Origin of the sequence: Litoreibacter meonggei (genome assembly GCF_003663885.1) — a bacterium.
Lineage (GTDB): Bacteria > Pseudomonadota > Alphaproteobacteria > Rhodobacterales > Rhodobacteraceae > Litoreibacter > Litoreibacter meonggei.
In genome coordinates, this window is sequence record NZ_RCCE01000004.1 from 282,842 (window position 1) to 339,882 (window position 57,041).

The following is a 57,041-nucleotide window of genomic DNA, read 5'->3' on the forward strand; positions in this document are numbered from 1 at the left end:
CTGCGAAAGAGGCGGCGCTGGACGCATTTATCGACGGAAAGATCGGTTTTCTCGATATGGCGCGCCTTGTTGACGAAGTGTTGAACCGTTTGCAGCAGCGCAATGGTCTTAGTTGCGACATACTCACCCTTGATAAGGTGCTCGCCACTGACCATTTGGCACGCATGACGACTCGGGAACTAATGCGGGATACACTGGTGCGCTAGACGCCAGAACAAGAGACGCGAAAGGGCGGTTTATGGATATTTTGGGGATGCTTCCCTCGTTTGGTGGCTTTGTCGGAGCAGTAGTTGCATTTGTTGTGGCGCTGAGCGTGATCGTGGCCATCCACGAATATGGGCACTACATTGTAGGCCGCTGGTGTGGCATCCACGCTGAAGTATTTTCCCTCGGGTTCGGACCTGTTCTCTATTCACGAGTCGACAAGCGCGGAACCCGTTGGCAGGTAGCGGCGCTCCCGTTTGGCGGATACGTAAAATTCTTGGGCGATTCCGATGCTGCATCTGGCAAGGACGGTGAGGCGATCTCGACACTGACCGCGACCGAACGCAAACGCACTATGCATGGCGCAGATCTGTGGCGCCGTGCGGCGACCGTGGCGGCGGGACCTGTGTTCAATTTTATCTTGTCGATCTTGGTATTTACCGGCGTTTTCCTGTTTTCTGGCACCACGACTGACGAGGCCGTCATTGGCAAACTCAAGCCGCTGCCGGGGCCGGTAGATATGTTTCAAGAGGGCGATACCATCCTACGGGTGGGGGACGCTGAGATTACAAATCTGGAAGACTTTTACGTTGCGGCCCGCGACGCCGAAGCCGCGCAAACCACATCCTATGAGGTTGGGCGTGACGGGCGAACCGTAAGCTTTGACAGCGTGTTTCCATTCCCTCCGGTGATCGACCAGTTGCAGCCGAAATCGGCGGCGATGGATGGTGGTTTGCAAGTGGGCGACGTGATCCAGTCGGTGAACGGCACGCCAGTCTTCGCGCTCAGCGAAGTGCAAGATGCGGCCCAAATCAACCAAGACAAGCCGTTGGAGCTGCTGGTGTGGCGCAATGGCGAGGTGTTGGAGAAAACGCTGACACCACGTCAACGCGATCTACCCACCGAGGATGGTTTTGAGTCGCGCTGGCTGATCGGGTTCTCTGGCGGGGCGTTCTTCGAGCCGACTCGCGAGACGCTCGGCGCAGGTGACGCGCTGTGGGGCGGCGTGCGCCAGACCTGGTTCATTGCCCAATCCAGCCTTTCAGGCATGTGGCATATGGTGACGGGCGCAATCAGCTCTTGCAATATTCAAGGCCCGATTGGCATTGCCCAAACCTCCGGCGACATGGCCTCTCAGGGTGCCGTGAGCTTCATTTGGTTCATTGCGGTGTTGTCCACAGCAGTGGGTCTGCTGAACCTGTTCCCGATCCCTGTGTTGGATGGCGGTCATCTGGTATTCCACGCCTACGAGGCTGTTGTCGGGCGACCGCCGAGTGACAAGGCACTGAACGCCATGATGATGGGCGGCCTGATGTTGTTGCTATCTTTGATGGTCTTTGCGTTAACAAATGACTTCTTTTGTGCCTGAATCTTGCCCTATTTGCGCCACATTTGAAGAGGAAAAAGGGTCCGTCTTCTGTGAGGGAATGGACATATGCAAACTTTTCAAAGCAGCTACAAAGGCCTGAGCCTTTTGCTTAGTCTCAACTGGGACCGTCTGCTATGGCCTGTGGCCATCGTCGCGGCATTGGCAACTGCGGGTTTACTCGCCGGTCTTTGATCCGCTGAAATATCTGTAACACAACGAGACGAAAGGCGCCTGTTTTCAGAGCGCCTTTTTTGGTCTTCGTTTTGACAAGCGTTCAGACTCGGGCTAGACCGAACACACAACATAGAGTGTCAGAGCGGGACCCAAACACATGAAGATCGCAAAAGCGACGCAGAACGCACGTCAATTCATTAAAATTCAGTGCGTTAGGGCAGCCCTGTCCGGACTAGCAATTGCCGCGGTCGGAAGCGCCGTGCCGCTTACACCGGCATTTGCACAAAGTTTTCCGATTTCGTCGGTCCAGATTGACGGCAATCAGCGCATCGAAGATGCGACCATTCTAAGCTATTTGCGGCTTGAGCGCGGACAAAGCGCGACGGCAGGCCAACTCAATGATGCGGTGCAACGCTTGCAGCGCTCTGGTCTGTTTGAAACCGTAGATGTGGTTCCTGTCGGCAATCGCCTTGTTGTGACCGTTAAAGAGTACCCGACGATCAACCGTGTGAACATTGAGGGCAACAAGCGCCTCAAAGACGCAGACCTTATTCCACTTCTGAAATCGCAGTCGCGTCGGGTCTACAGCCCGGCTACCGCAGAAGCTGATGCCGCATTGCTGGCAGAGGGATACAATCAGGCCGGCCGCATCGCCGCGACTGTGACACCTCGCATCATTCCGCGCTCGAACAACCGCGTTGATCTGGTGTTTGAAGTTTCCGAAGGGGATGTGGTCGAGGTGGAGCGTATCAGCTTCATCGGCAACCGCGCGTATTCCGATCGCAGATTGCGTCGTGTCATCGATTCCAAACAGGCCGGTTTGCTGCGGTCCATCATTCAGTCGGATACGTTTGTCAGCGACCGCATTGCATTTGACCGACAGCTACTGCGCGACTTCTACCTTTCGCGCGGGTATGTCGACTTCCAAGTCCTGTCCTCCACGCCACAACTGACCCGTGAGCGTGATGGCTATTTTGTCAGCTTCAAAGTTCGCGAAGGTCAACAATTCAAAGTCGGGCAGGTAAGTACTTATTCCGATCTGCCCGAAATTGACGCCGACGAGTACCAGAAGGTTGCACGACTGAAGCCGGGGCAGGTCTATTCTCCTGCCAAGATCGAAAACACCATCACCCGTATGGAGCGGCTGGCGCTGCAAAAAGGGCTGAACTTCATTCGTGTGGAGCCGCGCATCACCCGCAACGATGCGGATATCACACTGGATGTGGAGTTCGCGATCATTCGTGGCCCACGCGTCTTTGTGGAGCGCATCGACATCGAGGGCAACGCGACGACACTTGACCGAGTAGTGCGTCGCCAGTTCAAAACCGTGGAAGGTGACCCATTCAATCCACGTGAAATTCGCGACGCCGCAGAGCGTATCCGTGCTTTGGGCTATTTTTCCACGGCAGATGTGAACACCCGTCAGGGCAGCGGCCCGGAACAAGTTGTGGTTGACGTTGATGTCGAAGAAACAACGACCGGCTCGCTGGGGTTCGGGGTGAGCTACGGCGCGGATGCCGGTGCGTCGTTCAGCGTGAACTTCTCGGAGCGGAACTTTCTTGGTCGCGGCCAGACGTTGTCGTTCTCGTTCGATACGGGATCCGACAATAAGAATACGTCCGTCAACTTCATTGAGCCCGCTTTCTTGGGTCGTGATCTGTCGCTGGGTCTCAACGTCTATTACCGCACAACGGACAGTCAGTACGCCAACTATGACACCCAGAATGTCGGCTTCGAACCTAGCATCGAGTTTCCGGTTTCCGAGAATGGCCGCTTGCGTCTGAACTACCGGATATCCAAAGACGCGATCAAGAATGTTGATCCAACTACGTCTACGATAATTCAACGCGATGAGAGTTCAGCCTACACATCTGCGGTTGGATATCTCTATTCCTACGATACGCGCCGCACAGGTCTGAACCCAACTGGTGGTGTTCTCTTGCGCTTCGGTCAACAAATCGCCGGTGTCGGCGGTGGATTGCGCTACGTGCAGACCACGGGTCTCATCGCAGCCGAAACAAAGGTAGCACGCGAAGAAATCACATTGCGCGCTCAACTCGAATTCGGCGCTAATACGCGCCTGACTGGGAACAGCCGTATTACCGAGCGGTTCTTCCTTGGCTCAAGCAAGCTGCGTGGCTTTGACGGCGCGGGTATGGGGCCTCGTGACTTGGCGAGCGCCAATCGCGATGCACTTGGCGGTAACTACTTCGCCGTGGCCCGTGTTGAAGCTGACTTCCCACTGGGACTGCCAGAGGAATACGGCATCCGTGGTGGGGTCTTCTTCGACGTCGGGTCCCTATGGGGTTTGGATGACACCAACAACGGCACCGCGGCCGGGGTAGATGATAGCTTCAAGCTGCGTTCGGTTATCGGGGTTTCTGTGCTTTGGGATACGCAGATCGGACCGCTTCGGTTCAACTTCTCCAAAGCGTTGGTCAAAGAAGACTATGACCAGGAGCGCTCCTTCGATTTGACCGTTTCGACAAAGTTCTGAGTATGGCTTTGCGACGTGCACTAAGCGCGTTGGTGCTGGCTTTGGCCTTCGCCAACCCCGTTTTTGCACAGGGTCTGCAACCCAGTCCGGTCCTTACATTGGATCAAGACCGCATGTACGCGGCATCTGCATTCGGCAAACGCGTGCAGGAAGACTTGCAAAAACAATCTAACGATCTGTCGCAAGAAAACCGGAAGATCGAGGCCGCTCTGGAGGCGGAGGAGCGCCGCCTGACGGAAGAACGAGCGGGCATGGCTCCGGAGAATTTTCAGAAACTTGCCGCTGATTTCGACGAGCGCGTGACCGGCATTCGGCGTGCGCAGGCCTCCAAGACTGACAACATCAGACGGCAAGCCGAGGCAGAACGCGCAAGGTTTTTCGAGGCGGCGTTCCCGATTTTGTTGGAACTGGTAGAAGAATCCGGCGCGGTTGCCATTCTCAACAATACGGCTGTGATTTTCTCGGTTCGTCAAATCGACATAACCGATGCGGCCATCGCACGTATTGATTCCGTCATCGGGGACTCGCCGCGACCGGTTGAGCCGGGACCATCGCAAATGCCACGTCCTGATTCTGAACCAGAGCAGGCACCCGAGGACAGTTCCACCGATAACTGATGCACCAAACTTGTGCCGCGAGTGGGTGGGTGCTACCCAAAAAGAGCTAAACGCCAAAGGATATTCTCATGACGCCAACCACTGCCGACATTGACCTGATCCAGCGGATCATCCCGCACCGCTATCCGTTCCTATTGGTCGACAAGGTGGTGGACATCAAAGCTGGTGAAAGTGCGCGTGGGATCAAGAACGTCACTTTCAACGAACCGCATTTCCAAGGCCATTTCCCTGGCGCACCTATCATGCCGGGTGTCACTATCATTGAAGCCATGGCGCAGACTGCTGCCGTTATGGTGGGCGTTACGATGGACATGGCTGATAAAGACCTGCTGGTGTATTTCATGGCCATCGATGGATGCAAATTCCGCCGTAAGGTTGTGCCCGGCGATGTATTGCACCTTGATGTCCAAGTGACGCGGGGCAAAGCGGGCGCAAAGGTCTGGAAATTCAAGGGCGTCGCAACCGTTGAGGGCGAGATGGCCGCTGAGGCCGAATTCACCGCAATGATGGACCTGCCGAAGTGAGTGCGACTATCCATCCCTCTGCCTACGTTGAAGACGGGGCGCAAATCGCCGACGGCGTGACAATCGGGCCGTTTTGCACCGTAGGGGCAAACGTCAAGCTTGCCGCAGGGGTTGAGCTGAAGAGCCATGTTGTCGTCACCGGAAAAACCTCCATTGGGGAAGATACGATTGTTTTCCCGTTCGCGGTTATTGGCGAAATTCCACAGGACCTGAAGTTCGACGGCGAAGAAACCCGCCTAGAGGTTGGCGCGCGAAATCGCATTCGCGAAGGCGTGACGATGAACACCGGCACCTCCGGTGGTGGTGGGTTGACCAAGGTCGGTGACGATTGCTTGTTCATGACTGGTTCCCATGTCGGGCACGATGCCATCGTCGGCAATGGTGTGATCATGGCCAATCAAGCCGCACTGGCAGGGCATTGCATTATCGAAGATAAGGTTATCATTGGCGGTCTTGCGGGTATCCATCAATTTGTGCGCATCGGCCGAGGCGCCATCATTGGCGCTGTGACCATGGTAACGAATGACGTCATCCCCTACGGCTTGGTGCAAGCCCCACGCGGCGAGTTGGACGGGCTAAACTATGTCGGAATGAAGCGCGCTGGCGTAGCGCGGGCAGACATCACTGCGATGCGGGCTGCCTATCAGATGCTGCGTCAGGGAGATGGTGCATTTCAGGATCGCGCCCGCCGCTTGGCCGATGAAACTGATAGCGAATATGTACGCGAAGTTGTCGACTTCATCTTGGGCGACAGCGATCGGTCGTACCTGACCCCACGCTGATGCTGGCGCTGGTTGTAGGAGAGGGCGCGCTGCCAGAGCTTCTGATGGAGCACCTGTCCGCGACGAACACTCCGTATCACTTATGTCAGATGGAATGGCAGGGCACTGACGCACGGGATGATCAGCCCGTGCGCAAGTTTCGTATCGAGACCCTGGGTAGCTTTATTGAGTGGCTGAAACAGCAGGGTGTCGACCGGATTTGCTTTGCCGGACGCGTGGATCGCCCACCGCTAGACCCTGCATTGATTGACCCACAAACTATGCCGCTCGTTCCAAGGATGATGCAGGCCTTACAGGTGGGTGACGACGCCGCCTTGCGGCTTGTGTTGGGTTTTTTCGAGGAAGCGGGCATTCGTCCCGTTGGCGCACATGAGGTGCAGCCCGATATTTTGCCACCAGCCGGCTTTATAGGCAGCGCACGCCCCACCGAGGCACATGAGCGCGATGCGGACCGCGGCATCGAGGTGATCGCCGCCATGGCTGCGGCCGATGTCGGGCAGGCTTGTATCGTTTACAACCGCCAACCGCTGGTGATCGAGGCACAACCCGGCACGGATTTCATGATGCAAAGCCTGCTGCAAGAACGGGTGGCTTTGCCATGGGGACGTAACCTTCTGGGAATAAGCAAAAGCGCACGCGCAAAAGGGCTGCCATCTAAAGGCGGAGTGCTGGTCAAGGCAGCTAAGCCGGGGCAGGAACTGCGCATCGACATGCCTGCTATCGGCCCTGATACGATCCTGCGCGCGGTGCAGGTGGGGCTCGACGGGATTGTTGTGGAGGCGGGTCGTGTGATCCTATTGCAGCCTTCGATTTGTGCAAAGCTGGTTGAAAAGCACGGTCTATTCCTTTGGGCGCGCGAATGAAGGTCTATGTCATCGCGGGAGAACCGTCAGGTGACAAGCTTGGCGGGGCCTTGATGGACGGCCTGAAGCAACTGAACCCGAATGTGACGTTCCAAGGGGTCGGTGGCCCTTTGATGGAAGCGCAGGGGATGACGTCCTTATTCCCCATGGACGAATTGTCGGTGATGGGATTGGCGGAGGTGCTGCCCAAACTACGTGGGTTATTCCGGCGTCGTGATCAAACGGTCGAGGACATTATCGGCTCTGGCGCGGATGTGGTGGTTACTATCGACAGCCCTGATTTCTGTCTACGGGTGTTGCGCAAGCTGCGCGGCTTGTCAGCGGTGCCGACCGTTCACTATGTGGCACCCTCGGTTTGGGCATGGCGCACGAAACGCACCGAGCGGATGAAAGGGATCGTTGATCACGTGATGGCGCTGCTTCCGTTCGAGCCACCTTATATGGAACGCGCAGGGCTCGCGTGTGACTTCGTGGGCCATCCCGTTGTCGCGGAACCGCTGGCCGATGTATCAGACGCGTCCAGGCTCCGAAACACTTATGGTTTGGGCGAGGCTCCCGTTGTCCTTGCCTTGCCCGGCTCGCGTCGGGGCGAGGTCACGCGATTGGCCGACATCTTCGGCGAAAGCTTGCACAAGCTGGCCGCCAAGCGGCCCGACATTCGTGTGGTCATACCCGCAGCAGCGCCCGTTGCGGGATTGGTGTATCAGCTTACAAAAGGTTGGCCGGGTGAGCCCGTTATACTGGATCCGCGTGGGATAGATCCCGATCTAGCACTTGCAGAAAAACGCGCCGCTTTTGCAGCGGCGGATGTGGCCTTGGCGGCGTCTGGCACGGTCTCATTGGAACTTGCCGCAAACACCGTTCCGATGGTGATTGCTTACGATATGAATTGGCTGTCACGGAAACTGATCCGTGCGATGCTTCAGATTGATACGGTCACACTGGTAAACTTGGTGTCCGAGACCCGTACAGTGCCGGAATTTTTGGGCGAGGCCTGCAAACCTGTCGATATCGCGCGGGCATTGGATCAGGCGCTCACTCCCGGACCTGACCGTGCAGCACAAGCTGCCGCCGCCGAGATCACAATGGAGCGGTTAGGGCGCGGGGATGAACCACCGGGCTTACGTGCGGCCAAGGTTGTAATGCGCGTGGCGGGGTTTGCTGATACACCTCAGGTTTGAGCAAATTCAGATCGTGAAGTCCGCCATTTCACAACCGGTGAGTGCCACGAGATCTGATGGAGCGAGCGAAAAAATGTGCCTCGGTGTGCCTGCTGCTGCCCAAATGACGTCGAACTCCATCAGGCGCGGATCGATAAAGGCGCGAATGGGGTTCAGATGCCCCACGGGCGACACGCCGCCGATAGCGAAGCCGGTTTGGCTGCGGATCAGATCGGCATCCGCCTTTCCCAAAGGCTCATCTGCAATTACGCTGGCCTTCGCCGCGTCGACCTGATTGCCGCCAGCGGTTAGGAACAGCATTGCAGTTCCGCTTACTTCACCTCTGAAAATAATGGATTTCGCAATCTGATCGACGCTGCAATTGGCCTGCTCGGCGGCCTGTGCTGCGGTGCGTGTCTGATCATCGGTTTCGATTATTTCCACGTCGATCCCCGCATCGGCGAGGGCCTTGGTGACGCGTTTCAGGCTTTTGCTCATAGATGCGACATTAAGGGATGACCACGCAGCTGCAAGCGCAGGTTGACGTTGCCTGCTGCGAGTTTCATCGTGACGTCATGGCTTTTTCAGATCACATCACCCGACATCCGTTGCCCCACAACATTGAGCGTTGCGCCGAGGCGCGCGGCGCATTTCTTGATCTGCCCGAACCACTTGCGACCCTGTTGGAAAACACTGCCGGATGCAGCCCCTATCTGGCGGGCTTGATGATGCGGGAGCGCGATTGGATATCAGCTCTGGCGTCGAGCACAGCTGAAGAGCTACGCGATGGCGTCTGGCGCGACATCACACAGACCGAGGGCGATCTCAAAGTAACATTCAGACAGGCCAAACGGCGCATAGCGCTGCTTGCGGCGGTCGCGGATATCGGTGGCGTTTGGCCGTTGGAAACTGTCACTCATGCCCTGACAGAGCTTGCCGACCGGTGTCTGCAACGTGGATTGACAGAATTGACGGCGGCACAAATCGCACGGGGAAAATTGCCGGGTCAAACTGAGGCGGATGCAGAGTCCGGTGCGGGCATGTGTGTGTTGGCGATGGGCAAAATGGGCGCATATGAGCTCAACTATTCGTCGGACATCGACATGATCTGTTTGTTCGACGAGAGCCGCTTTGAACCTGACGACTACCTGGTGGCCCGCACGGCTTTCGTAAAAATTACACGCGCGCTGATGGGGCTTATGTCCGACGTTACCGCCGACGGATACGTGTTCCGTTCTGATTTGAGGCTGCGCCCCGATGCGTCGGTCACGCCGGTCTGCATCGCCATGGAAACAGCGGAACGGTACTACGAGAGTGTTGGCCGCACATGGGAACGGGCGGCGTTCATCAAGGCGCGACCGTGTGCAGGTGATTTAGCGGCGGGCGATCGGTTTCTAGACCGGCTTAGTCCGTTCATCTGGCGGAAGCATCTCGACTTCGCGGCGATCGAGGACGCCCATGACATGCGATTGAAAATCCGCAGCCACAAAGGGCTCGGCGGTGCGATGCGGATTGACGGCCATAACATGAAGCTTGGGGCTGGCGGTATTCGCGAAATCGAGTTTTTCACCCAAACCCGACAGCTTATCGCGGGCGGACGTGATCCTGATCTTCGGGTGCGCGGCACACGCGAAGGGTTGGACCGGCTGGTCGAGGCGGGCTGGGTGCCGAAAGAGGCATCAGACAAATTGCAAGCGGCCTATGTTGCCCATCGCGAGGTCGAGCATCGCCTGCAAATGATCAATGATGCGCAAACCCATGAGTTGCCGAAAAACGAAGAAGGGTTCCAACGTCTGTCACGCTTCATGGGGGAGGAGGACACCACCATATTTAGGGCAGGGTTACTGGCCCGCCTGGAGGAGGTGGCAGATGTGACCGATAGCTTCTTTGCCCCCGATGAGGCGGAGGAGGTCCCCGAGACGGAAGGATTGCTGTCGCCTACGAAATATCTGGAGCAGTGGCGCAGCCTGGCCGCACTGCGGTCCGAGCGTTCGGTGAAACTGTTCAAACGTGTTTTCCCAACAATTCTTAAGCAAATGGGGCAGGCCACACGACCAGCGGAAGCCATGGCGGAGTTTGAGCGGTTCCTGTCCGGTCTGCCTGCGGGCGTTCAGGTTTTCTCGCTTTTTGATGCAAACCCGCAATTGACCAAACTGATCGTGGATATTTGCGCCACGTCGCCTGCACTGGCCACGTATCTTTCGCGCAACTCGGCAGTACTGGACGCTGTGATCGGTGGGGATTTCTTTTCGCCGTGGCCGGAAGTGGAAACACTGACAGAGCTTCTCGCCACACAAATGTATGAGATATCAGACTATGAGGGGCGGCTTGACGCGGCACGTCGCTGGCAGAAGGAATGGCATTTCCGTGTGGGCGTCCATCACCTGCAAGGCCTACTGAGCCCAGACGATGCCAGCGCCCAATATGCCGACTTGGCGCAGGCCACCTTGGCGGCACTTCTGCCAGTTGTAGAAACAGAGTTTGCCCGCAAGCATGGGGCGGCCCCCGGTCGTGGTGCTGTGGTTTTGGGAATGGGATCATTGGGTGCAGCAGCGCTTACAGCCCAATCCGACCTTGATCTGATTATGATTTATGATCCCGGTGGGGTCGAGGAAAGCGACGGGCGGCGCCCGCTTGAGACGCGGACCTACTTTGCGCGCCTTACACAAGCCTTTGTTACCGCGCTGACCGCCCCCATGGCCGAGGGGCGCTTGTATGAGGTTGATTTACGGCTCAGGCCGTCTGGGCAATCGGGGCCAGTGGCGACCTCTCTGGGGGCGTTCACGAGCTACCAGACCAATGACGCCTGGGTCTGGGAGCATCTGGCGTTGACCCGCGCAAGGGCCATCGCGGGGAACGCATCACTGCAAGCGGATGTTGAGGCGGTCCGGTGTCAGGTGTTGTCAGGCAGCTATGACGCGGAACGCATCAAACGTGAAACTCAGGAGATGCGGAAACGTTTGGCTGATGCGTCGGGCGCGCCTACACTATGGGACGTTAAATCCGGCGCGGGCGGCCGACAGGATATCGAACTGTTCAGCCAAGCATTGAGCCTAATCGGCAAAGGCACCGAGCGCCAGATTTCAGCGCAACTAAATGACGCGAAACGAGCGGGGTTGTTGACCGACGCGCAGTTTGATCAGTTGTTGGATGCGCACACGCTCTTCTCTCATATCCAGATGGCGGCGCGGCTGATGTCAAACAAGGCGATCGCGCCAGACGAAATGGGTGCGGGCGGGGTAGCGATGCTATTGCGCGATTGCGATTGCGAGACTGTTGAGAAACTTGCGTCCCGGGTTATTGAATGTCGCAAAACGGCTGCGGACGTCGTGGAACAGGTGCTGGGATAACACCGTTTTCGTATTAACTGTGGATCAATCAATCCTGCGAGGAAGCAACAGATGGATATGAACAGCATCGACCGCAAAGGCCTGATCCGTGAGGCCTACAGGATCGACGGGATCACCTATGGCGAATGCCGCTCGATTTTTCTGGATTGGGCGTTGAACCTGCCTGACGGTCAGGACAGCAATACTGCAATCACGCATTTGCTGGACGCCTATGGGACCGCACCTGAAAGCCATCCAATGACAGCCGTTCTACGAGAAGGACTCGCCGACAAGCCTGATGCAAAGCGGCGCGGCGGTCGTAAGGCGAGGCTTGAAGCGAAACCAAGCAAGCCCTAGGGAAAAAAAACGCCGCCAATCCCAATCCGGAATGGCGGCGAAAAAGCAAACTTTGCTTAAATTACTCGGCGGAAACCGCGGCTGTTACAGCGTCGAACCCGGCTGTGAAGCCTTTCAGGGACATCGACAGCTCGACCTTCTGGTCAGGTGCCTGTGCTGGCACGACAACGATTTTGGCAAGATTGCCGCCTTTGAATGCAGCAACATCACCCGCGGTGAAACCGACGCGTGAGAAGCAGCCAATTGCCGTACAGAAGGTGAACGGGTAGACCTTCGGTTTGCCACCATCAACGGAGAGCTGAACGTTTTGCGTGAGCAACGTCTCGAGTGGCGTTACGATGGTCGCGCCAGCGGCAAGCTTATCGTCTTGTGGAAGGCTGAACAGATTGATCTCGGCGACAGAGTTGCCCTGTTGATCTTCCAGCAGTTGGTACAGCTGGCAGGGATCTTTTGTGCCCTCGGGGGCTTTGATGCAACGAAGCTCCCAGTCGCCATGCTCGGAAACCTTATAGGTCGAGCCGACTTCGATCACTTCAGCGCCAGTGCTTAGGCCGTCATCGCGTGGCGCTTCGCCTTCAGCAGCCGGGGCTTCTTCTGCCGCTTCGGTCGTGGCCTCGGTTGTCGTGTCGGTCGTGGTCTGTGCGATTGCACCGCCCACTACAAATGCGCCCATTGCGGCGCCGATCATAAGTGATTTCAAATACTCAGACATGTGATCCTGCTACTCAATTTTGATATTGGCAGGGGTTTAGCATGGGCGAAGATGGGTGTCAGGTCGGAAAACGCATATTGGCATCTGGGCAGGGCAATTTCCGCCTACACAGCGCTTCAATGAAAAAAGGGTCTGCGAACAGACCCTTTCCCCGAATTTTTTCTCCCCGTCGGACTAGGCCGACTTATGAGGCGGACATTAGGCATCGTTGCTACTTCGGTCAACAGCTAACCTGCGACAATCTGTTCACATTTGATCTGACAAAAAAAGACCGTGTCGCAAGACACGGCCCAGTCGACAGGGAGGAAGTCATGCGAGAGGCCATCGAGACAGCCACGTCAGCATGACGATCACACTGGCACATAGTCGTTAACAAGCTATTGTGGCGCGAACTAAAACATGAACGACCGAATTGAGGGACCACCATGGCAGACACGGACAGCATTTTTGTAGGCGGCGGCGGTGAGGGCTATGGGGATCCGCAAGACCTATTGCTGAAATACGCCAACCGCCACGGTCTTATTGCAGGTGCTACGGGCACAGGTAAAACCGTGACGTTGCAAATTTTGGCGGAGAGCTTGTCCAATGCTGGCGTGCCTGTCTTCATGTCCGACGTCAAAGGGGACCTGTCCGGCTTGGCGGTTGCGGGAAGTGAGGCTCACAAACTGCATGGCGCATTCATGGAGCGCGCCGCGACGATCGGCTTTACCGACTTTAGCTACGACTCTTTTCCCGTCACTTTTTGGGACATGTATGGTGAAAGCGGCCACCCCGTGCGCACCACTGTCAGCGAAATGGGGCCGCTATTGCTATCGCGTCTGTTGGAGCTGTCGGAGGCACAGGAGGGTATCCTGAACATCGCGTTCCGCGTAGCCGACGAAGAAGGTCTGCCGCTGCTGGACCTTAAGGATCTGCAATCGCTGCTGGTCTGGATCGGACAAAATGCCAAATCACTGGCGTTGCGCTACGGTTTTGTCTCGTCGCAGTCAGTTGGCGCAATCCAGCGACGCCTTCTGGTATTGGAAAACCAAGGGGCTGGGGACTTTTTTGGCGAACCCGCGCTGGACCTGGATGACATGTTCCACGTAGATGCCGATGGTCGCGGCCAGATCAACATCCTTGCCGCCGATAAGCTGATGTCCGCCCCGAAGCTCTACGCGACTTTCCTGCTTTGGCTGCTATCCGAGTTGTTCGAGACGCTGCCGGAAGTCGGCGACCCTGATAAGCCGATATTCGTGTTCTTCTTTGACGAGGCGCATTTGCTGTTTGACGGCGCCCCGAAGGCTTTGGTCGATAAGGTCGAGCAAGTCGCGCGGCTGATCCGTTCGAAAGGTGTCGGCGTGTACTTCATCACCCAAAAACCCGCTGACGTTCCGGAAGATATTCTGGGCCAGCTCGGCAACCGTGTTCAGCATGCGTTGCGTGCGTTTACACGCAAGGATCAGAAGGATCTGCGTTCGGCGGCGGACACGTATCGCGAAAATCCGCGTTTTGATGTCGAAGACGCGATCAAGGAGGTGGGCGTCGGCGAAGCCGTGACCTCTTTCTTGATCAAAAAAGGTATTCCGGGAATGGTGGAGCGAACGTTGATCCGCCCCCCGTCTTCACAACTTGGACCGATCAGCAGCAAGGAACGTCGCGCCGTTCTTGCGACCTCGCCAGTGGCGGGCAAATACGAGACCGCGATGGATCGGGAATCCGCGTTTGAGATGCTGGCGCAACGTGCGGCGGCCGCCGCCAAAGCAGCTGAGGAGGCAGAAGCCAAGGAGGAGGAGATGGAGGCACGAGAGCGCGAATACCAAACCGGTCGTCGTTATTCTGGAACCCGTGTGAAACGCTCCACCTCCAAGACCACCACGCGAAAACGGCGCGGTGATAGCGCGGGGGAGGCGTTTGCCAAATCCATGATGCGCTCTATCGGCACGAAGGCGGGCACCGCTATCGTGCGCGGGATCATGGGCAGCTTGTTCAAGGCCCGTTGATCTAGGCCCGGCTTTCGGCCTTCACCTCGTCCCACAGGGCGTCCATCTCTTGCAGATCGGACTGGGACGGGGTTTTGCCACGCTCTGACAGTTTTGCCTCAACCCCTTCGAAGCGGCGCGTAAATTTCGCGTTGGCCGCCCGTAAGGCAGCTTCTGGGTCCAAGCCCAGATGGCGCCCCAGATTGGCCATCACGAACAGCAGGTCACCGAATTCGTCCTCGATCTCGGTTTGCGTCAGCGTGTCGCGCGCCTCCACCAATTCACGGGATTCCTCGACGATCTTGTCCAGAACTTCATCCGTCGACGGCCAGTCAAACCCGACCCGAGCGGCCCGCTTTTGTAACTTCAAGGCGCGGAGCAATGCAGGAAGGCCGACGGCGACCCCGTCCAAGGTTCCCCCTTGGGCCTTTCCGGCACGTTCTGCCGCTTTGATCTGCTCCCAATCCGCGACTTGCTGCTCGGCAGATTTGTCACGACTCTCGTCGCCGAAAACATGGGGGTGGCGGGCGATCATCTTGTCGGAAATTGCGTTGGCAACGGAGGCGAAATCGAAAAGGCCCGCCTCTGTCCCCATCTGCGTATGATAAACAGTTTGCAGCAACAAATCGCCCAGCTCGCCCTCCAGCTCTTTCCAGTCGCCACGCTCTATGGCGTCTGCAACTTCGTAGGCTTCCTCGATCGTGTATGGCGCGATAGATGCGAAATCCTGCTCTATGTCCCATGGACAACCCGTCTTGGGGTCGCGCAAACGGCGCATAATTTCGATCAAGCGGGGCATCGGCTGGGCGGCGTCATAGACAAGATCGGGCATTGCAGCGCCTTCGTGTTTGGAGGATCGTTACAGGCAGATAACCAGAAGGAACGCCGCCATGCCACCCGTGAACCGCATCGCCGACTACGCCGAGGATATGAAAACCTGGCGGCGCTGGATGCACCAGCACCCAGAATTGCAGTTCGACTGCCATGAAACGGCTGCTTTCGTGGTTGAGCGGCTTAAAGAATTCGGAATCACCGAAATTCACGAAGGAATCGCGCAAAGCGGTGTGGTCGCGATCATCGAAGGGCAGGGAGCGGGTCCAACCATCGGTTTGCGAGCCGACATGGATGCGTTGCCAATGCAGGAAACCACCGGGCTAGACTATTCATCTACCGTCGAGGGCAAGATGCATGCATGCGGCCATGACGGGCATACGACAATGCTGCTTGGGGCCGCAAAATATCTGGCGGAGACACGCAACTTCAAGGGGCGTGTCGCGCTAATTTTCCAACCCGCAGAGGAAGGCGGCGGCGGCGCGGGCGTTATGGTTCAGGAGGGAATCATGGAGCGCTTCGATATCGGCGAGATCTACGCCCTGCACAACAACCCCGCTGTGCCGTTTGGCGAATTCGTCACGACACCAGGTCCGATCATGGCGGCGGTCGACACCTTTCACATCCATATCGACGGAGTTGGAGGGCACGGCGCTTATCCACACGAAACAAAGGACCCAATCGTCGCGACCCTGGGTATTTGCAATGCTATCCAGACCGTCGTTTCACGCAATCACAAATCGCTGGATGATCTGGTGGTGTCGGTGACGCAAATCCATACGGGCTCCGCGGACAATGTGATCCCCGATACCGCCTATATCAATGGCACCGTTCGCACCTTTGATCCCGAGGTGCAGGACATGGTGGAACGCCGCCTGACCGAGATTATCGAGGGGCAGGCGACCAGCTACGGCGTGACTGCACGCTTGATTTATGAGCGCGGCTATCCCGCGACGGTCAACGACGCCAAAAAGACCGCCTTCGCCGCCGAGGTCGCGCGGCAAGTTGCAGGGGCCACCGCAGTGAATGATGAAGGTGGGCGCGAAATGGGGGCGGAAGACTTTTCATATATGCTGGAAAGCCGTCCGGGGGCCTATCTGTTCCTTGGTCAAGGAACAGGCGCTGGCCTGCATAACCCCAACTACAACTTCAACGACGAGGTCGCGCCGATTGGCGCATCCTTCTTCGCGAAACTGGTAGAGACAGCGCAGCCCCTCTAAGCGAGATTTTGATAAGCGCGATTGCCGTATAGCAATGGTGGGCCATCAAGGCGGGTCACTTGAAACACCGATCCGATCATAACGTGATGGGTGCCGATACGCTCGTCCGACAATAGCTTGCAATCAAACCGCGCGAGCGCAGACGTCAAACCGGGTGCACCGCTGTGCATAGTTTCGAACTGCCCGGCCGCGAATTTGTCCCCCCCCGGAGCGCGCGCGCGACTGGCGAACACATTCGCGATGTCAGATTGATCGGCACCCAGAACGTTTATGCAAAAACAGCGGTTGCTTAGGATCGCAGGGGCCGCCGATGTCTCGTGGTGAAGGCACACCAGCATTGTAGGCGCGTCACCATCCGCTGACACGGACGTCATGGCAGATACTGTTGCTCCCGCAGGTCCCGCAATTCCGTCAGTCGTCACTATGGTGACGGAGGAGACCAGCTGGCTCATTGCGTCCAGAAACTCGTCGCGAAGTTGGAGTCGTTCAGGTGTTGTCATGGTCGCCTTCTTGGTTCGCGCTGTTGCGCCTGTCTGCCTGTGCATGAACTTAGGTGCAAGTCTTGCATTGTCACGAAGGCAGGGGCAGGTTGGCGGTGATACAGACGAAGGAGCGATCATGAGCGCTGACACCAACCTCGACATTGCAGCGCTGGACAAGGCCCACGCGCTGCATCCTTGGACCCATTTCGAAAGCTTCGTTCGCGACGGACCCTTGGTAATCGAGCGCGGGTCCGGCTGTTCCCTTTGGGACAGCGATGGTCGGGAATATCTTGATGCGGTTGGCGGGCTTTGGTGCACGAATATTGGCCTTGGTCGCCGCGAAATGGCTGAGACAATCGCCGCGCAGGCCGAGAAACTGGCTTTTTCCAACACCTTCGTGGACATGACCAACGGACCGTCCGCCTTGTTAAGCGCCAAGCTGGCGGAGCTGGCACCGGGGGATTTGAACCACGTCCATCTGACAACTGGCGGCTCCACTGCTGTCGACAGCGCTTACCGCATGGTTGCATATTATCAACGCTGCGCTGGTCGGCCTGACAAAACCCATGTTATCGCGCGCGACAGTTCTTACCACGGCTCCAGCTTTGCGACGATTTCCATCGGCAAACGGTCCGGCGACAAGATGCCGGAGTTTGAATACTTGTCAGAGGGCATCCATCACGTCAGCGCCCCAGACTGTTATCGCGCTATTGGCGAGCGGAGCGAGGCGGAGTTCTGCGATGATCTGGTTGCGGAGTTCGAAGCCACGATTAACGAAATCGGACCAGACAAGGTGGGTGGTTTTTTCGCGGAACCCATTCAGGCATCGGGCGGCGTCGTGGTGCCGCCCGAAGGCTACCTGAAACGCATGGCAGAGGTCTGCCAGAGGCACGATATCCTGTTCATCGCGGATGAGGTCGTGACAGGGTTCGGGCGCTTGGGGCACTGGTTCGCGTCATGGGACGAATTCGGGGTGCAGCCGGACATCATTTGCTGCGCCAAGGGCCTTAGCTCCGGCTATCAACCCATTGGCGCTATGATTTTTTCTGACCAGATATGGGATGCGATGCAAGGGGACCGCTGGTACGCATCCGGCTTCACCTATGCGGGGCATCCGGTGGCCTGTGCTGCAGCGCTGAAGAATATCGAGATTATTGAGCGCGAGGGCCTTCTCGTGCATGCCACAAAGGTCGGCCAGTATTTCGAAGATCGCCTCGGGCAGCTGGAAAACCTGCCGATGGTTGGCGATGTTCGTGGGCGCAAGCTGATGCTGTGTGTCGAAAACGTAGCGGACAAGGCCATCAAAGCACTGCTGCCGGACGATCTCGACGTGGGCAAGCGCATCGCTGACGCCGCAGAGGCGCGCGGATTGATGGTGCGCCCGATGGGGCATCTCAATGTGATGTCACCGCCCTTGGTGATAACGCAACCGCAGGTGGACTTCGTCGCGGAAACCCTTGAATTGGCTATCAAAGAAGTGACGGACCAGCTGGTGCGCGATGGAATAAGGATTGGATAATGGCGCTTACTGATGCTGCAAACGATGTGGACAATGCGTTAACCCGCGACGGTTTTCGAGGGCATAGTTTCGAGAACGCTTTCGGCGGTGCGCTCAGCTTCCTGCGCCGGACCTATACCAAGGACCTCATGGATGTTGACCTAGCTGTAACAGGAATTCCGTTCGACCAAGCGGTCACGCATCGTCCCGGCACACGTCTTGGGCCGCGCGCTATTCGGGAGGTCTCGACGTTGCAGGCCTGCGATCCGCCTTATGGCTGGGACATTGATCCGATGCTGGATTGCAATGTCGCGGATTATGGGGATTTAGCGTTTGATTACGCAGACATACCTGCCTTTCCTAAAGCGGTTACAAACCACATATCCGGCATTCTTGACGCCGGTGCAGGCTCGCTATGTCTTGGTGGAGATCACTACATAACCTTCCCGATTTTGCGGGCCTATGTGAAGAAATTCGGGCCTCTATCCTTGCTGCAGTTCGATGCCCATTCCGACACCTGGCCCGACGATGACATGGCCCGTGTCGACCATGGGACCATGTTTTACAAGGCGGTGAAGGAAGGTCTGATCGTGCCGGAACGCTCGGTGCAGGTTGGTATCCGGACCGTTTGCGAGAACTATATGGGCGTGAACGTCATAGACGCCCGCGAAGTGCATGAAAGCGGGACGGTGGCTGTGGTGAAGAAGATCAAATCCATCATCGGGGACCATCAAACTTACCTTACCTTTGATATTGATTGCCTCGACCCTGCCTTCGCGCCGGGAACCGGTACGCCCGTCTCGGGCGGGCTGAGTTCAGCGCAAGCGCTTCACATCCTGCGCGACCTTAAGGGACTGAACATGGTCGGCGGCGATGTCGTGGAGGTTTCCCCACCGTTCGATGTGGGCAACGCCACCGCCGTTGCGGGCGCACATGTGGCGACCGAATTGATGTGTCTATATTGCTATAACAAACGGGAGCGTGCGTGATGCCAAACCAACCAGTTTCAGGGAACGATCTTGCGCGTTTTGCCGGTCAGGGCACGTTTATGCGTCTTCCAAAGGTTGAAAATGCCGAAGGGCTCGACGTGGCGTTTGTTGGCATTCCGATGGATCACGGCTCCAGCTGGCGGTCCGGAACGCGGTTTGGACCAGCCCAAGTTCGCAACGAAAGTTCGATGATCCGCCCTTATGCGGTCCAGACTGGTGCCGCCCCGTTTGATGCGCTGCAATGTGCGGATATTGGTGATGTGGCCATCAACACGTTCAATCTTCGCGATAGTATTCGTATCATTACAGAGTATTACGACACACTCTTGAAGCACGATGTCATTCCAATGACGATCGGCGGGGATCATACGATCACGTTGCCAATCCTGCGCGCCATCGCAAAGAAACACGGGCCAGTGGGCCTCGTGCATGTAGATGCTCATGCGGATGTAAATGACGAGATGTTTGGCGAGCGCGAGTGCCATGGCACGGTCTTTAGACGCGCTTACGAAGAAGGGCTGCTTCGCCCCACAGATGTCTACCAGATCGGATTGCGCGGCACTGGCTACACTGCCGAAGATTTCGACGAGCCGCGCGAATGGGGCTTCAACCTAACGCTCGCGCAGGAGGTTTGGCACAAGTCGACAGCTCCGCTCGCGGCGCAGATCAAAAACAACATGGGCGCGGGGCCGGTTTACATCACCTATGATATCGACAGCCTTGACCCGTCCATCGCACCCGGCACAGGCACACCCGAAATCGGCGGCCTGACAACGCCGCAAGCGCTGGAGCTGATCCGGGGGTTGCGCGGGTTGCCAATTGTGGGCTGCGATCTGGTCGAAGTTGCACCGCCTTACGACACTTCCGGCAACACTGCGCTAACCGCGGCGAATATCATGTTCGAGATGCTGTCGGTATTGCCCGGAGTTCCGTATCGATAGCCACAAATCCCATGGACTACGGGCGCGAATTGAACGACAACGTGGCAAAACGTGGAAATGGCACAGGCAAATGGCAGTAGGTATCTTTGATAGCGGGTTGGGCGGTTTGACCGTCTATGACCAGATCGCGGCTGACATGCCCGATCTGCCTGTATGCTACTTTGCCGACAGCGCGAACACGCCTTACGGCGTACGCACCGCTGACGACATCTACACCCTCACCTGTACGGCCACGCAGTCACTGTTCGATGCGGGCTGTGATCTGGTGATCCTTGCGTGCAACACTGCCTCTGCGGCGGCCTTGCGGCGGATGCAGGAAAGCTGGGTGCCAACCGACAAGCGCGTGCTTGGTGTATTCGTGCCGATGATCGAAGCCCTGACCGAGCGGAACTGGGGCGACAACTCCCCGCCGCGCGAAGTGGACGTGCGGGACGTTGCCCTATTTGCCACCCCTGCGACCGTTGCGTCGCGGGCGTTCCAGCGTGAACTGGCGTTCCGTGCCATTGGCGTCGATGTCGAAACGCAGCCTTGTGGCGGTTTGGTGGATGCACTGGAAGACGGCGACGAGATGCTGGCTGAGGCCTTAGTGCGCTCGCATGTCGACGCGCTGAAACGGCGGATGCCCAACCCGCAGGCAGCGATCCTGGGCTGCACGCATTACCCGTTGATGCAAAAGGCGTTTCAGGATGCGTTGGGGGAAGACGTCAAAGTGTTCTCGCAAGCCAATCTGGTGTCGGCGAGTCTAGCGGATTACCTCAAGCGGCACCCGAATATGCTGGGTCAGGGGACAAAGACCAAGTTCCTGACCACTGGCGATCCGGCACAGGTCACCGACCGCGCCACGCAATTCCTGCGACGAAAGATCCAGTTCGAAGCGGCATGATTGCCGCGCGCCTGTCTTTCTTCTAAACCATCTGTGAATTCATACGGAGTCTGTCATGACCCATAAAATCGCCATCCTAGGTGCGTCCGGTTATACCGGAGCGGAACTTGTCCGGTTGATCGCAACGCACCCCTCTCTTTCCATCGCTGCCTTGTCGGCTGACCGCAAAGCCGGCATGGAAATGGCCGAGGTGTTCCCGCATCTTCGGCATCTGGACCTGCCCACTTTGGTGACCATCGGCGAGATCGACTTCTCGGACATCGAGCTGTGCTTTTGCGCCTTGCCGCATAAGACCTCGCAAGAGGTCATCGCCAAACTGCCAAAGACGTTGAAAATCGTCGACCTGTCTGCCGATTTCCGGCTGCGCGATCCTGAGGCCTATAAGGCATGGTACGGAAACGACCACGCGGCGCTGGAGATGCAGGGCGAGGCGGTTTACGGCCTGACGGAATTCTACCGTGATGACATCACCAAGGCACGGCTTGTGGCTGGCACCGGCTGTAACGCGGCGACGGGCCAGTTTGCCCTGCGGCCCCTGATTGCGGACGGTGTGATTGATCTGGACGACATCATCCTTGATCTCAAGGTCGGTGTGTCCGGTGCGGGGCGGTCCTTGAAGGAAAACCTGCTGCATGCGGAACTGTCCGAAGGCAGCAACGCCTATGCGATCGGTGGCACGCACCGGCATCTGGGAGAGTTCGATCAGGAGTTCTCTGCCATCGCCGGACGGCCCGTTAAGGTTCAGTTCACACCCCATCTGGTGCCAATGAACCGAGGCATTCTCGCGACCTGCTATGTTAAAGGCGATGCTGCAGAAATCCACGCAACCTTGGCCGAAGCCTATAGCGGGGAGCCCTTCGTTGAAATCCTGCCATTCGGTCAGGCGCCGTCCACCCATGAAACGCGAGGCTCGAACTTCGTGCATATTGGCGTCACCGGTGACCGGATCGACGGGCGTGCCATTGTAATCGCGGCCCTTGATAACCTTACGAAAGGCTCATCAGGGCAGGCGTTGCAAAATGCCAATCTGATGTTAGGTCTTGATGAGACCGAGGGGCTGATGATGGCCCCACTGTTCCCGTAAAGGATACGCCATGAAGGGCCTCAAGAAAAAACGCCGCATTCAGGTCATCGCAGTCGCTGCGGTGGCGTTGCTCGTGTCCACTGCATTGATTGGCTACGCACTGCGTGACGGGATCAACTTCTTCCGATCACCCACCGAAGTGGTGGAAACTCCACCCGGAGAGGCCGAAACATTCCGCATTGGCGGCTTGGTCGAAGAGGGCAGTCTGAAGGTCAACGAGTCGCAAGAGATCACCTTTAATGTGACCGATGGCAACGCGGTTGTCGCGGTCACCTATAAGGGTATCTTGCCTGATCTGTTCGAAGAAGGTCAGGGGATGGTTGGTACTGGACGTTACATTGAAGGCATCTTCCAAGCATCTGAAATACTTGCCAAACATGACGAAAAATACATGCCGGTCGAAGTCATAGACGCGTTGAAAGAACAAGGGGTCTACCAGACACCGGACGGTAGCTAGATGCTCCGTTAATCTATTAAGAGCAGCTTTGCCCTCGCGTTGCAGCGGAGGTCAAAGATGCAAACAGTATTCGAAATCGCGAAAGATATTGTCCGTCGTGAAGGCGGCTATGTAAGTGATCCAGATGATCCCGGTGGCCCTACCAATCACGGTGTCACCATTCACACCATGCGCAGGCTTGGACTTGATCTGAACGGCGATGGGGACGTGACCCGTGCAGATGTGCAGGCTTTAACGCAGGCGCAGGCAGTCGAGATATTCATCGACCACTACTTTCACGCACCACGTATCGACGCACTTCCACAGCCGTTGCAAGCCACTGTCTTCGACATGCATGTGAATGCAGGTGCGAATGCTATCAAGCTGTTGCAGCGTCTCGTGAATGACATGGGGCAAGACATTGCGGTGGATGGAAAAATCGGGCCGCACACCATCCGCGCCACCTATGCGGCGTATCAGGACGCCCCAAACCATATGGCTGACGCATACGGAATTGCGCGACGGGGCTACTATTACAAACTGGCCGACCGCCGCCCCGCATCTCGTAAATACGCGCGTAGGCGCGATGGGGGCAAGGGAGGATGGATCAAGCGGGCCGAGGAATTCCTGTCGCCACATTACCATCTATCCGCCGCGGATCATCGGAAACGGGTGGCACCATGGGGTTGATCTCGCAGGTGTTGAAAGGTGGGCTGGGTGGCGCTGCGAACGCAGTTGTCGACGTGGCCGAGGTGTTCCGCCCAAACGCAACCCGTCGGATGGAGCTTGGGCATGACGCTTTCAGCGCCGCATTGTCGCAACATGGGGCCGAATTCCAGTACGGGCGCGTGGGGTGGTTTGACCGCGCGATGAACGGTCTCAATCGTCTGCCCAGACCGATGCTCGCTTTGGGGACGTTGGGGCTTTTTATCTACGCCATGGTTGATCCGTTGGGCTTTGCTGGACGGATGCAGGGGCTGGCCTATGTACCGGAACCGCTCTGGTGGCTTCTTGGGGCGATCGTGAGTTTTTACTTCGGCGCGCGCGAGTTGCACTACCGCCGAGGACCAATCGCGCAGCCACCTTTGCCGGCATCGCGGTCCAAACCGACGACTAATCCAGCGCTCGAAGCATGGCGGGCTGAGCGTGGGGGATAATAAGTATAAATGACGGCGCGTTTCGCTTTTCTAAACTGACCGGTTCGTTATCGTGTCGCTCAACAAGAGATTTGGAGAGTTGCGATGCAATACGAAACCCTGCGGCTGAACATCAGCAATAACGTGGCCATTATTGAATTCACCCGTGACGAGGTGATGAACGCACTGAACACGCAGATGCGCGCAGAGATACTGCATGCCGTGAAATCCGCCGAATCCAATGCACGTGTTCTGGTGCTGACAGGCAAGGGGCGGGCCTTCTGCTCGGGTCAAGACTTGGGCGACCGCGCCAGCGTGGCGTCCACCGACTTGGAGCGCACGTTGCGCGACGAGTATGTGCCGATGCTAATGGCGATTTACAATTGTCGCATTCCAACGATCTCGGCTGTGAACGGGCCGGCTGCGGGGGCCGGGGCCAACTTGGCGCTCGCCGCCGATGTTGTCATCGCCACCCAATCCGCGGTGTTCCTACAGGCGTTTACCCGCATCGGTTTGATTCCGGACGCAGGCGGCAGTTATTTCCTGCCGCGTCAGGTTGGGATGGCCAAAGCCATGGGGGCGGCATTATTTGCAGAACCTCTGACCGCCGAGCAAGCCAGCGCCATGGGGATGATCTGGGAAGCAGTTCCCGATGATGACTTCGCCCAGCACTGGAAAGATCGGGCGACGCATTTGGCGAACGGTCCAACGGAAGCTTACGCTCGGGTCAAGAAAATCATCCGCTCCAGCTTTGAAAATGATCTTGAGAAACAGCTTTTGCTAGAGGCTAAACTTCAGGGCGAATGCGGTAAGACCCATGATTTTCGCGAAGGCGTTTTGGCGTTCCTCGATAAACGCGCGGCGCATTACGAAGGGCGCTAGGGTCTAAGGACACGTGTTGTAAAGAAAAAGGCCACCCGCGAAGGTGGCCTTTTTTGTTAGCGGCTTTCGATGTCGGTGTAGTCGCGCCGTGTCGCACCAGTATACAACTGGCGGGGGCGACCGATTTTCAGGTTTGGATCCGAAATCTGTTCTTTCCATTGCGAAATCCAGCCCACCGTCCGCGCCAGCGCAAAGATTGGCGTGAACATCGAAGTCGGGAAACCCATCGCTTCCAGAATAATGCCGGAATAGAAGTCGACATTCGGGAACAGCTTTTTCTCGGCGAAATATGGATCAGCCAAAGCTTGTTTTTCAAGCTCCATCGCGACCTGCAACAGCGGGTTGTCTTCGACGCCCAGCAGCTCAAGGACTTCGTCAGCGGATTGTTTCATCACTGTCGCACGCGGATCGAAGTTTTTGTAAACGCGGTGGCCAAAGCCCATAAGGCGATAGTTGTCGTCCTTGTCTTTTGCCCGGGCAATGAATTCAGGAATGCGGTCAACCGTGCCGATTTCCTTTAGCATTTCCAGACAGGCTTGGTTTGCACCACCATGCGCAGGGCCCCACAGGCACGCGATGCCGGCGGCGATACATGCAAACGGATTAGCCCCGGACGAGGACGCCAGGCGCACGGTCGAGGTTGATGCGTTCTGCTCGTGATCAGCGTGTAGCGTGAAGATGCGGTCCATTGCGCGGGCGAGGATGGGATCAACCTCATAGTTCTCGGCGGGAACCGAGAAGCACATATGCAAGAAATTCGCCGCGTAATCGAGGTCATTGCGCGGATACACAAATGGTTGCCCGACCGAATATTTGTAGGCCATCGCGGCAATCGTTGGCAGCTTGGCGATCAGGCGGATCGCGGCGACTTCCCGCTGCCAATCATCATTGATGTCGGTGCTGTCGTGATAGAATGCGGACATAGCGCCGACCACGCCCACAAGCGTTGCCATGGGATGTGCGTCACGGCGGAAACCGCGGAAGAAGTTGTGCATCTGTTCGTGAACCATCGTATGATTGGTTACACGTGCTTCAAAATCTTCAAGTTCGGTCGCGGAGGGAAGCTCACCATAAAGCAGCAGATAGCAGACTTCGAGGAAATGGGATTTTTCGGCCAATTGGTCGATGGGATAGCCGCGGTGCAGCAATTCACCTTTGGCACCGTCGATGAAGGTAATTGTGCTGTCGCAAGCTGCCGTAGAGGTGAAGCCCGGATCGTACGTAAACACGTCGCCCTGCGCATAGAGCTTGGTGATATCAATCACATCAGGCCCGGCGGTTGGGGTGTGGATTGGCAACTCGATTTCCTTGTTGCCGATAATCAATCGTGCGGATTTGTCAGACATGCATTCACCTTTCGTGTGTCCGGAGGTGAGCGCGGTCGCAACCCCCTGTTATGTATCGCGTTTAAGCCACGACGTTCGGGTCTTCTCGTTTCCTGGCCGGCCTGCGGCGAGGGGTAATCAGGCAGCTATCGCCGCCAGCCTTCTGAGTGTCTCATCGCGCCCGATGATGATCATCATGTCAAAGACGCTCGGGGATACTGCGCGGCCCGAAAGCGCGACCCGAAGGGGGCCAGCAAGTTTCCCGAATTTGAGATCTTGCGCTTCGGCAAACTCCATCACGGTTTGCTCTAGCGCCTCACGGTTCCAGCTAGCAGTTTGCAGCTGCGGCGTCAATTGCGTCAGTATACCACGGGATACCGGATCCAGCAGTTTTGCGGCTTTTTCATCATGCGTGAACGGCGGCTCGTCGAGCACAAACGCAAATTTTGCCAGCAGATCACCGACGGATTTGTCTGCGACATCCAGCTGCCCGAATGCATCAAAAAAGGCTTTGGCTTTGTCGTTCGGCAAGGTTGGTTCATCAACTGCTGCGAGATAGCTTTGTACATCGCGTAACATGGTTTCAGGATCGCTCATCCCGATCTGATGGCGGTTAATGTTTTCCATTTTCTTAAAATCGAGCCGGGCAGGGGCTTTGCCGATGCCGCCAAGATCAAACCATCCCATTGCCTGCTCGGTGGTGAACACCTCGTCGTCCCCATGGCTCCAACCGAGACGCGCCAGATAGTTGCGCATCCCCGCAGGGGTGTAGCCCATAGCTGCGTATTCCATCACACCCAACGCCCCATGGCGTTTTGACAGCTTCTTGCCGTCCGGCCCGTGGATCAACGGAATATGAGCAAAAACCGGCAAGTCCCATCCCATAGCTGTGTAGATCATTGACTGACGCGCGGCGTTGGCAAGGTGATCATCGCCACGGATCACGTGGGTCACGCCCATATCGTGATCGTCAACAACCACGGCAAGCATATATACGGGGCTACCGTCCGAGCGGAGCAAAACCATGTCGTCCAGCGCGTCTGCCTTCCATGTCACGTCGCCCTGCACAGCGTCTTGAATGGTGATTTCACCCTCTTGCGGCGCTTTGATCCGAATGACGAAGGGGGCATCGGGATGGTCCCCCGCAGCCACATCACGCCATGGCGAGCGGAACAAAGTCGAGCGCCCCTCTGCCCGCGCGGCTTCGCGAAATGCCTCAATCTCGTCTTGTGTCGAGAAGCATTTATATGCCGTTCCCGATGCCAGCATTTCTTGCGCAACAGCGGCATGGCGGTCGGCGCTTTCAAATTGGCTAACAGCGTCGCCGTCCCAATCAAGCCCTAACCAAGTCAGCCCATCCAGAATGGCTTGTGTGGCCTCGGGCGTATAGCGCGCGCGGTCTGTATCCTCGATCCGGAGCAGAAACTTCCCTCCGCGACCGCGCGCATAGAGCCAGTTGAACAACGCCGTGCGTGCGCCGCCAATATGCAGGTAGCCGGTTGGAGACGGGGCGAAGCGGGTGACCAAAGGGGCGTCTGTCATAGGGTGTTTAACCTTTTGGAAAGTATGTTCGGGCAGGCTCTGCCCACAAAGGCTGGAGCAATTTGGCGGGCCTATTTGCGCTCAGGTTTAGGCAATCGCGGTGATGGAGACAAGAGCAGGTGACGTCGGGCGACCGCCCATATTGGCAGCCATTTCTTTGGCGATCTCGACAACATTCGCGCGCCAGCAATCCCATCTGTTTCCTTGGGTGCCCGTTTGTTTCGGATCTGGTGTCGGGGGCTATTTCAGCATCGCGTCCGAGCCGGACTGGCGTCACTTAGCTGCATCATCGGCATTCATCTGCACGCTGTGGCTATTGGCCATTCTTTTCGACCGGCACAGGGCGTGCTGGATCTCGATGACATTATGGGTGCTGAGTTTGGCGCTTGGCGGGGCCACTATAGCAAGCATTCGGGCAAATGAGGTGGCGGCGCCCGTTCTGTCCTATCGCTACTATGGCCCTATAGAGGGGCGCATCGTGTCCATCGACAAATCCGCGTCAGAAAAGACGCGCCTGACACTCGATCAGGTAAGACTTTCGCACGTGGCGCCTCACCGCACACCAATCCGCGCGCGAATTTCGCTTCACGGGCCAGATTTGGGGTTCAACTTCGTGCCGGGTGACGTCGTTATGACGACAGGGCATCTGGGTCCGCCCGCTGGCCCCGTTGAGCCGGGCGGTTTCGATTTCCAGCGCCACCTTTGGTTTCAGCAGCTAGGCGCGCTAGGATATACACGTAACCCGACACTTCGTTTGGCTCCGGCATCTGACAATATCGACGCGCCATCACTCCGGCTCTACAAGTTTCGATTATTACTATCCAATGCAATCAAGCTCCGTATGGCAGAACAAGAAGGCCCCTTTGCCGCAGCAATTATTACAGGCGACAGATCAGATCTCGATCCGGCGTTGCTCGACGCGCTCAGGGCTTCGAATTTGGCACATCTCTTGGCGATATCTGGCCTCCATATGGGGCTTTTGACAGGGGCCGTTTTTGCAATGATCCGCTTCGCGCTTGCGGCCATTCCCCAACTGGCGGTCCGACTTCCCATCCGCAAGATTGCCGCCATTTGCGCCTTCATCGCTGCGGTTTTGTACCTTGGCGTATCTGGCGCGAATGTCGCGACCCAACGGGCCTTTATCATGGTCTCCGTCATGCTGTTAGCGGTCTGTGTGGAACGGTCCGCGCTGTCGCTCAGGGCGGTCGCGATAGCTGCGTTCCTCGTGTTGTTGACTTCACCGGAGGCGCTGGTCGGTCCCGGGTTCCAGATGTCCTTTGCCGCCACAACAGCGTTGGTCGCTGTGTTTGCGGTGATCCGCGACAAAGGTATGTTCGTGGTACTCCCCAAGTTTCTCAATGCGGCTGTGACATTGCTGTTGTCGTCGTTTATCGCGGGTGTGGCGACGGCCCCTTTCGGGGCGGCACATTTCAACCAACTCTCCCATTACGGTCTACTCGCAAACTTGCTGTCGGTCCCCGTTATGGGTCTGATCGTAATGCCCGGAGCACTTTTAGCGGGCGGCCTCACGCCACTAGGGTTGGAGGGGGTTGGGCTCTGGATCATGGAGCTAGGCATAACATGGATATTGCGAGTAGCTGAGTTTGTGGCCGACCTTGACGGCAGCACGCGTGCGATCGTCGCGCCGGGGCCTTGGGTTCTTCCGTTGATTGCATTTGGTGGACTGATGCTTTGCATCTGGCAAGGGGCGGGGCGGCTCTTTGGGCTTGCACCGATTTGCGTGGCAGTCATTCTTTGGCAAGGCGTCGAGCGTCCAACAGCGCTGATATCCGAAACGGGTCGTCTGATCGGGGTTCTGCAGAACGGTCAACGTGCCTTGAACAAACCGAAAGGCGACGGTTTTTCCGCGCGGGTCTGGCTGGAAAACGACGGCGATCCCGCGGATCAGATGCAGGCCGCACAGCGGGCGGATTTTTCGGCTAACTATCTGCGCACGGATATTGCGGGGAACACGCTTGTGTTCAACGCTGCCAATCCGAAAACAATCGACATTGAAGCCGCATGCTCGAAAAACGATTTTGTCATTTTGCCTCGCGTGGATGTACCCTTGCCCAAGGGATGCACCGGATGGAATGCAGTTGATTTTGCCGATGGCGGCGCGGTCGCGATCTACGCGACGGATACCGGCCTTACATATGAAAACAGCCGATCGCGGCAAGGCAATCGGCTGTGGGTTTCAAAATCGCAAAGACGCGGTCAGTAAGAGCGGATCAATCCCACCAAACGCCCCTGAACCTTGACCATATTGTCCGGCAGTACGCGGGTTTCATAGGCAGAGTTCGCAGGCTCCAACGCGATGGAGGAGCCGTGACGCCGGAACCGTTTCAACGTGGCTTCCTGATCTTCGACCAATGCCACAACGATATCCCCGTTATTGGCGGTGATCTGCTCACGGATAACAACAACGTCACCGTCATTGATGCCTGCTTCGATCATCGAGTCGCCCTTCACCTCTAACGCGTAATGATGTCCGCTTCCTGCGAGCATGGAGCCCGGGACGGCCACATGATGGGAGACCTCGCTGATTGCTTCAATCGGAGTACCAGCGGCGATGCGACCCATAACAGGCAACTCCAACGCATGAACACCTTCCAGAGCCATCGCCTTAGGGTTTGCTGCAGGTCGGTCGCCTTCAATCACACGTGGTCTGAAGCCGTTGCCTTCCATTGCATCGGGAAGCTTCACAATCTCTAGCGCACGCGCCTTGTGTGCCAGACGTTGGATGAAGCCACGCTCCTCCAGCGCCGTAATCAGGCGGTGAATGCCGGACTTGGAACGCAAATCCAGCGCATCCTTCATTTCGTCAAACGAGGGCGGAACCCCGTCACGTTGAATACGACCATGGATGAATTTCAACAGGTCCAGCTGTTTCTTCGTCAGCATCGGCTCAGAACTCCCTGATGGCGGCGCATTTTTTGCGCCATGTTCTCCGATGTTCTACCGCTGTTCTTGTTTTGTGTCAACGCCTAGAGCGTGATGACCTGAACGCGATCACCCTCGTCGCGTGCTGGATCACCCGGCGGGCGCACGATCAACGCGTTGGCACAAGCCAGTACAGTAAGCAGGGAGCTATCTTGCCGCTCAAAGGATTTCACCGCGCCATCCTCTGTGATCGCACGCATATAATGTTCGCGTTGGCTGTTCGCGCCCAGCGGTGCGGCCAAAGGCAGGGTGATCCGCATGCGAGGGCCAGCGGGTAGACCGAGGAAACGGTCTAGCAGCGGCTTGATGAACACCTCGCCACAAACCATCGAGGAGACAGGGTTTCCCGGTAGACCGATCATCGCCATCTGGCCAATGCGCCCCGCCATCAGCGGCTTTCCGGGCCGCATCGCGACTTTATAGAACTGGCGTTCAAGTCCTAAGTTCCCGGCGACGTCGGCCACGATATCATGATCTCCAACCGACGCACCGCCGATGGTCACCAACAGGTCCGCGCCCTCTGCCAGCGACAGCGCCATTTCCAACGAGGAAGGCGTATCTTTCGCAATGGGCAAAAGTCGCGTTTCGGCGCCAGCGCTGCGGAACATCGCCGCAAGACCAAGCGAGTTCGAGGCGATAATCTGGTCATCACGTGGTGTTTCCCCGGGGCTGACCAGTTCGTCTCCGGTGGCGATGATAGCCACCACGGGGCGGCGGCGCACGGGAACCCGCGCCACGTTCATCGAGGCCAGAAGCGCAATGTCGGACGGGCCCAGACGGCGCGGGGCCGTGATCACGTCACCCGTTTTGAAATCCCCACCCGCAGGGCGTACATGGCGGCCCGTGTCGAGGGTGCCTTGCAGCACCACAACATCGCCGTCTCGGGTGACGTCTTCTTGGATGACAACCCGTTCTGCGCCTTCTGGCATGGGCGCGCCGGTAAATATCCGAACAGTTTGACCCGCGCCGACCACCCCGTCAAAGCGGTGTCCTGCGGCAGCTTCGCCGATTACTGTGAATTGGTCTCCCTCGAACACGTCGGTGGTTGAAACTGCGTAACCATCCATCGCAGAGGCCGAGAACGGAGGCTGATTGCGCGTCGCGGCCACGTCCTGGGCCAGCACACGACCATCGGCTTCAGCAAGGGAAACCAGTTCCACATCAAGGGGTGACCCAAGTTTCAGAACCGCTGACAGAGCCTCGGCAACCGAGATCATCCGCGCTTGGCCTCGAACAGTCCAGACTTGCCACCGTCTTTAAGAACAAGTCGTATGTCGCAGATTTCCATGGTTTTTTCGGCGGCCTTAACCATATCGTAGATCGTCAGCGCAGCCGTCGATACCGCAGTCAGCGCCTCCATCTCGACGCCGGTCTGTCCGGTGGTCTTGACCGTTGCTTCAATACGGATACCTGGCAAAGAGGCATCAGGAGTTAAGTCCAGTGCGACCTTGGTGATGGGCAAAGGATGACATAGCGGGATCAGTTCAGAGCATTTCTTCGCCCCCATAATGCCCGCCAGCCGAGCCACGCCCAACACATCGCCCTTCTTGGCACGACCTTCGGTGATCAGCGCAAAAGTCTCGGGCTGCATCTTCACACAACCTTCGGCTACCGCAACGCGCGAGGTCACTGCCTTGTCGGACACATCCACCATATGAGCATGGCCATCACCGTCGAAATGGGTCAGCTCCGCCATTTAAAGACCGCCGGTCATTGGTTTATCGCTCAGGATATGGCGTGTGGCCGCGGTGACGTCTTCTTGACGCATCAAGCTTTCGCCGATCAGGAAACAACGTGCGCCATAGCGGGCTAGATCGGACAAATCCGTCGGCTCGAACAAACCGCTTTCGGCCACGATCAATTTGTCTTCAGGCACCTGTCGCGCCAGTTTTCGCGTTGTATCCAACGTCACGTCAAACGTGTGCAGATCGCGATTGTTGATCCCCAAAAGAGTACTTTTCAGCGACAGAGCACGTTGAAGTTCCGCGTCATTGTGGACTTCGACCAACACATCCATGCCAAGTCGGATGGCCGTATCTTCCAGTTCAAGGGCAAGGCTGTAGTCAACCGAGGCCATGATGATCAGGATGCAATCGGCCCCAAGCGCGCGAGATTCGATGACTTGATAGGGGTCATACAGGAAATCCTTGCGGAGCACGGGCAAGTCGCAGGCGTCGCGGGCCTGCATCAGATATTCGTCAGCACCCTGGAAAGAGGGGGTGTCTGTCAGAATGCTCAAGCAGGTGGCACCACCGTCCGCGTAGGCTTTGGCCAGCGCGGGCACGTCAAAATCGTCACGGATCACGCCTTTGGACGGGCTGGCTTTCTTGATCTCGGCAATCAACCCGTAGCCGCTGATAGCAGCCTCCGTCAGTGCATCGGCAAAGCCGCGCGGGGCAGGGGCGTTGGCCGCATCGCTCTCCAAGTCTGCGAGGCTGCGTGCCGCCTTGCGCTCGGCGACCTCTTCCAGCTTGTAGGCTTTGATCTTTTCCAGAACGGTTGGGGTGGTCATTCGGCCTCCGAAGTCAGTTTTGCCAGTGCGTCTACTTTTGCTTTTGCCGCCCCACTGTCGATGCTGACGCGAGCCATGTCCACACCTTCACGCAAGTTCGCAGCTTTGTCAGCGACGACCAAAGCCGCAGCCGAATTCAACAATACAGCGTCGCGATAGGCCGAGGCCTCGCCAAGCAAAAGCGCGCCAAAGGCCACGGCGTTTTCCGAAGGCGTTCCTCCCAGAATATCCTCGAACGGGTGGGGCGTCAGGCCCGCATCTTCCGGGGCGATCTCCATGTCATGCACTGAGCCGTTTTCCAACACCGCCACCTTGGATGGTGCCGAGATTGCCAGTTCATCCGTCCCATCGCCGCCATGCACCAGCCAAGCTTTTTCCGAGCCTAGCGCCAGCAGCGTTTCTGCCATCGGACGGATCAACTCTGCCGAAAACGCGCCTGTCAGTTGTCGTTTGACGCCTGCCGGATTGGTTAGCGGGCCAAGAATATTAAAGATGGTGCGCGTCCCAAGCTCCGCACGGGTTGGCATCACGTGGGCAATCGCAGGGTGGTGCATAGGGGCCATCATGAAGCCGATGCCAATCTCGGAAATGGCGCGGCTGACCACATCGGCCCCGACCATGACATTGATTCCCATCGCACCCAGAGCGTCCGCAGCACCGGATTTTGACGACAGGTTCCGGTTGCCATGCTTGGCAACGACCACGCCTGCGCCCGCGACCACAAACGCCGTAGCGGTGGAGATATTCAACGTCCCCTTGCCGTCGCCGCCCGTGCCAACAATGTCCATGGCACCCTTCGGCGCCACGACCGGGTGACACTTGGACCGCATCACTGCCGCCGCCGCGGCGTATTCTTCGACCGTTTCACCACGGGTGCGCAATGCCATCAAGAAGCCACCAATCTGGCTGGGTGTCGCACGTCCTTCAAACAACGCTTGAAACGCGACTTCAGCTTCGGCGCGGGTCAAAGGGCGTTCGGCGGAAATTCCGATAAGGGGCTTGAGGGTGTCGCTCATGCCGCCACTCCTGCCTTGCCGGGCAAGACATCAAGGAAATTTTGCAGCATTTGATGCCCGTGTTGCGAGGCGATGCTCTCGGGGTGAAACTGAACACCATGGATCGGCAATTCGCGGTGTTGCAGCCCCATGATCGTTCCGTCTTCCAATGTCGCGGTGACCTCCAGACAATCGGGCAGGCTGTCGCGGTCCACCACCAACGAGTGGTAGCGCGTGGCCTCGAACGGCGAGGGCAGGTCTTTGAACACGCTTTTCCCGTCATGGACATAGCTGCCCATCTTGCCATGCACGATCTCGGAATGGCGCACGACCTTGCCACCAAAGGCCTCGCCAATCGTCTGATGCCCAAGGCACACGCCAAACAACGGGGTTTTGGTCTCCGCAGCAGCCGCCGTCAGCGCCAGACAAATACCCGCGTCACTCGGCGTTTTGGGGCCGGGGCTCAGGACAATGCCGCGCGCGTTCATGGCCATTGCGGCCTGCACATCAATCGCGTCGTTGCGGACAACTTTTACGTCAGCCCCCAATTCGCCGAAGAAATGCACCAGATTATAGGTGAAACTGTCGTAATTATCGATCAATAGCAGCATCAACTTGCCCTTTGTTTCGAAAGGGCTTTCCACAGCCTTCCGTGTAGCTCTATAAATGCCCAGAGCTGCGTGCCGGGGTCAAGGCCGCTTATCTAGGCCCCCCTATATCAAACGGGCGAAAAGCCTCGTAATCTGCGCACGCTCAGGGGTAAAAACGACAATTGGTCGGGCGAGGATCAGAACGATGGGCAAAGGTATAGGCGCGGGTATAGTGTCAGGTGGGTTTGTGGGCGTGGTCGTTATGTCCATACTGTCCCTCTATGCGCCGCTTCCGCAAGACAGAATAGACGCAGCACCAAAGCTGGAGGTCGAGACGACCCAGCCAGAAGCCGTCGCCCCCGAAAACGTAGAGAGCAGTGCTGCGCCCCAAGCGGACACCGCCCCCAAAGTCACTCCCAGCACGGACGCCAGCGACACAGTCACAGCGGTCGTCGAAAGCACTACTGCATCCGAAGCATCACCCCTTGATATCCCCGAAACACAGCAAGATGCGCCCGTCGTGCAATCCGAAGCGCCACAGCTCGACACCAACATCGCCACAGACACTGACAGCCCTACTGCCGAGATTGCGACTTCCGACGCGCAGGTCGCGCAGCTTATTCCGCAAGCCCCCGCCGTACAGCCCGAGGGCAATGACGAAATCATCATCGCCAGCGCGGACCCGTCACCTGCACCTGTCGCTCAAGTTCAAACTGGGGTTCAAGCTCCGGCGGTTGAAGCCTCGCCAAATGTCGAGGCCAGCACTGACACGACCTCGCCATCCGTCCAGCCTTCTGAACTAACCTCGCCAACAGTGGTCGGAACGGAACAAACTGCGGACATTGACGCCCCCGTGCTCCCACGCGTAACGAGCTTGCCAACCATCGGTGATCCGCAACAAGACCCTGTCGAGGTCGCCTCTGCCGACACGCCCATCACCTTGCCGCAGGTGAATTCCGGGGTCGTCACCAATCGGCTTCCCAGTGTGGGCGGCTCAAGCACGCTGATCACGACAGCTCCGGAAGAGGCCGCACCCGAAGCGGTTGCGGTTGACCCCGCCGAGCTTGGCGCGTTGCGCGCCTTTAGCACCAAGGTCGAGGGCACCGAGGGCAAAACGCTGTTCGGGGTCATCTTGATAGACAGTGGCGAAGACGGCATCCCACGCGATGACCTGATGGAGCTTTCCGTCCCGGTGACCATAGCAATTGATCCTACGGCAAAAGACGCTGCCCGCATCATGGCCGACTACCGCCAAGCAGGGATGGAGGTCATTGTGATCGCCAACGAATTGCCGACAGCATCCTCGCCCAGCGATGTGGCCGTCGCCGTTGAGGCCTATTTTGCCATTCTCAACGAATCTGTCGGCATATTGGACCCGCTCGACGCGCGCATTCAATCCAACAGGACGCTGCTCCAGCCGGTGCTTGGCGCGATCCGCAATAGCGGCCATGGATTGGTAACTTACGATCGCGGCCTGAACACCGCGCAACAGGCGGCCCGCCGCGAGGATATTCCTGCGGCTACCGTGTTCCGCGTGCTGGACGCCGATCTGGAAGAAAGCCCCAAGATCAAACGCTATCTGGACCGCGCAGCCTTTAACGCCAACCGTGACGGATCTGTCGTCGTGGTGGGGCGCAGCTACCCCGAAACGGTGAAAGCAATCGTGGAGTGGGTGCTGGAAAAGAAAGAGGCGGGCATCGCGATGGTGCCGGTCTCTTCGGTGATGCTGGCGGATGAGGCCTCCTAAGGCGTCAACTTCACCCTTCAGCCGTTCCCGCCACGCAGGAACAACCCGGCCTCTTTCGCAGCCATGCGCAGAGCTTTGGACTTGTTGACGGTTTCTTCGAATTCCGCCTCCGGGTCGCTGTCATAGACAACACCACCACCCGCTTGCACATATAGCTTGTCGTCTTTGACGACGCCCGTGCGCAGCGCGATGCAGATATCCATGTCGCCATTGGCCGAGAAATACCCGCAGCCGCCTCCATAAATGCCGCGTTTCTCCGGCTCCAACTCGTCGATGATCTCCATCGCACGCACCTTGGGTGCACCGGACACGGTACCTGCGGGCAAACCGGACAGAAGCGCAGACAGCGCATCTTGGTCTTCGGCCAATTCACCCGTCACATTGGAAACGATGTGCATCACGTGGCTATAGCGCTCAATGATGAACTTTTCAGTAGGTGTTACCGTGCCAATCTTCGACACTTTGCCGGTGTCATTGCGGCCAAGGTCAAGCAGCATTAGATGTTCTGCGCATTCTTTAGGATCGGCTAACAGATCGGCTTCCAGCGCGCGGTCTTCCTCCGGCGTGGTGCCGCGTTTGCGGGTGCCTGCGATCGGTCGGATTGTGACCTCGCGACCGAATACCCGCACCAGAATTTCAGGGCTGGCGCCGACAATCTGAAATCCACCCATGTTAAAGTAGAACATAAACGGTGACGGGTTGGTGCGTCGCAACGCGCGGTATAGCGAAAACGGTGGCAGCGGGAAATCCTGCGTCCAGCGTTGCGACGGAACCACTTGAAAAATGTCACCCGCGCGGATGTATTCGCGGGCCTTCTCGACGGCGTCCAGATAACCCTGATGGGTGAAGTTTGAAACAGGCTCGGCGACGGCGGTTTCCTCGCCAAGATCACGCGCGTCGGTTGGCACCGCGCGGTCCAGATCACGCACCGCGTCCATCACCCGCTCGGCGGCTTGGGCGTAGGCCGCGCGCGCAGATAGACCACTCGACGCCCATGCAGGGCTGACAACGATCACTTCGCCTTTGACGCCGTCTACGACAGCCACGACAGAAGGTCGTTGCATCACGGCGTCAGGTAGTCCCAATGGGTCGGGGTTCACATCCGGCAAATGCTCCACCAAGCGGATCATGTCGTAGCCCAGATAGCCAAAAAGTCCGGCAGAAGCAGCTGGCAGTCCTTCCGGCAACTCAATCCGGCTCTCGGCCAGCACTTCACGCAATGCGGTCAACGGGTCGCTCGCACAGGGCTCGAACGCCTCACGGTCAAAACGGGCGGAGCGGTTCAACTCGCTTGTCTCGCCGCGGCACCGCCAGATTAGATCAGGTTTCATGCCGATAATCGAATAGCGCCCGCGCACTTCGCCGCCAGTCACCGATTCCAGCACGAAGCTGTCGGGCTGAGCCGCCGTGAGTTTCAGCATCAGTGAGACTGGCGTGTCCAGATCAGCTGCCAACCGCGTATAGACCACTTGGTTCTCGCCCGCGTCGAACCGCTTGGCGAAGTCATCATATTCAGGAAACAAGGCCATGGATCAGCGGATGCTCGCATTCACGGCGTTGACGGCGACTTGATCAAGGCTCAGGCCGTGACGCGCTTGCACAGCTTGACCGTACAACTCGAACACGTCAGCCGCGAGGCCGGCGCTGCCTTGTTGGGACAATTGTGTCAGAAAGTCTTGCGCGTCATCAGCCGCAAGATCAGCGGCAGAGATGTCCAGCAACTCCACTAGAATCGCACCATCGTCGGTCGGGATAAGCGCGGTGTCGGAAGCTTTTTCCAGCTCAAACGCAGTTATCAGCAAGGCAACAGGCGTATCCTCGATGAACTCTGTGCGGCCACGGTCCGTCTCAGTGCGACCGTCCAGCCCAAGGGCTTCCATGGCGGTGCCTTGATCCAGTTGAGCTTTTAAATCGTCGCCCAACGCGGTCAACCGACGTTTGGTTTCCGCCGCGTTCCATGCGGCAACTACATCGTCGCGGATATCCGCAAGTGCGGGCAGGGCAGGTGGAACAATCTCGTCCAGACGCGCTGCGAAAATTCCGCCGTCAGACAGCTCGCGTGCCTCGGGGAAATCGCCCTCGTTCAGACGCGCCGCTTCTTCGCGGAAGTTGTCATAGCCTGCGATGCCTTCTTGATTGGTCTCTGAAAAATCGATTTGGCCGAATTCCAGGTCGGTATCGGTTCCTAGCTCTTCCAGAGTGGCTCCGCCTGCCAGCAGGTCTTCGACATCGGTCAATTTGTCGAGCACTGCACGACGGGCTTGGTCTTCGGCCGCTTCCGCCACCAAGTCGTCACGCACCTCGTCAAAGGTGATCTCTTGCGCTTCCAGAACCGCGTTAACGCGGTAGAGGGCGGGGCCGAGCGACGTCTCTACCGGCGCGGAGATACCCGGCTCTGTCATAGCAAAAACGGCGTCGGCAATGGGTCCGTCCAGATCATTACGGGCAACTTCGCCTTGGTCGACATCTTCCAGCGTCAGCCCGCGTTCGGTGACGAGGTCGTCGAAGCTGGTCTCGCCCGCGTCAATTGCAGCTTTTGCTGCGCTAGCAGCCTCAGAGTCAGCAAACCCCAAACGCTCGACAATGCGACGCTCCGGTTGGTTGAACTCGTCAGAGCGTTCGTCATACAGCGCGCGCAGTTCGTCTTCGTTCGGGGTGATCTCGTCGACCAGCATGTCCGGTGTCAACCAAGCATAACTGATCTTGCGCACCTCGAGAGTTTCGAATTGTGTGCCATTCTCTTCGTAGAACGCCTTCAATTCCGCGTCTGTTGGCGCGTCATTAGGGGTGGCCAGCAGGGCAGCGTCCAGCACAGCCCAGCGGAACGAACGACGCTCGCCAATGAAGCCATAGAGCGTTTCTGCGTAGGACTCATTCAGGGTCAGCCCACCTGTCACCGATTGTTGCAAAAGCTGTCGCGCGGCGGTTTTGCGCAGATCATCTTCGAACTCCGTCGGGCGCACATCGTTGCGCTCCAGCGCGAATTCATAGGTCTCGCGGTTAAACGCGCCATCTGGTCCCTGAAAGGCGGGAACCTGTTGGAGTTGGCTCAGCACTTCGGCGTCACCAACGGAAAGCCCCATCAAGCGGGCCTCCTCTGTCAACGCAGTCGTTGCGGCTAAACGCCCGCGCACCCGTACATCCAACCCTTCGAGAAGGGCGGTTTGCATAGAGACAGGCGTTCCACGGCGGCGCGACTCAAAGTCGATCTCTTGCTGCAAACCACGTTGATATTCCTGAACGGTAATCGGCGTCTCGCCAACACTGCCAATGGAAGAGATATTGCCGCTAAGACCACTAGAGCCAAAACCCGCCAACCCCGCTACCAGCAGCAGCAAAATACCCCACACCGCAATGCGCGACGCGCTAGATTTGCCTGACTTGGCCATGTCTCACCTTCCTAGAAGAAAACCAGTTGGAACCTGTTAAACCGTTGCCCCCAAAGGGGCAAGCGGATCAGAGGGTTTCCATCCGTTCAAACAGCTCCGCAATACCATCAGCGTCGATATTGGCGAACGCAATGCGCAGCGACTTCGCCCCAGACGGGTCGCCTTCCGGGACAAACATCGTGCCCGGCAAGCATAGCACGCTGATATCGCGCACCATGCGTTGGGCAAGCTGGTCCGATGGCTCGTCAAACGGGTGGGTCATATACGCGAAATACGCGCCGTTGCCTTCCAGCGTCCAACCCTTTGCGGCAAGTTTAGGAAAGTGCTCTTCAATCGCCGCGCGGCGGGCCAGAATTTCAGCCCGCTGTTCGCCCAGCCATTCGCCCAGGTTCTGCATCCCCCAAAGCGCCGCACGTTGACCCAATTGGTTGGGGCAAATCGTGACCGTGTCGAGAAACTTTTCGGCCTCCGCCAAACGCGCGACCGACGCAACCATCGCCCCAACACGGTGGCCGGTCAAACGGTAGGCCTTGGAGAACGAATACAGCTGGATCAGCGTGTCTTCCCAATTCGGGTGCGTGAACAAATCATGCGGTGCGCCACTGCGGCTGTCGAAGTCGCGATAGGTTTCGTCTACGATCAGTGCGATGCCGTGGGCGTCACATAACTCGTAGAACGCGCTTAACAGGTCTGACGGGTACTCTACGCCACCCGGATTATTTGGGGAAACCAATGTGATAGCGCGTGTCTTTGATGTGATCAACGTCGCGGTATCGTCGACGGATGGAAGAAGCCCGGCACCGGCTTTCAACGGCACCGAGGTGATACCACCCATATCAAGCCACATCTTATGGTTGAAATACCATGGGGTCGGGATGATTACCTCATCACCGGCGGCACATAGGGTCGCGATCATCGAGGCAAAGGCCTGATTGCAGCCCGAGGTGATGGCGACCTGCGACGCGGAGACTTGCCCGCCATATGCAGCCGTCCATTGCGCCGCGACTTCAGTCCGCAACTCTGGCAGCCCCAAAACGGGTCCATACAGATGGGTCGCATCATCTTCCAAGACGAATTGCGCCATGGCCTCGCGCAACGGTGCGGGCGGCGGATCGACCGGCGCCGCCTGCGACACATTAATCAACGGGCGATCCGTCGGGAACTCAACGCCATCAATCCAGCGCCGCGCCTCCATAACCGGAGGGGGAAACGTCGCCGCCATGTTTGGATTCAAGCGCATATATATTTCTTTTCTAACAGTCAGTTACGAGCCGAAGCTTACTCGCCCCGGTAGGGCTTAACATATTGCATCGCCATGTCCCAAGGGAAGAAGATCCACGTATCTTGTGACACTTCGGTGATGAACGTATCGACCTGCGCACGGCCCTTTGGTTTGGCGTAAACGGTGGCGAAATGCGCATTTGGATACAGCGCGCGAACAACTTCCAGCGTTTTGCCGCTGTCGACCAAATCGTCGATGATTAGAATGCCGGTGCCATCGCCCATCAACGCGTCATCTGGCTTTTGCAGAACGGTGGCTTCCGATTGCGTTTGGTTATCATAGGACTTGATCGAGATCGTATCCACAGTACGAATATCCATCTCGCGCGCCGCGATCATTGCGGGTGCCATACCGCCACGGGTAATGGCAACAACGGCACGCCACGCGCCGTCATCCGGCCCGTGCCCGTCCAGACGCCACGCAAGCGCGCGGCTGTCACGGTGGATTTGGTCCCAGCTTATATGGAAGCCTTTTTCGTGGGGCAGGCGGTCGGTCATTGGTCAGTTCCCTCAAGTGATGGCTCGTTTTGCACGAGCACGGCGATCATGCCGCCAAAGCGGCCCGCTAAGTCATTTCTCAATGTCCGGCGCGTCCACGGCTTTCATCCCGACGACATGGTAACCCGCATCAACATGATGCACCTCACCGGTCACGGCAGAGCTGAGATCAGACAATAGATATAGAGCCGATTTGCCGACTTCCTCTTGGGTGATGGTTCGGCGCAGTGGCGAGTTGTATTCGTTCCACTTCATGATGTAGCGGAAATCGCCGATGCCCGATGCCGCCAGCGTCTTGATAGTGCCGGCAGAAATGGCATTCACGCGGATGTTGTCTTTCCCCAAATCCTCGGCCAGATATTTCACCGATGCCTCCAATGCGGCCTTGGCCACACCCATAACATTGTAGTGTGGCATGACCTTTTCAGCGCCATAATAGGTCAATGTGAGCAAAGAACCGCCGTTGTTCATCAGCTTCTCAGCGCGCTGCGCGACAGCGGTAAAGGAGTAAACCGAGATGTCCATCGACATGCGAAAGTTATCGGCGCTGGTGTCAACATAGCGGCCGCGCAACTCGTTTTTGTCGGAGAAACCAATGGCGTGAACGACGAAATCCAGCGACCCCCAGTCCTCTTTAAGTGTGTCGAACAAGGCGTCTATTGATGCGCCATCGCCGACGTCGCAAGGCAAAACATGTTTCGCCCCGATGCTGTCGGCAAGTGGACGTACACGTTTTAGGAGGGCGTCGCCCTGATACGAGAACGCGATCTCGGCGCCTTGGTCAGCGCAGGCTTTCGCAATTCCCCATGCGATGGACTTGTCATTGGCCACCCCCATGATCAGGCCGCGTTTGCCTGCCATCAATCCATTTGACATATTGTCCCCCAAAGCGACTTCTTATTGTGTTTAGGATGGTTTAGGCGAAAGCCTTGGCTGCTTCAAGTCACGGCGGGTGGCGCGCTAAACATAAGGCCTAACTCTATATCAAAGACCGGCGTTGAAAAGTTTTTGCCATCTGGTAAAAAACAACGTCACGTCATTGTTGAGTGCATAGTTTATTGGCTGTAGGGCAGCCGTCGAATACGGTGGGAATTTAGGCATGTCAGATAGAGCAGGTATATTTGCGGGCGAAGATCCGTTTGTAATTGCCCAGCAGTGGCTGGTCGAGGCGGAGAAAACTGAACCCAATGACCCTAATGCCATTGCTTTGGCAACGGTCGACGCTGACGGGATGCCCAATGCGCGTATGGTGCTTTTGAAGGATATTGAGGACGATGCCTTTGTCTTCTATACCAACTACGAAAGTGCGAAGGCACGCGAATTGGACAGCGCTGGCGCGGCCGCGTTTGTTATGCATTGGAAATCTTTACGCCGCCAACTACGAGTTCGTGGTACAATAACGCGAGAAAACGGCGAAAAGGCTGACGACTACTATAAATCACGCTCGCTCAAAAGCCGGTTGGGGGCTTGGGCATCCAAGCAATCCCAACCGCTTTCATCGCGCGGTGCGTTGATGGCGAAGGTGGCAAAGGTGACTGCTGAGAAAGGCCTAAACCCGGATCGTCCTCCGTTTTGGGGCGGATTCCGGATACAGCCTGTTGAAATAGAATTCTGGGCCGATGGGTCCGCAAGACTGCACGACCGATTTCGTTGGATCCGCGCTGATGCAAATGGTCCATGGACAATAACCCGGCTCAGCCCGTAACTAGGCTGGAACTAAGAAGAATTGACGTACACGTAAAGGGTGGTGGGCAGGAAACCCTTACCTATCTTGAAACCCTGCAATGTGACAACGTGGACCTAACAATAGTAGTTGGGGGTACTCCATGGGCAGTCTTGGAGGCGTCGAAAAGTTTGACGCGGTGTGGATGACACAGAATAACGAAGTTACTGATACGACCCGTTTCGTGGTAGGTCAGGTTAAATGGTTTGATGCAGTCAAAGGTTTTGGCTTTGTTGTCGCGGACGAAGGCGGTCCGGACATCTTGCTTCATGCAAATGTTCTACGAAATTTCGGGCAGGGCTCGGTAGCTGACGCCAGCATGGTGGAGTTACGCGTTCAGGAAACCGATCGCGGCCTACAGGCGGTCGAGGTGCTATCGCTCACGCCGCCAGTCGTAGACCCCGAAGAGGGTGGCATCGCCAGCGTGATTGCTGATCACGATGACATTGAAATGATCCCTGCGCGGGTGAAATGGTTTGACAAGGGCAAGGGCTTCGGATTTGCCAATGCTTATGGATCAAGTGACGACATCTTCCTTCATGTCGAAGTTCTCCGCCGGTGCGGGCTTGCGGATTTGCTTGCAGGCGAAGCCGTGTGTGTGCGTGTTGTCGACGGGGACCGCGGTAAAATGGCTGCGGAAATTCACGCCTGGGATCACGCTATCGACAACGACTAGAGCATTTTTTGCTGCTCTGCTTCTGTCTGGCTCTGCCACAAGCGGAGCCTATTCTGATGTTTGCACGCCTGATCGCGTTAGCATCAAGGGTGACTTTGGCTCGATATCGTTCCGCGTTGAAATAGCAGATGACGCGCAAGAGCGCGCGATCGGGTTAATGAACAGGGACGCGCTTCCCAAGCTTGCGGGTATGTTGTTCGTCTACGAGCGAGCGCAGCCACTTGCCTTTTGGATGCGCAACACGCTGATCCCTCTTGATATGATTTTCGTCGAACCCACGGGTCGAATTGCCAGCATCCATGCCAATGCGATTCCACATGACGAAACCCCGATCAGCGGTGGCGATGGATTGACCCATGTCTTGGAGATCGGCGGCGGCTTAGCATCGCAATTTGGGATTTCTGAAGGCGATATACTAAGACATCCCAGCTTTAATCAAAATGAAGCGCTTTGGCCCTGCGGTTAGGGCTTTTCAAACCCGAAGAAGGTGTTTAGGAAGCCCTCAGATCGTCGGGGCGTGGCGCAGCCTGGTAGCGCACCTGTTTTGGGTACAGGGGGTCGGAGGTTCGAATCCTCTCGCCCCGACCATCTAAATTACCGGAGTACCGGTGATAAAATCCTCCTTAACCCATCAGCTATTTTCTACGTTCCCGCAGCGGCGCCTGTCGCGCGCGATATTATTCGTACGCCAATACCCATCCTGCCACGTTAAGGCCGTCACCTAGCGATTCTGTCGCTCTGGCCCTGAACCTCGGGAAAGGCGTGACATCCGGGCGACAAAATCAGCCGACTACATATTGATGAGATGACTTTCACCAAACCCTATATGTGGTTTTTTGGTTGCCCGCTGATACGCCTGTTCTGTGGATAAGCCTGTGGATAGTTCACCCGATACCCTAGCTTTCGGCGATAAGCTGCCTAATTTCCGTGGTTTTTCTTTCCGGCACGACCTGTGCACTAATTTTGATGCCACCGTCGGAGAATCGGAGCGAAACCGAGCTAGCAAAGGTCAACAGATTTTTGTCACTGAAACCGGTAAGAATTCCGTTGACCCGACGGGGGGTGATACGTCAGGTTGTGCAGACTGACGCATAAGCCACCACATATAGTGGCATGCAGCAGTCACGGGACGGGGAACACTCCAGACACTTAGCGTCAAAGAGATGCTCGCTCATGCTTAGGTATGGGGCAGGTGGCTTTTGTCCTCGTGTATAACCACGACCCGCTTGAGGTAGGTCACACGTATTTAGCACGCGCAATTAAAGCGCCTGGGATCGGGGAAAGACTAATGAAGATCGACCGTAAGCTTACGAAAGCTGGACAAGACGCCTATTCGGCACTGGAATTCACCTCCACAGCGTCCGAGATTCGCAACCCAGACGGGACGATCGTATTCAAACTCGACAACGTAGAAGTGCCCGCAGGCTGGAGCCAAGTCGCCTCTGACGTCATTGCGCAGAAGTACTTCCGCAAAGCCGGTGTCCCGGCGGCGACCAAAACAGTTAAAGAAAAGGGTGTACCAGAATTCTTGTGGCGCTCCGTTCCTGATGACGCCGCCTTGAACAAGCTGCCCGAAGACCAACGCTATAGCGGCGAGACCTCATCCAAGCAGGTATTCGACCGCCTTGCAGGGGCATGGTGCTACTGGGGCTGGAAAGGTGGCTACTTTACCACCGAAGCTGACGCCCAAGCCTATTATGACGAAATGCGCGTGATGCTGGCCAAACAGATGGCCGCTCCGAACTCTCCACAATGGTTCAACACCGGTCTGCACTGGGCCTACGGCATCGACGGTCCGGCCCAAGGCCACCACTATGTCGACTTCCAAACCGGCAAACTGACCAAATCCAAGTCGTCCTACGAGCACCCGCAGCCCCATGCCTGCTTCATCCAGTCCGTTTCCGACGATCTGGTGAATGAAGGTGGCATCATGGACTTGTGGGTCCGCGAGGCGCGCCTGTTCAAATACGGTTCCGGCACTGGCACAAACTTTTCCTCCCTGCGTGCCGCTGGCGAAAGCCTGTCAGGCGGGGGTAAGTCCTCCGGCCTGATGGGTTTCCTGAAAATCGGGGATCGCGCAGCAGGGGCCATCAAATCCGGCGGCACCACGCGCCGTGCCGCGAAAATGGTGATCGTTGATGCGGATCACCCAGATATTGAAGAGTTCATCAACTGGAAGGTTCTTGAAGAGCAGAAAGTGGCGTCCATCGTCGCAGGCTCCAAGATGCACGAACAGAAGCTCAATGTGATTTTCCAAGCCATCAAAGGCTGGGACGGCAAGCTAGAAGACGCCGTAGACCCGAAGGCAAACGAGCAGCTGAAAGACGCGATCCGCGACGCCAAGAAAGTCGCAATTCCAGAGACTTACGTCAAACGGGTGCTGGACTACGCACGTCAGGGCTACACTTCAATCGAGTTCCCAGTCTACGACACCGATTGGGATAGCGAGGCGTATAACTCGGTCTCCGGCCAGAACTCCAACAACTCCATCCGCGTCACAGATGCCTTCTTGAAGGCTGTCGAGGCTGATGGCGACTGGGATCTGATCAACCGCAAAGACGACAAAGTCTGCAAGACCATCAAGGCCCGCGATCTGTGGGAACAAGTCGGCCACGCAGCATGGGCCTGTGCCGATCCGGGCATCCAGTACCACGACACCGTCAACGCTTGGCACACATGCCCCGAAGACGGCCCGATCCGCGGCTCCAACCCGTGCTCCGAATACATGTTCTTGGACGACACGGCCTGCAACCTCGCGTCGATGAACCTGCTGACCTACCAGAAGGACCAGAAGTTCGACGCAGAGCTGTATATGCACGCCAGCCGCCTGTGGACGCTGACGCTGGAAATCTCCGTCACCATGGCGCAATTCCCGTCCAAGGAGATCGCGCAACGCTCCTACGACTTCCGCACCTTGGGTCTGGGCTACGCCAATATCGGCGGTCTGCTGATGAACATGGGCTACGGCTACGACAGCAAAGAGGGCCGCGCGATGTGTGGGGCCCTGACGGCGCTGATGACCGGTGTGTCTTACGCCACCTCCGCCGAGATCGCTAAGGAGCTGGGTCCGTTCCCGGGCTACGCGAAAAACTCCGAGCATATGCTCAAAGTGATCCGTAACCACCGCAACGCGGCCTATGGCAATGACGAAGGCTACGAGAAGCTGGACATAAAGCCACTGGCGCTGGACCACGCAAACTGCCCCGACCAAGACCTTGTCAGCCTTGCAATGGCCGCATGGGACGAAGCGCTGGATCTGGGCGAGAAGCACGGCTACCGCAACGCGCAATCCACCGTGATCGCGCCCACCGGCACCATCGGTCTGGTCATGGATTGCGACACCACGGGCATCGAGCCTGACTTCGCACTGGTGAAGTTCAAGAAGCTGGCCGGCGGCGGCTACTTCAAGATCATCAACCGCGGTGTGACTGGCGCGCTGGAAAACCTCGGCTATGCCAGCAACCAGATCGAAGAAATCGTGTCCTACGCAGTGGGCCACGGCACCATCGGCAACGCACCGGGCATCAACCACACCTCGCTGGTCGGTCACGGCTTCGGTGAGGCTGAGCTGGCCAAGATCGAAGCGGCACTTCCAAGTGCCTTCGACATCCGCTTCGTGTTCAACCAGTGGACCTTGGGCGAGGAGTTCTGCACGCAGACCCTCGGCATCCCGGCCAAAGAGCTGAACAATCCAAGCTTCGACATGCTGCGTCACCTTGGCTTTAGCAAAGAGCAGATCGAGCACGCCAACGACCACGTGTGCGGCACGATGACCTTGGAAGGTGCACCGCACCTGAAAGAAGAGCACTACAAAGTGTTCGATTGCGCCAACCCCTGCGGCAAGAAGGGCAAACGCTTCCTGTCCGTGGACAGCCACATCTATATGATGGCGGCGGCACAATCCTTCATCTCAGGTGCGATCTCCAAAACGATCAACATGCCGAACGACGCCAATATCGAGGACTGCCAGAAAGCCTACGAGCTGTCTTGGTCCTTGGGCATCAAGGCCAACGCGCTCTACCGTGACGGCTCCAAACTGTCGCAACCTCTGGCCGCCGCGCTTGTTGAAGACGATGACGAGGCAGCAGAGATCCTCGAGAGCGGTTCTAACCACGAGAAAGCCACCGTGCTGGCCGAGAAGGTGATCGAGAAGATCATCATCCGTGAAGTCGAAAAGGCCACCGCGCGCACCAAAATGCCGGAGCGCCGCAAGGGTTACACCCAAAAGGCCGTCGTCGGCGGGCACAAAGTGTATCTGCGTACTGGCGAATACCAGGACGGCCAGTTGGGTGAAATCTTCATCGACATGCACAAAGAGGGTGCGGGCTTCCGCGCCATGATGAACAACTTCGCCATCGCGGTGTCCGTTGGTCTGCAATACGGCGTGCCGCTGGAGGAGTTCGTGGATGCCTTCACCTTCACCAAGTTCGAGCCTGCGGGCATGGTCCAAGGCAATGACAGCATCAAGAATGCAACGTCGATCCTCGACTACATCTTCCGCGAATTGGCCGTGTCTTACTTGGACCGCACCGATCTGGCCCATGTGAAGCCAACAGGGGCGACTTTCGACGATATCGGTCGGGGCGAGGACGAGAACCTGCAAAACATCGACGACCTGTCGGAAAGCGCTGCGTCCAAATCCCTCGAAGTGCTGAAGCAGATCAGCTCCACCGGCTACCTGCGCAAGCGCGTGCCGCAAGAGTTGAAAGTCCTGCAAGGCGGCATGGGCATGGGCCACGCGACGATGGGGGCCACGGCGCTCGACAGTGCCGCCGATCCGGTTGCAGCCCTGCAAACGCTGGTGCCGGAAGTCACAAGCGCAATTGCCTCGGGGGCCACGTCCTTGGACGCACGGACCAAGGCAAAGATGCAAGGCTACGAAGGCGAAGCTTGCGGCGAGTGCGGCAACTACACGCTGGTGCGCAACGGCACCTGCATGAAGTGCAACACCTGCGGCGGGACGTCTGGGTGTAGCTGAGAATGACTGTTTGGTACGAAAGCAAGTCCAAAGCGGCGTTAAAAGTGTTGCCGCCAAGATTGGCTACTGTGAAGCCACGCCTCAAGGGGGTGGATGTACCGGAGGAAGCAAATTGGTGTGGCTACTGTGATCGTTGGATCATGAGTAGCGATACCAAATCGGTAAAATGCGGGAGATGCGGTAGCAAATTCCGAGATTGAAATACGAGACACTGGTCGCGCATTGTGCGCGATCAGCTTTCCGGGGCGGGTGCGCTCGCCCCTGACGCAGATCAGGCCGCAGGCAAAAAAACTTGAGCGGTATAATTACGAGCCTGATCAGTGAACCTCGGCCCCTTCTTCGGAAGGGGCCTTTTTCTCGTCTAAGGGGCAGGGGTGCCGTTCATCCAGCGTAAATCTGCGATGCATTTATCTCTCAATGCGTTGTCCTTAAAGTTTGAAGCAATGATATGAAGGCTATGGTCACAATAAGAACCCACCGTTATAGTCAAACTCTATGGATCATAACAAAAACACAAAATTCACTTGGCCACGGAAGCTATTGTAACAATTACTCAAATCAAGGAAGCGCCCCCATTCAATGACAAGCTTGCCCGCGCTTCGTGTTACCCGTTCTATTTCACTTGCTTTCCTAATAGCCTTCATCGGCCTTTTTCCTTTACAGGTGCGTAGCCAAGATGACTTCGTAGGATGTAAGCCTAATCTTGGCCAAATAATGGATCGGCTGGGACCGACGGGTTCAGAAATTATCTGCCAGACGGATGTGGGTTGGAAGCTTGATTTGGGGGCTGACATGCATAAGTCTTCCATTTTGCAGGACGGCTCGCTGTTTCAGTTGCTAAGCTATCGGAATCCAGCCAGAGCGACTGGACTGGACAACAAGCTTGGGGTGCATTTGACGTCGGTTGCCCCCGATGTTTGGGAGGTCAGCCTCTCCGTAGATGGTGAACTGCGTGAGAAGTCGGAGCGAATGCACTTCTTTGTCTGGGCGCGAGACCCATTCGATCTACCTCTTAAGTTGAGCCAGTTTAACGAAACCGATGTAAGGTTTTTCCGGTGCCATAGTTACTCTGATAAGATCAAGGGGTGTGGGACCTACTACAATGTCCCCCTGTGTAATGGTTATAAAAGCCCTGCGTGGAACAGATTCAGTGGACTCGTTAGGGTTCCAGAACCTGGGCTAGGTGCCGATATTCGTGCTGAGAAGACGTTCCTAGAAATTTTGTCTACGTTTAAGGAAATCAACGATCACGCCGAGAGCGCGATGGCAGAACTATTTGAATACTCTTGCAAGAAGTAGCGTTTCAGCCTCAAAGCCGCCCTTGCGCCCTTAACCCAGCCGCCAACCCGTAAGCCCGCGCGTCTCCGGCTTCTAATGCAAACACGTAGGCGTGGGTCAGGTAGAACCCCCGCGCTACTTCCTGAACCGCTTCCTGCGACGCTTGCGTATAAAGCGCAATCAACGCCTCCACATCGCCCGCCGCATGGGCGGCGAGCAAGTCTGCATCAAGGCTCACTGCGCCGCGATGGCGTGGCTTTGCCGGTAATCCAGTATCCGCTGCGCCACCCATGCGTGGAAGCAATGGGTCGGGCCGTCCATCGCTGGGGAGAACCGCCCGCCATCAAAGCCCGGCCCGTAGCGGCCGCGTTGCATGCCTTCAACGACGAAGATGTCCTCCTCGAACACCTCTTTCCACAAGGCAGTGTTCTTTACCCGCATCGCATCATCGACCTGAGGGGCCGCGTAGTAGATGTGGACATGCTCCAGTGTCGTGTTGATCGACTTGGGTTCCAGAATAATTGCGTAGCCGTGGTCGCGCTGCGCGGCGAGCAACACGTTGGGGTAGAGCGTGATGTATTCCGCACCCTCGTTCCACTTGTCGCTGAGGCCCTCGAAGTCGGGGAAGCGCTTGCCGTCTTCACCTTCGAACTGGCGATAGACCAGCGTGCCTTGGCCGGAATACTTGTCCGGCTCGTTGATATTGTAGTGATCCTCCAACCGCGAATAGCTGTTCAGGCCAGGGTGGACCCAAGGCAGATGGTAGCTTTCGCAATAGTTCTCCACCGCCAGTTTGTAGTTGGTGTTGGCGCCTAGCGTGAAGCTGCTGTCCGCGCCGCCATGATACATCGGCTGGTCGAACTCGGACCAACGGGCGATCAGGTCGGCATGCATCTCGTCGAACGGGGCGGCGGTGCCAGAGATGTTCACGAACACCACGTCGCGCCAGATATGGGAGCGGACCTCGATCAACCCCAGCGTGGTGTTGTCTATCGCCTCATGGGTGTTCATTCCCGGACCACCCACATGGGGCGTGGCCACCAGCTTGCCTTTGGTCGAGTAGCACCATGAATGGTAGGGGCAGCGGATGGCGCCTTCGATCTTGCGTGGCTCGGACACAAGGATCATCCCGCGATGACGGCAGGTGTTCTGGAACACCCGCACATCGCCATCCTTGTCGCGGATCAGCAGCAACGGCAGGCCCAGAAACTCCATCGGCTTCGCGTCGCCATTTTCCGGCACATCCGCGCCCACGGCCAAGCCCGCCCATGTGGCGTGCAAGACGGCGGCGGTTTCCTCGGCAAAGGTCGCCTCGTCAATGTAATGGGCATTCGGCAGACCGCGCGCCTGTTCAATGGGTGCAATAACGGCGGTGAGATCAGTGGACATAGCGGTCTCCCAACAACTGAATTGGGAAAACCCTCCCAGATTCGGGGCCACATCGCTTGTATCACTGCGACATGGTTTGCCTCACCGCGACGCATGGACGGCTTCCTGCCGAAACCGGTACGAGCCGTAGGAAGGTTCCCGCCGAACGGCTTATGAGGGGGCTTGCTCGGCAATCCCATGCCTGCGTTCACGCACCGAAACGGCAGCGAATGGCTTGTTTTCAGCGGTTTAGCACGGACCTCTCCCCATCGGGCGGGGCAGGGTCCATCTACAGTCTCGAGACCACCAGCGAGGTGGCTCGGCCCAGAAGGACGGGCCTAAACCTGAAACGACCAAATGGAGAGAGTTCAATGAAAACCGCTCTTATTGCACTGACTACCGCTACTGTAATGGGCACTTCGGCATTTGCCGCTGTGGCCGATCTGGACAGCGACGGCGACGGCGTCGTGTCCTTCACCGAGATGCTGGCCGTGTACCCGACCCTGACCGAGGAAGGCTTTTCCGCAGTCGACACCAATGGTGACGGCGTTGTGGACGAAGAGGAGCTGACAGCAGCCACAGAAGGCGGCCTGATCCCCGAGGCCTAACCTAAATTCGCCACGGCGCGAGCCAGCATTACTCGTCGTGGCGAAAGATCCGCGTCCCTGTCTCTACTCGATCTGCCTCGGGTGGCAGGGACGCGGATCACTCTATTTTGCGCCGCGCGAGAGCGCTGCGACGCCGGTGCGGGCCTGCTCGACCAAGCCCAGCGGGCGCATAAGGTCCGCAAAAGCATCAATTTTTTCGGAATGCCCCGTCATCTCGAAGACGAAGCTTTCTAGGGTGCTGTCCACCACATTGGCGCGGAAAATCTCGGCCAGACGCAGCGCTTCGATCCGGTCGCTGCCAGTTCCAGTGACCTTGAACAGCGCCAGTTCACGCTCGACGCTGGCACCTTCTTCGGTCAGGTCGTGGACGTCATGGACAGGAACCATCCGTTCCAGCTGTGCCTTGATCTGGGTGATCACCGCAGGGGTTCCCACGGTCACAATGGTGATGCGCGAGCGGTGGCCTTCGTGGTCCACCTCCGCCACGGTGAGGCTTTCGATGTTGTAGCCGCGGCCAGAGAACAGCCCGATCACCCGCGCCAGAACACCCGCTTCGTTGGTGACGACGCAGGCCAGTGTGTGGCGCTCGATGTAGTCGGCATTGGGGTCTTTGAGGTCATAGGCCGAATGTTTGGACGAGCCTTTTTTGATTTTCAGCGGGGACATTTGGGGCCTCTTTTCGGTGTCTGATATGTATCGGCTTTGCGTCTGCAAAGCGTATGGCATGAAATCGGTCTGTCTGTGCGTCGCATTTTTCTATCTTATGTCGATCACGGGGGTGCCGGATTTGGCCGGATAGCCCGCTTGTGTCAGAAGTGTCAGGCGCAGCGGTTCCTGTGCTGACTTGTCGAGGCAGATGCTCGCGGGTCTTACAATCACGGGCACCCCGTCAATTTCGATCCGGTCCGAGAAATGCAGCACCTGTGCATCGCCCGAGCCGGTTACTGTGGCTATCACCAGATAGCCACCCTCCGGCGCGTCGTCGCATCCCGTGCCGCAGACGCAGACCTCGGCCGCCTGAGCAAACCGCAATTCCTGCTGGTAGACGTCGCGGTTCAGGTCGAAGTCCGGAACGACGGCCGGGGGCAGGGCGGCTGCGAAGAGGGAGCTGAGCCATTCGAACATGACTTACACCATCACTGCGCCTTTGGTGCCGATGGCGTCCTCGCCGGTATCCTCGCCCATGAGCATCTCGTTATGCGGTGCTCCGGAGGGGATCATGGGGTAGCAGTTTTCGTGCTTCTCGACGCCGCAATCGAAGACCACCGGGCCGTCATGGTTCAGCATTTCCATGATTGCGTCATCCAGATCGGACGGATCAGTGCATTTGATGCCTTTCGCGCCGAAGGCCTGCGCCAGAACGACGAAATCGGGCAGGGCCTCGGACCATGAATGGCTGTAGCGGTTGCCATGCAGCAATTGCTGCCACTGGCGGACCATGCCAAGGCGCTCGTTGTTGAGGATGAACTGTTTGATCGGCAGGTTATATTGCCGCGCGGTGCCCATTTCCTGCATGTTCATCAGCCACGATGCCTCGCCCGCTACGTTGATCACCAACGCATCGGGATGCGCAACCTGCACACCAACAGAGGCGGGCAGGCCGTAGCCCATGGTGCCAAGACCGCCGGAGGTCATCCAGTGGTTGGGGTCTTCAAAGTTCAGATATTGCGCCGCCCACATTTGATGCTGGCCGACCTCGGTGCAGATGAAGCGGTCCTTGCGGTGCTTGGTGAGCGCCTCCAGCCGTTGCAAGGCGTATTGCGGCTTGATGATGGTTTCGGAGTTTTTATATTCCAAGCAACGCTTTGTGCGCCATTCTTCGATCTTTTTCCACCACTTGGCGACGCCATCCTTATGGGTCTTGCGCCCGCGTGATTTCCACACCCGCAGCAGGTCTTCCAGAACATGCGCTACGTCGCCGATGATCGGCACGTCCACATGGATAATCTTGTTGATCGAGGACGCGTCGATGTCGATATGCGCCTTCTTGGAATTGGGCGAAAACGCATCCACGCGGCCCGTGATCCGGTCGTCGAAGCGCGCGCCGATATTGATCATCAGATCGCAGCCATGCATCGCCATGTTAGCCTCGTAAAGCCCGTGCATGCCCAGCATGCCCAACCACTGGTCGCCGGACGCGGGGTAGGCACCCAGACCCATCAGGGTGGAGGTCACGGGGAAGCCGGTTTCCTTCGCCAATTCGCGCAGCAACGCGGTCGCGCTGTCGCCGGAGTTGATGACGCCGCCGCCGGTATAGAGGATCGGGCGCTGCGCCTTTTCCATCATCTCGACCAGTTCGGTGATCTTCTCGATGTCACCCTTCACCTTGGGCGCATAGTGCTGCGTGCTGGCGGCCTTGGGCGGCACATAGGTGCCTTTGGCAAACTGCACGTCCTTGGGAATGTCGACCAGCACGGGGCCGGGGCGGCCGCTGGTCGCCACGTGGAATGCCTGATGGATCACGTCGGACAGCTGGTCGGTGTCCTTGACCAGCCAGTTATGCTTGGAGCAGGGCCGCGTGATGCCGACGGTGTCGGCTTCCTGAAACGCGTCATTGCCGATCATGAAGGTCGGCACCTGACCGCACAAAACGATCATCGGGATGCTGTCCATCAGCGCGTCGGTCATGCCGGTCACTGCGTTGGTGGCACCGGGGCCGGAGGTCACCAGAACAACGCCCGGCTTGCCGGTGGAGCGCGCGTAGCCTTCGGCGGCATGGGTCGCGCCCTGCTCGTGGCGCACAAGGATGTGGTTGATCTTCTCCTGCTGGAAAATCTCGTCATAGATCGGTAGCACGGCGCCGCCGGGATATCCGAATACCGTGTCCACGCCCTGATCTATCAGAGCCTGAACCACCATCTCCGCGCCGGTCATCTGCTTGTTCGCCATCGTGCTGTCCTTAGCTATTCATCTTTTCATCTGCTCACAAAAAAGCCCCCGTGTTTGGCGGGGGCGCATGGTTCCAGTTATGGAGTGTCGTTACCGACCCATGCACCGTTTGACTAGAATGACGACTACATCGGCCATGCCGGATGCTCCTTCGCGAGTGTGCGGGGACATTACCAGCCGATTCAGGGGGGTCAACCGCCAATCGGCTGAATTTTGTGTCTCTGGTGTCGATTTTATTGTATTTTTGTTGCGTCAGCGGCTTGTCTCACGACACTAACTCAAAAATTGGAGACGCAGAATGGCTAAACTGAAGCAGATCACCCCGTTTCTGATGTGTTCGGACATCAGGGCCGAAATCGCGTTTTTTGAGAATTATCTGGGATTCACCACCGGATTTCTGTCCGAGGGGGACTTCGGATACGCCTTTATGCACCGCGACAATGCCGCCGTCCGGCTGTTGACCACAGACGCGGACCTGACCGACGAGAAACGACAGCAGATGGTCTATATTGACGTCGATGATGTGGATGCGCTTTGGGCCGAGTTGGGGCCGAACCTGTCGGAGTTGCCGAAAGGCCGCGTGCGTGCGCCGTTCAACCAGCCCTATAACCAGCGCGAGTTTCACGTGATCGACGAGGGGCCGAACCTGCTGATGTTCGGGCAGGGCATTGACCCTCCGTGATAGGGCCGCGCACGTTTGTGTGAAACCGCGACCCTTTTGCCTGCCGCGCGTTATGTCTTGCAATACCTCGAAAGGATGAATGCGCGTGACCGTATATCTGAACGGGCTTGGCACGGCGGTGCCACCCCATATCCTACCCCAGACGCTGGCCGAAGACACGGCACGAAGGCTGCTTGGCCCGCGCTATGCACAGTTCGAGCGGCTCGCGCCCAGCTTCGCGACCTCCGGCGTCGAGACGCGGTATTCCGTGGTGCCGATCGACTGGTTCACCCATGACAAGGGCTGGACGGAGCGCACCGCCGCGTACACCGAGGGCGCGACGGAGTTGTTCATCGACGCAGCCACCGCTGCCCTGAAGGATGCCGGCCTTTGCGCGGACCAGATCGACACGGTGGTGACGGTCTCCACCACCGGGATCGCCACCCCGACGCTGGAGGCCCGCGCCTTCACCCGTATGGGGTTTCGCCGGGACATCCAGCGCGTGCCGGTCTTCGGCCTTGGCTGCGCCGGCGGCGTCAGCGGTCTGGGCATTGCGCAGCAACTGGCGGCGGGTTGCCCCGGCTCGAAGGTGCTGATGGTGTCGGTCGAGGCGTGCTCGGTGTCGTTCCGCACGGACCGGATGCAAAAGGCCGACGTGATCGCAACCGTGCTGTTCGGCGACGGGGCCGCTGCCGCGGTGCTGTCCACCGAGGGGCAGGGGCCGAAACTTGGGGTAGCACGCCAAATCCTGTGGCCAGACACGTTGGACATCATGGGCTGGGACGTGGACGAGGTCGGGTTGGGCGTGATCTTTGACCGCTCTATCCCCGACTTCGTGACCGCGAACCTGCGCGAGGCCGCGCTCAAGGCGCTTGATCTCAGCGGTCTGGGCGCGGCGAACATTGCGCGTTTCGTCTGCCATCCCGGCGGCGCAAAGGTCGTCACCGCCATCGAACAGTCGCTGTCCTTGCCGCCCGAAAGCCTGAGGGCGGAGCGGGACGTCCTGCGCGACTTTGGCAATATGTCCGCGCCGACGGTGCTGTTCGTGCTAAAGCAGGTGCTCGAAAACAAACAATCGGGCCAGATGGTGCTGGCCGCCCTCGGCCC

54 protein-coding genes and 1 tRNA gene (2 of these 55 running past the window's edge) are annotated in these 57,041 nt (G+C 57.6%); 33 read left to right on the plus strand and 22 right to left on the minus strand.

What is annotated here, in order from left to right:
* The 9 genes from dxr to lpxB all read left to right on the plus strand — a co-directional run.
* Positions 1-206, plus strand: the 3' end of a protein-coding gene (gene dxr / locus BCF46_RS13335; RefSeq protein ID WP_121025049.1) for a 1-deoxy-D-xylulose-5-phosphate reductoisomerase. It extends 970 nt beyond the left edge of the window; only the last 206 of its 1,176 coding nucleotides appear in the window; the start codon falls outside the window, past its left edge; it ends in the stop codon at positions 204-206.
* 32 nt (positions 207-238) lie between these two features.
* Positions 239-1,573: an RIP metalloprotease RseP gene (rseP, locus tag BCF46_RS13340; RefSeq protein WP_121025051.1), complete on the plus strand. Its 1,335-nt coding sequence runs from the start codon at positions 239-241 to the stop codon at positions 1,571-1,573.
* Between the two features lie 66 nt (positions 1,574-1,639).
* Positions 1,640-1,765, plus strand: coding sequence for a hypothetical protein (locus BCF46_RS20100; RefSeq protein WP_281272099.1), 126 nt, complete (start codon positions 1,640-1,642; stop codon positions 1,763-1,765).
* A gap of 139 nt (positions 1,766-1,904) precedes the next feature.
* Positions 1,905-4,244, plus strand: coding sequence for an outer membrane protein assembly factor BamA (gene bamA, locus BCF46_RS13345; protein WP_121025053.1), 2,340 nt, complete (start codon positions 1,905-1,907; stop codon positions 4,242-4,244).
* Between the two features lie 2 nt (positions 4,245-4,246).
* On the plus strand, positions 4,247-4,861 hold the full coding sequence (locus BCF46_RS13350; protein WP_121025054.1) for an OmpH/Skp family outer membrane protein: 615 nt from the start codon (positions 4,247-4,249) through the stop codon (positions 4,859-4,861).
* Positions 4,862-4,929: 68 nt separating this feature from the next.
* Positions 4,930-5,385 carry a 3-hydroxyacyl-ACP dehydratase FabZ gene (gene fabZ, locus BCF46_RS13355; protein WP_121025056.1) on the plus strand — a complete coding sequence of 152 codons (456 nt, stop codon included), beginning with the start codon at positions 4,930-4,932 and terminating at the stop codon, positions 5,383-5,385.
* Entirely contained in the window at positions 5,382-6,167 is a 786-nt protein-coding gene (gene lpxA / locus BCF46_RS13360; RefSeq protein WP_121025058.1) for an acyl-ACP--UDP-N-acetylglucosamine O-acyltransferase, read from the plus strand. The genes fabZ and lpxA overlap by 4 nt, the downstream gene beginning before the upstream one ends.
* Entirely contained in the window at positions 6,167-7,030 is an 864-nt protein-coding gene (locus tag BCF46_RS13365) for an LpxI family protein (protein ID WP_121025060.1), read from the plus strand. The genes lpxA and BCF46_RS13365 overlap by 1 nt, the downstream gene beginning before the upstream one ends.
* Positions 7,027-8,211, plus strand: a complete 1,185-nt coding sequence (lpxB, locus tag BCF46_RS13370; RefSeq protein ID WP_121025062.1) for a lipid-A-disaccharide synthase — start codon at positions 7,027-7,029, stop codon at positions 8,209-8,211. Before BCF46_RS13365 ends, lpxB begins: the two co-directional genes overlap by 4 nt.
* 6 nt (positions 8,212-8,217) lie before the next feature.
* On the opposite strand, the gene BCF46_RS13375 is transcribed toward lpxB, so the two are convergent.
* Positions 8,218-8,688 carry a YbaK/EbsC family protein gene (locus tag BCF46_RS13375; protein ID WP_121025064.1) on the minus strand — a complete coding sequence of 157 codons (471 nt, stop codon included), beginning with the start codon at positions 8,686-8,688 and terminating at the stop codon, positions 8,218-8,220.
* A gap of 17 nt (positions 8,689-8,705) precedes the next feature.
* Here BCF46_RS13375 and BCF46_RS13380 point away from each other — a divergent pair, with 17 nt between their 5' ends.
* Together BCF46_RS13380 and BCF46_RS13385 are read left to right on the plus strand one after the other, a co-directional pair.
* Positions 8,706-11,540, plus strand: a complete 2,835-nt coding sequence (locus BCF46_RS13380) for a bifunctional [glutamate--ammonia ligase]-adenylyl-L-tyrosine phosphorylase/[glutamate--ammonia-ligase] adenylyltransferase (protein WP_245990133.1) — start codon at positions 8,706-8,708, stop codon at positions 11,538-11,540.
* A gap of 51 nt (positions 11,541-11,591) precedes the next feature.
* Positions 11,592-11,876: a hypothetical protein gene (locus tag BCF46_RS13385; RefSeq protein WP_121025066.1), complete on the plus strand. Its 285-nt coding sequence runs from the start codon at positions 11,592-11,594 to the stop codon at positions 11,874-11,876.
* Positions 11,877-11,937: 61 nt separating this feature from the next.
* Here the strand turns inward: BCF46_RS13385 and BCF46_RS13390 are convergent, their stop codons facing one another.
* Complete coding sequence (locus BCF46_RS13390) at positions 11,938-12,588, minus strand: invasion associated locus B family protein (RefSeq protein WP_121025068.1); 651 nt, start codon at positions 12,586-12,588, stop codon at positions 11,938-11,940.
* A gap of 425 nt (positions 12,589-13,013) precedes the next feature.
* Between BCF46_RS13390 and BCF46_RS13395 the strand changes: the two genes are divergently transcribed.
* Positions 13,014-14,570 (plus strand): helicase HerA-like domain-containing protein, encoded by a 1,557-nt coding sequence (locus BCF46_RS13395; protein WP_121025070.1) that lies wholly within the window; start codon positions 13,014-13,016, stop codon positions 14,568-14,570.
* 1 nt (position 14,571) lies between these two features.
* On the opposite strand, the gene mazG is transcribed toward BCF46_RS13395, so the two are convergent.
* Complete coding sequence (gene mazG, locus BCF46_RS13400) at positions 14,572-15,381, minus strand: nucleoside triphosphate pyrophosphohydrolase (RefSeq protein ID WP_121025072.1); 810 nt, start codon at positions 15,379-15,381, stop codon at positions 14,572-14,574.
* A gap of 58 nt (positions 15,382-15,439) precedes the next feature.
* Here mazG and BCF46_RS13405 point away from each other — a divergent pair, with 58 nt between their 5' ends.
* The gene (locus BCF46_RS13405) at positions 15,440-16,600 is read left to right on the plus strand and encodes a M20 aminoacylase family protein (protein WP_121025074.1); all 1,161 of its coding nucleotides are present in this window, start codon (positions 15,440-15,442) and stop codon (positions 16,598-16,600) included.
* On the opposite strand, the gene BCF46_RS13410 is transcribed toward BCF46_RS13405, so the two are convergent.
* Entirely contained in the window at positions 16,597-17,100 is a 504-nt protein-coding gene (locus BCF46_RS13410; protein WP_121025076.1) for a flavin reductase family protein, read from the minus strand. The two genes, BCF46_RS13405 and BCF46_RS13410, sit on opposite strands and share 4 nt — an antisense overlap.
* Positions 17,101-17,218: 118 nt before the next feature.
* On the opposite strand from BCF46_RS13410, the gene BCF46_RS13415 reads away from it, so the two are divergent.
* The 9 genes from BCF46_RS13415 to BCF46_RS13455 all read left to right on the plus strand — a co-directional run bounded on the left by BCF46_RS13415 (position 17,219) and on the right by BCF46_RS13455 (position 24,931).
* Positions 17,219-18,601 (plus strand): aminotransferase, encoded by a 1,383-nt coding sequence (locus BCF46_RS13415; protein WP_121025425.1) that lies wholly within the window; start codon positions 17,219-17,221, stop codon positions 18,599-18,601.
* Positions 18,601-19,569: an agmatinase gene (speB, locus tag BCF46_RS13420; protein ID WP_121025078.1), complete on the plus strand. Its 969-nt coding sequence runs from the start codon at positions 18,601-18,603 to the stop codon at positions 19,567-19,569. Before BCF46_RS13415 ends, speB (BCF46_RS13420) begins: the two co-directional genes overlap by 1 nt.
* Complete coding sequence (gene speB / locus BCF46_RS13425; RefSeq protein ID WP_121025080.1) at positions 19,569-20,510, plus strand: agmatinase; 942 nt, start codon at positions 19,569-19,571, stop codon at positions 20,508-20,510. The genes speB (BCF46_RS13420) and speB (BCF46_RS13425) overlap by 1 nt, the downstream gene beginning before the upstream one ends.
* A gap of 70 nt (positions 20,511-20,580) precedes the next feature.
* Positions 20,581-21,393: a glutamate racemase gene (locus BCF46_RS13430; protein ID WP_121025082.1), complete on the plus strand. Its 813-nt coding sequence runs from the start codon at positions 20,581-20,583 to the stop codon at positions 21,391-21,393.
* A gap of 55 nt (positions 21,394-21,448) precedes the next feature.
* Positions 21,449-22,477 (plus strand): N-acetyl-gamma-glutamyl-phosphate reductase, encoded by a 1,029-nt coding sequence (gene argC, locus BCF46_RS13435; RefSeq protein ID WP_121025084.1) that lies wholly within the window; start codon positions 21,449-21,451, stop codon positions 22,475-22,477.
* Positions 22,478-22,487: 10 nt separating this feature from the next.
* Complete coding sequence (ccmE, locus tag BCF46_RS13440) at positions 22,488-22,934, plus strand: cytochrome c maturation protein CcmE (RefSeq protein ID WP_121025086.1); 447 nt, start codon at positions 22,488-22,490, stop codon at positions 22,932-22,934.
* Positions 22,935-22,991: 57 nt separating this feature from the next.
* Positions 22,992-23,603, plus strand: coding sequence for a holin-associated N-acetylmuramidase (locus tag BCF46_RS13445; protein WP_121025088.1), 612 nt, complete (start codon positions 22,992-22,994; stop codon positions 23,601-23,603).
* Positions 23,594-24,070: a holin family protein gene (locus BCF46_RS13450; protein ID WP_121025090.1), complete on the plus strand. Its 477-nt coding sequence runs from the start codon at positions 23,594-23,596 to the stop codon at positions 24,068-24,070. Before BCF46_RS13445 ends, BCF46_RS13450 begins: the two co-directional genes overlap by 10 nt.
* Positions 24,071-24,154: 84 nt before the next feature.
* Entirely contained in the window at positions 24,155-24,931 is a 777-nt protein-coding gene (locus BCF46_RS13455) for an enoyl-CoA hydratase-related protein (protein ID WP_121025092.1), read from the plus strand.
* A gap of 56 nt (positions 24,932-24,987) precedes the next feature.
* On the opposite strand, the gene gltA is transcribed toward BCF46_RS13455, so the two are convergent.
* Together gltA and gltX are read right to left on the minus strand one after the other, a co-directional pair.
* Positions 24,988-26,277, minus strand: a complete 1,290-nt coding sequence (gltA, locus tag BCF46_RS13460; protein WP_121025093.1) for a citrate synthase — start codon at positions 26,275-26,277, stop codon at positions 24,988-24,990.
* Positions 26,278-26,394: 117 nt separating this feature from the next.
* Positions 26,395-27,798 carry a glutamate--tRNA ligase gene (gene gltX, locus BCF46_RS13465; protein ID WP_121025096.1) on the minus strand — a complete coding sequence of 468 codons (1,404 nt, stop codon included), beginning with the start codon at positions 27,796-27,798 and terminating at the stop codon, positions 26,395-26,397.
* Between the two features lie 103 nt (positions 27,799-27,901).
* On the opposite strand from gltX, the gene BCF46_RS13470 reads away from it, so the two are divergent.
* Entirely contained in the window at positions 27,902-30,022 is a 2,121-nt protein-coding gene (locus tag BCF46_RS13470; RefSeq protein ID WP_121025099.1) for a ComEC/Rec2 family competence protein, read from the plus strand.
* Here BCF46_RS13470 and lexA read toward each other — a convergent pair.
* The 6 genes from lexA to BCF46_RS13500 form a co-directional block, all read right to left on the minus strand.
* Positions 30,016-30,702: a transcriptional repressor LexA gene (gene lexA, locus BCF46_RS13475; RefSeq protein WP_121025103.1), complete on the minus strand. Its 687-nt coding sequence runs from the start codon at positions 30,700-30,702 to the stop codon at positions 30,016-30,018. The two genes, BCF46_RS13470 and lexA, sit on opposite strands and share 7 nt — an antisense overlap.
* 83 nt (positions 30,703-30,785) lie before the next feature.
* Positions 30,786-31,958, minus strand: a complete 1,173-nt coding sequence (locus tag BCF46_RS13480) for a molybdopterin molybdotransferase MoeA (RefSeq protein WP_121025107.1) — start codon at positions 31,956-31,958, stop codon at positions 30,786-30,788.
* Positions 31,955-32,437 carry a cyclic pyranopterin monophosphate synthase MoaC gene (gene moaC / locus BCF46_RS13485; protein WP_121025111.1) on the minus strand — a complete coding sequence of 161 codons (483 nt, stop codon included), beginning with the start codon at positions 32,435-32,437 and terminating at the stop codon, positions 31,955-31,957. The genes BCF46_RS13480 and moaC overlap by 4 nt, the downstream gene beginning before the upstream one ends.
* Positions 32,438-33,253 (minus strand): indole-3-glycerol phosphate synthase TrpC, encoded by an 816-nt coding sequence (gene trpC / locus BCF46_RS13490; RefSeq protein WP_121025114.1) that lies wholly within the window; start codon positions 33,251-33,253, stop codon positions 32,438-32,440.
* Positions 33,250-34,269 carry an anthranilate phosphoribosyltransferase gene (gene trpD, locus BCF46_RS13495; RefSeq protein WP_121025117.1) on the minus strand — a complete coding sequence of 340 codons (1,020 nt, stop codon included), beginning with the start codon at positions 34,267-34,269 and terminating at the stop codon, positions 33,250-33,252. The genes trpC and trpD overlap by 4 nt, the downstream gene beginning before the upstream one ends.
* Positions 34,266-34,859: an anthranilate synthase component II gene (locus tag BCF46_RS13500; protein ID WP_121025427.1), complete on the minus strand. Its 594-nt coding sequence runs from the start codon at positions 34,857-34,859 to the stop codon at positions 34,266-34,268. Before BCF46_RS13500 ends, trpD begins: the two co-directional genes overlap by 4 nt.
* Positions 34,860-35,043: 184 nt before the next feature.
* On the opposite strand from BCF46_RS13500, the gene BCF46_RS13505 reads away from it, so the two are divergent.
* On the plus strand, positions 35,044-36,585 hold the full coding sequence (locus tag BCF46_RS13505) for a divergent polysaccharide deacetylase family protein (protein WP_170157939.1): 1,542 nt from the start codon (positions 35,044-35,046) through the stop codon (positions 36,583-36,585).
* Between the two features lie 17 nt (positions 36,586-36,602).
* On the opposite strand, the gene trpE is transcribed toward BCF46_RS13505, so the two are convergent.
* The 5 genes from trpE to fabI all read right to left on the minus strand — a co-directional run bounded on the left by trpE (position 36,603) and on the right by fabI (position 42,629).
* Positions 36,603-38,114, minus strand: a complete 1,512-nt coding sequence (gene trpE, locus BCF46_RS13510) for an anthranilate synthase component I (RefSeq protein WP_121025123.1) — start codon at positions 38,112-38,114, stop codon at positions 36,603-36,605.
* Between the two features lie 3 nt (positions 38,115-38,117).
* Positions 38,118-39,974 (minus strand): peptidylprolyl isomerase, encoded by a 1,857-nt coding sequence (locus BCF46_RS13515; protein WP_121025126.1) that lies wholly within the window; start codon positions 39,972-39,974, stop codon positions 38,118-38,120.
* Positions 39,975-40,041: 67 nt separating this feature from the next.
* Positions 40,042-41,214 carry an aminotransferase gene (locus tag BCF46_RS13520; protein ID WP_121025129.1) on the minus strand — a complete coding sequence of 391 codons (1,173 nt, stop codon included), beginning with the start codon at positions 41,212-41,214 and terminating at the stop codon, positions 40,042-40,044.
* Between the two features lie 38 nt (positions 41,215-41,252).
* The gene (gene gpt, locus BCF46_RS13525) at positions 41,253-41,753 is read right to left on the minus strand and encodes a xanthine phosphoribosyltransferase (RefSeq protein WP_121025132.1); all 501 of its coding nucleotides are present in this window, start codon (positions 41,751-41,753) and stop codon (positions 41,253-41,255) included.
* Positions 41,754-41,825: 72 nt separating this feature from the next.
* The gene (gene fabI / locus BCF46_RS13530; protein WP_121025135.1) at positions 41,826-42,629 is read right to left on the minus strand and encodes an enoyl-ACP reductase FabI; all 804 of its coding nucleotides are present in this window, start codon (positions 42,627-42,629) and stop codon (positions 41,826-41,828) included.
* A 223-nt stretch (positions 42,630-42,852) separates the two neighbouring features.
* Here fabI and pdxH point away from each other — a divergent pair, with 223 nt between their 5' ends.
* The 6 genes from pdxH (at position 42,853) to BCF46_RS13560 (ending at position 50,429) form a co-directional block, all read left to right on the plus strand.
* On the plus strand, positions 42,853-43,458 hold the full coding sequence (gene pdxH, locus BCF46_RS13535; protein ID WP_121025138.1) for a pyridoxamine 5'-phosphate oxidase: 606 nt from the start codon (positions 42,853-42,855) through the stop codon (positions 43,456-43,458).
* Positions 43,459-43,621: 163 nt separating this feature from the next.
* Entirely contained in the window at positions 43,622-44,152 is a 531-nt protein-coding gene (locus BCF46_RS13540; protein ID WP_121025430.1) for a cold-shock protein, read from the plus strand.
* Positions 44,153-44,309: 157 nt separating this feature from the next.
* Complete coding sequence (locus BCF46_RS20205; protein WP_245990136.1) at positions 44,310-44,618, plus strand: DUF192 domain-containing protein; 309 nt, start codon at positions 44,310-44,312, stop codon at positions 44,616-44,618.
* Positions 44,619-44,663: 45 nt separating this feature from the next.
* A tRNA-Pro gene (locus BCF46_RS13550) sits at positions 44,664-44,740 on the plus strand.
* Positions 44,741-45,440: 700 nt separating this feature from the next.
* Positions 45,441-49,130, plus strand: a complete 3,690-nt coding sequence (locus tag BCF46_RS13555) for a vitamin B12-dependent ribonucleotide reductase (protein WP_121025141.1) — start codon at positions 45,441-45,443, stop codon at positions 49,128-49,130.
* 579 nt (positions 49,131-49,709) lie between these two features.
* Positions 49,710-50,429, plus strand: a complete 720-nt coding sequence (locus tag BCF46_RS13560) for a hypothetical protein (RefSeq protein ID WP_121025143.1) — start codon at positions 49,710-49,712, stop codon at positions 50,427-50,429.
* 10 nt (positions 50,430-50,439) lie between these two features.
* Here the strand turns inward: BCF46_RS13560 and BCF46_RS13565 are convergent, their stop codons facing one another.
* The gene (locus BCF46_RS13565) at positions 50,440-50,646 is read right to left on the minus strand and encodes a hypothetical protein (RefSeq protein ID WP_121025146.1); all 207 of its coding nucleotides are present in this window, start codon (positions 50,644-50,646) and stop codon (positions 50,440-50,442) included.
* Positions 50,643-51,797: an aromatic ring-hydroxylating oxygenase subunit alpha gene (locus BCF46_RS13570; protein ID WP_121025149.1), complete on the minus strand. Its 1,155-nt coding sequence runs from the start codon at positions 51,795-51,797 to the stop codon at positions 50,643-50,645. Before BCF46_RS13570 ends, BCF46_RS13565 begins: the two co-directional genes overlap by 4 nt.
* Before the next feature lie 350 nt (positions 51,798-52,147).
* Between BCF46_RS13570 and BCF46_RS13575 the strand changes: the two genes are divergently transcribed.
* Positions 52,148-52,384: an EF-hand domain-containing protein gene (locus BCF46_RS13575; protein ID WP_073141461.1), complete on the plus strand. Its 237-nt coding sequence runs from the start codon at positions 52,148-52,150 to the stop codon at positions 52,382-52,384.
* A gap of 102 nt (positions 52,385-52,486) precedes the next feature.
* Here BCF46_RS13575 and ilvN read toward each other — a convergent pair whose 3' ends face one another.
* The 3 genes from ilvN to BCF46_RS13590 form a co-directional block, all read right to left on the minus strand.
* The gene (gene ilvN / locus BCF46_RS13580) at positions 52,487-53,050 is read right to left on the minus strand and encodes an acetolactate synthase small subunit (protein WP_073141463.1); all 564 of its coding nucleotides are present in this window, start codon (positions 53,048-53,050) and stop codon (positions 52,487-52,489) included.
* 90 nt (positions 53,051-53,140) lie between these two features.
* On the minus strand, positions 53,141-53,509 hold the full coding sequence (locus BCF46_RS13585) for a hypothetical protein (protein WP_121025152.1): 369 nt from the start codon (positions 53,507-53,509) through the stop codon (positions 53,141-53,143).
* 3 nt (positions 53,510-53,512) lie between these two features.
* The gene (locus tag BCF46_RS13590) at positions 53,513-55,273 is read right to left on the minus strand and encodes an acetolactate synthase 3 large subunit (protein ID WP_121025155.1); all 1,761 of its coding nucleotides are present in this window, start codon (positions 55,271-55,273) and stop codon (positions 53,513-53,515) included.
* Between the two features lie 298 nt (positions 55,274-55,571).
* On the opposite strand from BCF46_RS13590, the gene BCF46_RS13595 reads away from it, so the two are divergent.
* Both BCF46_RS13595 and BCF46_RS13600 read left to right on the plus strand, forming a co-directional pair.
* A complete protein-coding gene (locus BCF46_RS13595; protein WP_121025158.1) occupies positions 55,572-55,955 on the plus strand; it encodes a bleomycin resistance protein in 384 nt (127 codons plus the stop codon).
* Positions 55,956-56,040: 85 nt separating this feature from the next.
* Positions 56,041-57,041 carry the 5' portion of a type III polyketide synthase gene (locus tag BCF46_RS13600; protein WP_245990138.1) on the plus strand. It continues 40 nt past the right edge of the window, so 1,001 of the gene's 1,041 nt are visible here — the first part of the coding sequence; the start codon lies at positions 56,041-56,043; its stop codon lies beyond the right edge, outside the window.

Excerpts from the sequence above, each read along its gene's own strand:
- BCF46_RS13365 (WP_121025060.1), top strand. The coding sequence starts at position 6,167 with ATGCTGGCGCTGGTTGTAGGAGAGGGCGCGCTGCCAGAGCTTCTGATG.
- BCF46_RS13575 (WP_073141461.1), top strand. The coding sequence starts at position 52,148 with ATGAAAACCGCTCTTATTGCACTGACTACCGCTACTGTAATGGGCACT.
- trpC (WP_121025114.1), bottom strand. The coding sequence starts at position 33,253 with ATGACCACCCCAACCGTTCTGGAAAAGATCAAAGCCTACAAGCTGGAA.
- BCF46_RS13555 (WP_121025141.1), top strand. The coding sequence starts at position 45,441 with ATGAAGATCGACCGTAAGCTTACGAAAGCTGGACAAGACGCCTATTCG.
- bamA (WP_121025053.1), top strand. The coding sequence starts at position 1,905 with ATGAAGATCGCAAAAGCGACGCAGAACGCACGTCAATTCATTAAAATT.
- trpE (WP_121025123.1), bottom strand. The coding sequence starts at position 38,114 with ATGGCCTTGTTTCCTGAATATGATGACTTCGCCAAGCGGTTCGACGCG.
- BCF46_RS13450 (WP_121025090.1), top strand. The coding sequence starts at position 23,594 with ATGGGGTTGATCTCGCAGGTGTTGAAAGGTGGGCTGGGTGGCGCTGCG.
- BCF46_RS13560 (WP_121025143.1), top strand. The coding sequence starts at position 49,710 with ATGACAAGCTTGCCCGCGCTTCGTGTTACCCGTTCTATTTCACTTGCT.
- fabI (WP_121025135.1), bottom strand. The coding sequence starts at position 42,629 with ATGTCAAATGGATTGATGGCAGGCAAACGCGGCCTGATCATGGGGGTG.
- ilvN (WP_073141463.1), bottom strand. The coding sequence starts at position 53,050 with ATGTCCCCGCTGAAAATCAAAAAAGGCTCGTCCAAACATTCGGCCTAT.
- BCF46_RS13540 (WP_121025430.1), top strand. The coding sequence starts at position 43,622 with ATGACACAGAATAACGAAGTTACTGATACGACCCGTTTCGTGGTAGGT.
- BCF46_RS13405 (WP_121025074.1), top strand. The coding sequence starts at position 15,440 with ATGCCACCCGTGAACCGCATCGCCGACTACGCCGAGGATATGAAAACC.
- lpxB (WP_121025062.1), top strand. The coding sequence starts at position 7,027 with ATGAAGGTCTATGTCATCGCGGGAGAACCGTCAGGTGACAAGCTTGGC.
- speB (WP_121025080.1), top strand. The coding sequence starts at position 19,569 with ATGCCAAACCAACCAGTTTCAGGGAACGATCTTGCGCGTTTTGCCGGT.
- pdxH (WP_121025138.1), top strand. The coding sequence starts at position 42,853 with ATGTCAGATAGAGCAGGTATATTTGCGGGCGAAGATCCGTTTGTAATT.
- BCF46_RS13430 (WP_121025082.1), top strand. The coding sequence starts at position 20,581 with ATGGCAGTAGGTATCTTTGATAGCGGGTTGGGCGGTTTGACCGTCTAT.
- mazG (WP_121025072.1), bottom strand. The coding sequence starts at position 15,381 with ATGCCCGATCTTGTCTATGACGCCGCCCAGCCGATGCCCCGCTTGATC.
- BCF46_RS13385 (WP_121025066.1), top strand. The coding sequence starts at position 11,592 with ATGGATATGAACAGCATCGACCGCAAAGGCCTGATCCGTGAGGCCTAC.
- BCF46_RS13410 (WP_121025076.1), bottom strand. The coding sequence starts at position 17,100 with ATGACAACACCTGAACGACTCCAACTTCGCGACGAGTTTCTGGACGCA.
- BCF46_RS13470 (WP_121025099.1), top strand. The coding sequence starts at position 27,902 with ATGGAGACAAGAGCAGGTGACGTCGGGCGACCGCCCATATTGGCAGCC.
- BCF46_RS13390 (WP_121025068.1), bottom strand. The coding sequence starts at position 12,588 with ATGTCTGAGTATTTGAAATCACTTATGATCGGCGCCGCAATGGGCGCA.
- fabZ (WP_121025056.1), top strand. The coding sequence starts at position 4,930 with ATGACGCCAACCACTGCCGACATTGACCTGATCCAGCGGATCATCCCG.
- BCF46_RS13445 (WP_121025088.1), top strand. The coding sequence starts at position 22,992 with ATGCAAACAGTATTCGAAATCGCGAAAGATATTGTCCGTCGTGAAGGC.
- ccmE (WP_121025086.1), top strand. The coding sequence starts at position 22,488 with ATGAAGGGCCTCAAGAAAAAACGCCGCATTCAGGTCATCGCAGTCGCT.
- gltA (WP_121025093.1), bottom strand. The coding sequence starts at position 26,277 with ATGTCTGACAAATCCGCACGATTGATTATCGGCAACAAGGAAATCGAG.
- BCF46_RS13515 (WP_121025126.1), bottom strand. The coding sequence starts at position 39,974 with ATGGCCAAGTCAGGCAAATCTAGCGCGTCGCGCATTGCGGTGTGGGGT.
- moaC (WP_121025111.1), bottom strand. The coding sequence starts at position 32,437 with ATGGCGGAGCTGACCCATTTCGACGGTGATGGCCATGCTCATATGGTG.
- BCF46_RS20205 (WP_245990136.1), top strand. The coding sequence starts at position 44,310 with ATGAACAGGGACGCGCTTCCCAAGCTTGCGGGTATGTTGTTCGTCTAC.
- trpD (WP_121025117.1), bottom strand. The coding sequence starts at position 34,269 with ATGAGCGACACCCTCAAGCCCCTTATCGGAATTTCCGCCGAACGCCCT.
- speB (WP_121025078.1), top strand. The coding sequence starts at position 18,601 with ATGGCGCTTACTGATGCTGCAAACGATGTGGACAATGCGTTAACCCGC.
- BCF46_RS13415 (WP_121025425.1), top strand. The coding sequence starts at position 17,219 with ATGAGCGCTGACACCAACCTCGACATTGCAGCGCTGGACAAGGCCCAC.
- BCF46_RS13375 (WP_121025064.1), bottom strand. The coding sequence starts at position 8,688 with ATGAGCAAAAGCCTGAAACGCGTCACCAAGGCCCTCGCCGATGCGGGG.
- BCF46_RS13380 (WP_245990133.1), top strand. The coding sequence starts at position 8,706 with ATGACCACGCAGCTGCAAGCGCAGGTTGACGTTGCCTGCTGCGAGTTT.
- BCF46_RS13520 (WP_121025129.1), bottom strand. The coding sequence starts at position 41,214 with ATGCGCTTGAATCCAAACATGGCGGCGACGTTTCCCCCTCCGGTTATG.
- BCF46_RS13570 (WP_121025149.1), bottom strand. The coding sequence starts at position 51,797 with ATGTCCACTGATCTCACCGCCGTTATTGCACCCATTGAACAGGCGCGC.
- BCF46_RS13500 (WP_121025427.1), bottom strand. The coding sequence starts at position 34,859 with ATGCTGCTATTGATCGATAATTACGACAGTTTCACCTATAATCTGGTG.
- gpt (WP_121025132.1), bottom strand. The coding sequence starts at position 41,753 with ATGACCGACCGCCTGCCCCACGAAAAAGGCTTCCATATAAGCTGGGAC.
- BCF46_RS13455 (WP_121025092.1), top strand. The coding sequence starts at position 24,155 with ATGCAATACGAAACCCTGCGGCTGAACATCAGCAATAACGTGGCCATT.
- BCF46_RS13350 (WP_121025054.1), top strand. The coding sequence starts at position 4,247 with ATGGCTTTGCGACGTGCACTAAGCGCGTTGGTGCTGGCTTTGGCCTTC.
- BCF46_RS13480 (WP_121025107.1), bottom strand. The coding sequence starts at position 31,958 with ATGATCTCGGTTGCCGAGGCTCTGTCAGCGGTTCTGAAACTTGGGTCA.
- BCF46_RS13395 (WP_121025070.1), top strand. The coding sequence starts at position 13,014 with ATGGCAGACACGGACAGCATTTTTGTAGGCGGCGGCGGTGAGGGCTAT.
- lexA (WP_121025103.1), bottom strand. The coding sequence starts at position 30,702 with ATGCTGACGAAGAAACAGCTGGACCTGTTGAAATTCATCCATGGTCGT.
- BCF46_RS13505 (WP_170157939.1), top strand. The coding sequence starts at position 35,044 with ATGGGCAAAGGTATAGGCGCGGGTATAGTGTCAGGTGGGTTTGTGGGC.
- BCF46_RS13585 (WP_121025152.1), bottom strand. The coding sequence starts at position 53,509 with ATGTTCGAATGGCTCAGCTCCCTCTTCGCAGCCGCCCTGCCCCCGGCC.
- BCF46_RS13590 (WP_121025155.1), bottom strand. The coding sequence starts at position 55,273 with ATGGCGAACAAGCAGATGACCGGCGCGGAGATGGTGGTTCAGGCTCTG.
- gltX (WP_121025096.1), bottom strand. The coding sequence starts at position 27,798 with ATGACAGACGCCCCTTTGGTCACCCGCTTCGCCCCGTCTCCAACCGGC.
- argC (WP_121025084.1), top strand. The coding sequence starts at position 21,449 with ATGACCCATAAAATCGCCATCCTAGGTGCGTCCGGTTATACCGGAGCG.
- BCF46_RS13595 (WP_121025158.1), top strand. The coding sequence starts at position 55,572 with ATGGCTAAACTGAAGCAGATCACCCCGTTTCTGATGTGTTCGGACATC.
- rseP (WP_121025051.1), top strand. The coding sequence starts at position 239 with ATGGATATTTTGGGGATGCTTCCCTCGTTTGGTGGCTTTGTCGGAGCA.
- BCF46_RS20100 (WP_281272099.1), top strand. The coding sequence starts at position 1,640 with ATGCAAACTTTTCAAAGCAGCTACAAAGGCCTGAGCCTTTTGCTTAGT.